Origin of the sequence: Bacillus altitudinis 41KF2b (assembly GCF_000691145.1) — a bacterium.
Classification (GTDB): Bacteria; Bacillota; Bacilli; order Bacillales; family Bacillaceae; genus Bacillus; species Bacillus altitudinis.
On the sequence record NZ_ASJC01000001.1, the window covers coordinates 460,109 to 517,779 of the forward strand.

The following is a 57,671-nucleotide window of genomic DNA, read 5'->3' on the forward strand; positions in this document are numbered from 1 at the left end:
TTTTGAACTGACTTATTTTCAGGTGAACTATGCGAAAAAGTTTATTTCGATAGAACACCCCAACCTTCTCGGTTCGCTCATTGGGACAGGCCTGAAGCGTCAAAAATTCGGTGATTTGTTGTTTTCAGAGGACAACGTGCAATTTATTTGTACAAGCGATGTTGCCGATTTTGTTCGGGCTCAGCTGACGCATGTGGGCAGAGCATCTGTTTCATTAGAGGAAATTAGCAAGGCAGATCTTCAGCCAGTCATCAGCAAAACCGATATCAAAGAAGATACGATTTCTTCACTGCGGCTTGACGCTGTATGTGCTGCTGTCAGCCGTCAGTCTCGGCAAAAAGCACAGCTTTTGGTCAAAAATGGTCTTGTCAAAGTCAACTGGAAAGTCACTGAAGACCCTTCCTTTACAATTGGTGAAGGTGATCAGCTCTCTGTCAGGGGATTTGGCCGCTTTAGCTTAAAAACAATTGATGGGAAGACAAAAAAAGATAAATTCAAAGTAACATTTGAGCTTCTGACATAACGAATTTGAATCTGGAGGTGGCAAGATTGCCATTAACACCTAATGATATTCATAATAAAACGTTCACAAAAAGTTTTCGCGGCTATGACGAAGATGAAGTAAATGAGTTTTTAAGCCAAGTACGTAAAGATTACGAGATCGTACTTCGCAAAAAGAACGAGCTTGAAGACAAAGTCAACGAGCTTGATGAAAGACTAGGCCATTTTGCAACAATTGAAGAAACATTAAACAAATCCATTCTTGTGGCGCAAGAAGCAGCAGAAGACGTGAAGCGTCATTCTGATAAAGAAGCGAAATTGATCATTCGTGAAGCTGAGAAAAATGCAGACCGTATTATCAACGAAGCGTTATCAAAATCAAGAAAGATTGCTATGGAAATCGAAGAGCTCAAGAAACAGTCGAAAGTCTTTAGAACTCGTTTCCAAATGCTCATCGAAGCTCAGCTTGATCTTCTGAAAAATGATGATTGGGATCATTTGCTGGAATATGAAGTTGACGCTGTCTTTGACGAAAAAGAATAAGCGCATCATCTTGACATGACGTGCTCATGTTGCATATAATACCATCATAAATTAACAAGAGATAAACGTTTGAAAGGGACACTCGCAGCGGTTACATGCGTAATAAAGCGAATCAGGGACGGTGGAAGCCTGACATTACGAAACGCTGCAACGAGATCACCCCTTTAGTTCCTTTTCTGAAATGAATGAGTAAGAAAAGGCGTCTGATCACGTTACGATTTTAGAGTGGATAAGCGGCAATTTCAAAGCGCTTGTCTAAAAGGGTGGTACCGCGAGACAAGCCTTCTCGTCCCTTATGGGATGAGAGGGCTTTTTTTATTGTTTTTTAATACGAATTTGCATGTGGAGGAATAGGTATGAACTACAAAGACACCTTATTAATGCCAAAAACAGAATTCCCGATGAGAGGGAACCTGCCGAACAAAGAGCCTGAAATCCAAGAGGAGTGGGCAGAAAAAGACATCTATCAAATGGTTTTAGAGCGGACAAAAGGACGCCCGACCTTTATTTTGCATGATGGACCTCCATATGCGAATGGTGACATTCATATGGGGCACGCACTCAATAAAATCCTCAAAGATTTTATTGTCCGTTTTAAATCAATGAATGGATTCCATGCACCGTACGTACCGGGCTGGGATACACATGGCTTACCGATTGAAACAGCCCTTACGAAAAATAAAAAAGTCAAACGCAAAGAAATGTCGACAGCAGAATTCCGTAAACTATGTGAGGAGTATGCTTGGAAACAAATCGAAGGTCAGCGCAATCAGTTTAAACGTTTGGGCGTAAGAGCAGACTGGGACAATCCATATGTGACATTGAAGCCTGAATACGAAGCGCAGCAAATTCTTGTCTTTGGTGAAATGGCGAAAAGAGGCTATATTTACAAAGGTCTTAAGCCTGTTAACTGGTCTCCATCAAGTGAATCAGCACTTGCTGAAGCAGAAATTGAATACAAGGACAAACGTTCACCATCGATTTACGTATCATTTAAAGTGAAAGATGGCAAAGGCGTACTTGAAAACGGCGAGCAGTTCATCATCTGGACAACAACACCTTGGACACTTCCTGCAAACCTTGGCATTTGTGTACATCCAAACCTAGAGTACAGTGTGCTTCAAGTGGGTGCTGAGCGATATGTCATCGCATCTGAACTAGTTGAACAAGTGGCAAAAACACTTGGCTTTGAAGAGTACGAAGTTGTGAAAACGTTAAAAGGTAAAGAATTAGATAAGGTCGTTGCAGCACATCCAATTTACGATAGAGATTCTCTTGTGATGCTTGGCGATCACGTCACAACAGATGCAGGAACAGGCTGTGTTCACACAGCGCCAGGTCACGGGGAAGATGACTTTATTGTAAGTATGAAGTACGGTCTTGATGTGTTATGTCCAGTAGATGAAAAAGGTGTGATGACAGAAGAAGCACCTGGTTTTGAAGGACTATTCTACGAGGATGCCAATAAAGCCATCACAGAACAGCTTGAAGCAAAAGGCGCATTGAAAAAGCTCGACTTTATCACGCACTCCTATCCGCATGACTGGAGAACGAAAAAACCAACAATTTATCGTGCAACTGCTCAGTGGTTTGCTTCCATTAAAGATTTCAGAGAAGCGCTATTAGATAATATTAAAGAAACGAAATGGGTTCCAGCTTGGGGCGAAACGCGCCTGTTCAATATGGTGCGTGACAGAGGTGATTGGTGCATTTCAAGACAGCGTGTATGGGGCGTTCCAATCCCAGTCTTCTATGCTGAAAATGGTGAGCCAATCATCACAGATGAAACGATTCAGCACGTCTCTCAATTATTTAGAGAACATGGCTCGAATATTTGGTTTGAAAAAGAAGCAAAAGAATTATTGCCTGAAGGCTTTACACATCCAGGCAGCCCGAATGGTGAATTTACAAAAGAGCAAGATATCATGGATGTATGGTTTGATTCTGGTTCTTCTCACCAAGCGGTATTAGAAGAACGAGATGACCTTGTTCGTCCAGCAGACCTTTATCTTGAAGGTTCTGATCAATATCGCGGCTGGTTTAACTCATCTTTATCTACAGCGGTTGCTGTCACAGGAAAAGCGCCATATAAAGGTGTTCTCAGCCATGGCTTTACGCTTGATAAAGAAGGGCGCAAGATGAGTAAATCATTAGGCAATACGATCGATCCGACGAAAGTGGCGAAGCAGCTTGGTGCGGAGATTCTTAGACTTTGGGTATCTTCTGTCAACTATCAAGCCGATCATCCAGTGTCTGACGACATTTTAAAACAAGTCGCAGAAGTTTATCGTAAAATCCGTAACACGTTCCGCTTCTTGCATGGTAACCTGTTTGACTTTGATCCAGCAGTCAATGCAGTACCAGTCGAAGAGCTTCGCGAAGTGGATCAATATATCTTAATCAAATTAAACAAATTGATTGATAAAGTGAAAAAAGCTTATGATGATTACGAATTTGCGGTTGTCTATCATGCCATCCACAACTTCTGTACGATTGAGCTTAGCTCTTTCTATCTCGATTTTGCAAAAGATGTGGTATACATTGAGCATGCGGATCATCCAGACCGCCGCAGCATGCAAACGGTCTTCTATGAAACATTAATGGCGTTAGTGAAGCTGACAGCACCAATTCTTCCGCATACAGCAGATGAACTATGGAGCCACTTAAGCTTTGTTGAAGAGCCAAGTGTTCAGTTAACAGATATGCCAGAAGGTGTGGCTGTTCCTCAAGCAGAAGCGACAGAAGTGAAGTTTGACCGCTTTATGGAAGTACGTGACGATGTGCTAAAAGCGCTGGAAATTGCGCGTAATGAGAAAGTCATCGGACGTTCACTTGAAGCAAGTGTGACCCTTTATGCAACAGAGGAAGTGAAAAACCTTCTTGCATCCATTAAAGAAGATGTGAAGCAGCTCTTTATCATTTCTGAATTAACAGTAGAAGATGAGAAGCATGCAGACGCATCAGCGCCTGAATACACATCAGGACGAATTGTCGTTCAAAAAGCAGAAGGAGAACTGTGCGAACGCTCCCGCATTATTTCAAAAGATGTTGGCGCAAATCCAAAATACCCAACATTGTCGCTTAAAAATGCTGAAATCGTGGAGAAATATTACCAGAATTAACAGCGTGATATCACCAACTAGCGCCCCGCATATAGCGGGGCGTTTTTGATATAGAGAAAATGACAGCGTTTAGAACGAAAGGAAAAATCTTATGGCTTTAAAGTGAACAGGCGGGGCAACAATATGATTATCACGACAGGGCAGGAGTTGAAACAGCGACATGAATGGCGATCTAGAGACGATTTACATGGAACTCCTTCAAATGAGAGAAGAACTGCAATCGAAACTGTTTGAATATGCATCATTGCGTTCACCCGCTGAACATGTCACTTTCGATCAAGCAAAAACGACCACGCTTCTTTATCACATCAAAGAAGAACTGCAAGATGTTTCGCTCGCGATTGCAAAAATTGAACAAGGAACTTATGGCATATGTGAGGCGACAGGGCTTACAATGCCCATTGAACAAATGAGTATTCTTCCGACAGCTCGTACGACTGACGACTTTTTATATCATAAGCAATACGAGAAAAAAGCATTCACCCCTTATCCTCACGAATCAAACGATTCTCATTTTGAAGCCTTCCGCATGTAGGGAGGTTTTTGTCTGTCAACTAAAGTTTCTTTACTCCATCCTGTTTTCTTGATAAAATGCTTAAAGACCAAAGTATGAAGATGGAGGAACGTGTGTGTTCTATTACATAATCGCATTCGTGATAATTTGTTTAGATCAATTAACAAAATGGCTCATTGTCAAACATATGATGCTCGGTGATTCTATTCCTGTGATTGATGGCTTCTTTTACATCACATCCCACCGAAATTCAGGAGCCGCATGGGGGATTCTCCAAGGACAAATGTGGTTTTTCTATGTGATCACACTCGTTGTTATTGCAGGAATTGTTTATTATTTGCAAAAACATGGACAAAAGGACAAGCTACTTGGCGTAGCACTTGCCTTAATGCTTGGCGGAGCGATTGGGAACTTTATTGACCGTATTTTCCGTCAAGAAGTGGTTGATTTTGCTCATTTCGTATTTGGGGATTATCATTATCCAATCTTTAATATCGCAGATTCCTCTCTATGTGTGGGGGTCATTCTGCTCTTTATTCAAATGCTGTTAGATGGAAAGAAAAATAAGGAGTCAACTACATGAATCAAGTAAACATTGCCGTTTCAGAAGAACAAACGAGTGAACGGCTTGATAAATTTTTAAGCACAACTGAACCAGAATGGTCAAGAACCCAAGTCCAGCAGTGGGTGAAAGATGGGCTCATCGAAGTAAATGGAAAACAAGTGAAGGCCAATTATAAAGTACAAGCTGGAGATCAAATCAAAGTAGAGATTCCAGATCCAGAAGCACTAGATGTAGAAGCGGAATCAATGGATCTTGATATTTATTATGAGGATGAAGATGTACTAGTGGTCAATAAACCAAGAGGAATGGTCGTTCATCCAGCACCAGGACATGTGACAGGTACTCTTGTCAATGGCCTCATGGCTCATTGCAATGATTTGTCAGGCATTAATGGTGTGATGAGACCAGGAATTGTCCACCGGATTGATAAAGATACGTCAGGACTTTTAATGGTCGCAAAAAATGATATGGCGCATGAATCACTCGTCAATCAGTTAGTGGCGAAAACGGTCACTAGAAAATATACAGCGGTTGTTCATGGTATCATTCAGCATGATACTGGAACGATTGATGCACCAATTGGTCGAGACAAAAAAGATCGCCAAAGCATGACGGTCACAAAAGAAAATGCAAAGCAGGCAGTCACTCATTTTGATGTGATGGAGCGCTTTAAAGACTTTACCGTTGTAGAATGCCGCCTTGAAACGGGAAGAACCCACCAAATTCGTGTTCATATGAAATACATTGGCTATCCGCTTGCAGGAGATCCAAAATATGGCCCGAGAAAAACCGTTGATTTCAATGGACAACTGCTGCATGCAGGCGTGTTAGGATTTGATCACCCTAGAACAGGAGAATATATGGAGTTTACAGCTCCAATTCCAGCTGATATGCGGGGCTTTATAGATTCATTAAGAAATAACGATTGACAGGCCGTTCTTTTTTTGAAATAATAAACGAAGAAATTGAGATTCTTTAAAACAGTCCAGAGAGGCTGAGAAGGATAACGGATCAATTTGTGCACGAGTATGCACAAATGAGCGCCCCTCTCTGCCCTTTGCAGAAGGGGCTTTTTATTTGTCAAAAAGAGGTGTAAAAGATGGAACAAAAAGCAGTCATTCTTGATGAACAAGCGATAAGACGAGCGCTTACCCGTATTGCACATGAAATGATTGAGCGCAACAAAGGGATGAAGGATGTCATCCTAGCCGGGATCAAGACAAGAGGCATTCATCTTGCAAAGCGCCTTGCAGAGCGCATCGAGCAAATTGAAGGAAACCCAGTGACTGTGGGTGAACTTGATATTACGCTATACCGTGATGACCTGACAAAAAAGACAGAGAACCAAGACCCGCTTGTCAAGGGTGCAGACATCCCAGCTGACATTAATGACAAAACACTGATTGTCGTAGATGATGTTTTGTTCACAGGTAGAACCGTCAGAGCGGCTATGGATGCGCTTGTGGATGTAGGAAGACCATCTTCCATTCAGCTAGCTGTTCTAGTCGACCGGGGACACCGGGAGCTGCCGATTCGAGCGGATTATATCGGGAAAAACATCCCGACATCAAAAGCAGAGACAGTCATGGTTCAGCTCAATGAAGTAGATCAAAACGACCTTGTCGCTATATATGAAAAATAACCTTTTTAAATGCATTCCAGAGAGTTTGCAAAGAGGGCATTAACAAGAGACACCGAGCACACGGCTAAAGTGACGTGTACGGTTTTTCTAGGCCTCTTTGCGCATACTCGCAAAGAGGCTTTTTAATGAAAAAGGACACATCTAGGAGGAAAATCATGAGTCAGCAAAAAGCCAATTTAGGCATTCGAGATATCCCAAAACCGTTCACATGGCTGTCACTCAGCCTGCAGCACTTGTTTGCGATGTTTGGTGCAACCATTCTTGTACCAAAGATCATTGATATGAGCCCAGCCGTCGCGCTCATCTCAAGCGGGGTTGGAACCATTGTGTATTTAATCATCACAAGAGGGCAGATTCCGGCGTATCTTGGATCGTCCTTTGCTTTTATCGCCCCCATAGTGAATGTAAAAGCCACTGGCGGCCCTGGAGCTGCAATGGTAGGTGCCTTTATGGCGGGTGTGGCTTATGCACTCATCGCATTATTTATCAAATGGCTCGGCACAGGCTGGCTAATGAAGCTTCTGCCTCCTGTCGTTGTAGGACCCGTCATTATGGTTATCGGACTCGGACTCGCTGGAACAGCTGTTAACATGGCGATGTACGTCGATCCAAATGCAAAGGAGCTTGTTTACAGCCTGAAGCATTTAATGGTTGCAGGCTTCACGCTCGCTGTCACCATTATTAGTATGATCTTCCTAAGAGGATTCCTTAGCTTGATTCCAGTCTTAATCGGCATTATTAGCGGCTACCTCTTTGCCTTAACACAAGGCATTGTGAACTTCCAGCCGGTCATTGCTGCAAAATGGTTTGCTGTTCCAGACTTTGTTGTACCATTTGTCGACTATACACCCGCTGTGACCTTAAGCATTCTCACAGTGATGGTGCCGGTTGCCTTTGTGACCATGTCTGAGCACATCGGCCATCAAGTTGTGTTAAGCAAGGTGGTCGGGCAGGATTTTATTAAAAAACCAGGTCTTCACCGCTCCATTTTAGGAGACAGTGCGGCGACGATCTTTGCGTCACTCATTGGTGGACCTCCAACAACGACTTATGGAGAAAACATTGGCGTCCTTGCCATCACAAAAGTGTTCAGTATTTTCGTCATCGGCGGAGCAGCGGTGTTTGCAATCTGCTTCGGCTTTGTTGGGAAAATTTCAGCATTAATCAGTACAGTACCGTCCGCGGTTATGGGAGGCGTTTCGTTCCTGCTCTTTGGAATCATTGCTTCAAGCGGACTGCGAATCCTGATTGATCATAAAGTGAATTTTGAAGAAAAGCGCAATCTCATTATCGCATCAGTCATCTTAGTCATTGGTATTGGCGGGGCATTCATTGAGGTGAAACAAATCAATCTGACGCTGTCAGGAATGGCACTCGCTGCTATTACTGGCGTCCTGCTAAACCTGATTCTGCCGCATCAAAAGGCAGAAGATGATGAGTCAAATGAATCGAATACCGAAAACCTTTTAAAAGAAGTCCAGTGAGGCTGACAAGGGTTCTAAACGGAGCAGAACGTGCGAAAGCACCCCTGCTTCTTTTGGAGAACCCTAAGCTGCCGAGGCTTAGGGTTTTTTTGAACCTGAAAGTGATGAAAAACTAGAGGGGGCAGAAAAAATGAATGATTTATCGACAATGAGCAGCTTGTCAAAGGAAGAAATTTTACAGCTGATTGAAGAAGCATGTGCATTGAAAAAAGGGAAACAGGAACATGGTTTAGCAGGTGAATTTGTAGCGAACCTCTTCTTTGAACCAAGTACAAGAACGCGTTTTAGCTTTGAGGTGGCAGAGAAGAAACTTGGAATGAATGTGCTGAACCTAGACGCAGCAAGTACCTCTGTTCAAAAGGGAGAGACCCTTTACGATACAGTGAAAACACTTGAATCCATCGGAGTGAAGGCATGTGTCATCAGAGACAGTACAGACGAATATTACAAAGAGCTGATTGGGAAGGTCGGGATTCCAATCATTAATGCGGGAGATGGCTGCGGTCAGCACCCTACCCAATCATTGCTGGATTTGATGACGATCTTCGAAGAGTTTGGCGGTTTTGAAGGCTTAACCATCTCGATTCATGGTGATATCAAACATAGCAGGGTGGCAAGGTCCAATGCTGAAGTCCTCGCAAGACTAGGAGCGACAGTGCTCTTTTCAGGACCAGCTTCCTTCCAAGATGAACAAAATCCTCATGGAACGTATGTCGAGGTGGACGAAGCCATGAAGCGGTCTGACGTGGTGATGCTGCTGAGAATTCAGCATGAAAGACACTCAGAAAAGATGGGCAACGAGGGTTACTTATCGACTTATGGATTAACAGTAGACAGGGCAAGCAAAATGAAAGAAAGAGCGATTATTATGCATCCAGCACCAGTAAATAGAGGTGTTGAAATAGATGATTCATTAGTAGAGTCAAAACAGTCAAGGATTTTCAAACAAATGGAAAATGGTGTGTATATCCGAATGGCTGTGTTAAAAAGGGCTTTTCAAAATAGCAGACTACATCAAAAAGGGAGAGATTCTGTCTATGTCATATCTCATTAAAAACGGTTTTATCTTAACAAGCACAGGGGAAAGAGTGCAGCAGGATATTAGGGTAGAAGGAAAAGTGATTCAAGCAATGGGTCATTTAGAAAGAGAAGACGGAGAAGAAGTCATTGATGCAGCAGGGCTATTTGTATCACCAGGTTTGATTGATCTGCATGTGCATTTAAGAGAGCCAGGCGGCGAGAAAAAAGAAACCATTGAAACAGGTTCTAAGGCAGCAGCAAGAGGCGGGTATACGACCATTGCAGCGATGCCAAATACACGGCCAGTTCCAGATACAAAAGAACAAATGGAATGGCTGATGAATCGAATCAACGAGACCTCCTCTGTAAGAGTACTGCCATACGCTTCCATCACGACGAGACAAATTGGCGAAGAGATGACAGACTTTGCAGCGTTAAAAGAAGCGGGCGCATTTGCCTTTACGGATGACGGTGTTGGTATTCAAACCGCAGGCATGATGTACGAAGCAATGAAAAAGGCAGCAAGCCTTGATCAAGCCATAGTGGCGCACTGTGAAGATAACTCACTCATTTATGGAGGATGCGTTCATGAAGGAGACTTTTCAAAAGCAAATGGGTTAAACGGGATACCGTCAATTTGTGAATCGGTGCATATTGCAAGAGATGTCCTCTTAGCAGAAGCAGCGAATTGTCATTATCATGTATGCCATATCAGCACAAAGGAATCCGTCCGAGTGGTACGCGATGCAAAAAAAGCAGGCATTCGTGTGACAGCTGAGGTCTCGCCACATCACCTGCTCTTATGTGATGCAGACATTCCAGGTCTTGACACAAACTATAAAATGAATCCGCCGCTCAGAGGAGCAGAAGATCGCGAGGCACTGATCGAGGGGCTTTTAGATGGCACGATTGATTTTATCGCCACAGACCATGCACCGCATACAGAAGAAGAAAAGAACGAAACGATGCAGAGGGCACCTTTTGGGATTGTTGGACTTGAAACAGCGTTCCCGCTTCTGTACACACGTTTTGTGAAAACAGGGGAATGGACATTAAAAGAACTTGTTGATTATATGACCATCAAACCAGCAGAAGCCTTTGCTCTTCCATACGGAAAGCTGGAAGAAGGTCAAATCGCTGATATCACACTGATTGATTTAAACAAAGAAATGGCAATTGACAAAAAAAGCTTCTTATCTAAAGGACAAAATACACCGTTTGACAAATTGACTGTATCAGGATGGCCGGTCATGACACTTGCATCTGGGGAAGTCGTTTATGAAGAGGGGAGACTAGTAAAATGAAGAGACGCTTAGTGCTAGAAAACGGAACAGTATTCGAAGGAACAGGCTTTGGCAGCTTAGAACCGTCAGTCGGAGAAGTCGTCTTTAACACAGGGATGACAGGCTATCAAGAGATTTTGTCTGACCCGTCGTACTGCGGACAAATTGTCACACTCACTTACCCGCTGATCGGCAACTATGGCATTAACCGTGATGATTTTGAATCGATCACACCGTTTGTGAAAGGGCTGATCGTGAAAGAGCTTTGTGAAAAGCCTTCAAACTGGCGCTCTTCATACTCACTTGATGAGTATTTAAAAATGAAAAATATCCCGGGTCTTAGCGGCATTGATACACGCAAGCTCACGCGCATGATTCGAAGTGCAGGTACATTAAGAGGAGCTTTTGCAGGACCGGATGAACAAGTAGAAGACGTTGTAAGCCGCCTTCAAACGATGCAGCTACCAACAGATCAAGTAAGCCAAGTATCTGTGAAAAATGCGTATCCAAGCCCAGGAAGAGGAAAAAGAATTGTGCTTGTCGATTTCGGCATGAAGCATGGCATTTTGCGCGAACTCAATAAGCGAGATTGTGATGTCATTGTGGTGCCATACAATATCACGGCAGATGAAGTATTACAGTTAAAACCAGACGGCATCATGCTTTCAAACGGACCTGGGGATCCAGTCGATGTGCCAGAAGCGGTTGAAATGATTCAGCAGCTGATTGGAAAGGTACCACTCTTTGGTATCTGCCTAGGACACCAGTTATTCGCGCTTGCGTGCGGCGCAAGTACAGAAAAAATGAAATTTGGGCATAGAGGATCCAATCATCCAGTCAAAGAACTAGCAACTGGCAAGGTAACCTTGACGTCTCAAAACCATGGCTACACGGTTAGCGCCATTAATGAAGACGTGCTTGAAGTCACACATATTGCGCTAAATGACAATACCATTGAAGGATTAAAACATAAAGAAGCACCAGCATTCACTGTCCAGTATCACCCAGAAGCATCACCGGGTCCAGAAGATGCGAACTACTTATTCGACGAGTTCATGGACATGATTCATACAACTGAGAAAGAAGGGGAAGAAGTATGCCAAAACGCGTAGATATCAAAAAGATTTTAGTGATCGGTTCAGGTCCAATCATCATCGGTCAGGCAGCGGAGTTTGACTATGCAGGCACACAGGCTTGTTTAGCGCTAAAAGAAGAGGGCTATGAAGTCGTTCTTGTGAACTCTAACCCTGCGACGATCATGACAGATACGGAAATGGCCGACAAGGTATACATCGAACCACTGACACCAGAATTTTTAACACGAATCATTCGAAAAGAACGTCCTGATGCGATTCTGCCAACACTTGGCGGACAAACTGGATTGAACCTTGCTGTTGAATTATCAGATCTTGGTGTACTCGCTGAATGCGGTGTTGAAGTACTAGGCACAAAGCTGTCAGCTATTCAAAAAGCAGAGGACAGAGATTTATTCCGTAATCTAATGAATGAATTAAATGAACCTGTACCAGAAAGTGAAATCATCCATAACCTTGAAGAAGCGATGGCATTCACAGATCAAATCGGTTTCCCGGTCATTGTTAGACCAGCCTATACACTAGGCGGAACAGGCGGCGGAATTTGTACAAATGAGCAAGAATTAAAAGAAATCGTCGAGAATGGACTGAAGTTAAGTCCGGTGACACAATGTTTGCTTGAAAAAAGTATCGCAGGTTTTAAAGAAATTGAATATGAGGTTATGCGTGACAGCGGAGATCATGCCATTGTGGTTTGTAACATGGAAAACTTTGATCCTGTCGGCATCCACACAGGTGACAGTATCGTTGTGGCACCAAGTCAAACGCTAAGTGATCGTGAATATCAGCTGCTTCGTAATGTGTCACTCAAGCTGATTCGTGCACTTGGCATTGAAGGCGGATGTAACGTACAGCTGGCGATTGATCCAGACAGCTTCCAATACTATATTATCGAAGTAAACCCGCGCGTGAGCCGTTCTTCTGCTCTTGCGTCTAAAGCAACTGGATATCCAATTGCAAAACTTGCAGCGAAAATCGCAGTTGGCCTAACACTTGATGAAATGATGAACCCAGTCACAGGTAAAACATATGCAGCGTTCGAGCCAGCACTCGACTATATTGTTTCAAAAATCCCGCGCTGGCCGTTTGATAAGTTTGAATCTGCCAACAGACGACTTGGAACACAAATGAAAGCAACGGGTGAAGTCATGGCAATTGGCCGCACATTAGAAGAGTCTCTTTTAAAGGCTGTTCGTTCACTTGAAGCGGATGTGCATCACATTGAATTAAAAGACGAAGCGGACATTACAAACGAAGTGCTTGAAAAGCGGATTATCAAAGCAGGAGATGAGCGTCTGTTTTATATCGCTGAGGCACTAAGAAGAGGCTATACCGTCGAACAGATTCATGAATTCTCGAAAATTGATTACTTCTTCCTTCATAAACTGGAAGGCATCATCGCTTTTGAAAAGACACTAAAAGAAAACAAAGGCAATGTAGACGTTTTAAAAGAAGCGAAAGAAAAAGGTTTCTCAGATATTTATATTAGCCGCGAATGGAATATGAATGAGGCAGATGTCTACAACCTAAGAACAGAAGCAGGCATCGTTCCTGTGTATAAGATGGTGGACACATGTGCGGCAGAATTTGAATCAGAAACACCGTACTTCTACAGCACATATGAAGATGAAAATGAATCCGAACGAACAGATAAGAAAAGTGTCATCGTGCTAGGCTCAGGTCCAATCAGAATCGGACAAGGGGTTGAATTCGATTATGCGACCGTTCATTCAGTGTGGGCAATCAAACAAGCAGGCTATGAAGCCATTATTATTAACAACAACCCTGAAACCGTCTCAACAGACTTTAGTATTTCAGATAAGCTCTACTTTGAACCACTCACTGTAGAAGATGTGATGCACATCATCGACCTTGAACAACCAGAAGGTGTCGTCGTTCAGTTTGGCGGACAAACAGCGATTAACTTAGCAGATGAATTATCAAATAGAGGGGTTCAGATACTTGGAACATCGCTTGAAGACCTTGACCGTGCGGAAAACCGTGACAAGTTTGAACAAACATTAGAAACTCTCGGCGTGCCGCAGCCAAAAGGTAAGACAGCAACGTCTGTGCCAGAGGCAGTAGCGATTGCGAATCAAATCGGTTACCCCGTGCTTGTCCGTCCTTCCTATGTATTAGGCGGCCGTGCAATGGAAATTGTGTATCAAGAAGCTGAGCTCCTTCACTACATGGAGAATGCGGTGAAAGTCAATCCGCAGCACCCAGTGCTCATTGACAAGTATTTGACAGGAAAAGAAATTGAAGTAGATGCTGTGTCTGACGGAGAAACGGTTGTCATACCAGGCATTATGGAACACATTGAAAGAGCCGGCGTTCACTCTGGAGACTCGATTGCGGTCTACCCGCCGCAAACTTTGTCTGAGGACATCAAAGCGAAAATCGCAGAATACACGATTAAACTCGCAAAAGGCCTTAACATCATTGGACTTTTGAACATTCAATTTGTGCTATCAAAAGGTGAAGTGTATGTACTTGAAGTGAATCCGCGTTCAAGCCGGACTGTCCCATTCTTAAGTAAAATTACAGGCATTCCAATGGCGAACTTAGCTACAAAGGTTATTTTAGGAGAAAAACTGAAAAACTATGGCTACCAAGAAGGGCTTCATGTTGAGCAAGAAGGCGTATATGTGAAAGTTCCAGTCTTCTCTTTTGCAAAACTAAGAAGAGTAGATATTACACTAGGGCCTGAAATGAAATCAACAGGTGAAGTCATGGGGAAAGATGTCACAATCGAAAAAGCCCTCTACAAAGGATTGATTGCATCAGGCATTCAAATTCCAAAAGACGGAACGGTTCTCCTGACAGTGGCTGATAAAGATAAAGAAGAAGGACTTGAGATTGCAAGAAGATTCCATTCCATCGGCTATCATATTTTAGCAACAGAAGGAACAGCGAATTACTTAAAACAAGCTTCCATTCCATCAAGTGTTGTCGGCAAAATAGGAGAAGAAGGAAAGAATCTGCTGGATGTCATTCGAAATGGTGAAGCCCAATTTGTCATCAACACCTTAACAAAAGGAAAACAGCCGGCAAGAGACGGCTTTAGAATTAGACGTGAATCTGTTGAAAATGGTGTCGCTTGCTTAACGTCACTAGATACAGCAGAAGCGATTTTAAGAGTGCTAGAGAGCATGACATTTAGAGCAGATGAAATGCCAGAAGTGAAAACGAATGCTGAGGTGACAGTAACGATATGAAAAAAGCATACTTGACGGTCGTCTCAAACCGAGAGATCGCTGATCATATTTACGAAATGACATTAAAGGGTGATCTTGTTGAATCCTTTCAAACAGCTGGACAGTTTCTTCATATAAAGGTCAGTGAATCCATGACACCGCTGCTGAGAAGACCGATCAGTATTGCCAACATTCATGCCGAAAAGCAAGAAGCAACCATCATTTACCGCGCAGAGGGAGAGGGCACAAAGCTCCTTTCCCAAAAGCGGGCGGGAGAGTCAGTCGATGTGTTAGGACCGCTTGGAAACGGCTATGATCCTTCAGTCGTTCAGGCCGGACAGACTGCATTATTAGTCGGTGGAGGAATCGGTGTGCCTCCGTTATATGAACTGTCTAAGCGGTTAACGAAAAAAGGCGTCATCGTAAAACATGTTCTCGGTTTTCAATCGAAAAAGGATGTATTTTATGAGGAGAAGTTTCAAGCACTCGGAGATACGTTTATCGCAACCGTTGATGGGACATATGGTTCGAAAGGTTTCGTGACAAATGTCATTGAAGAGAATGAGCTGGACTTTGATGTCTTGCTTTCCTGTGGACCGACACCTATGTTAAAAGCACTAAAAGACTCTTATCCCGATAAGCCTGTCTATATTTCAATGGAAGAACGAATGGGCTGCGGAATCGGTGCATGCTTTGCTTGTGTCTGTCATACCGATCAGCACGAGAAACCGTACGTTAAAGTTTGTCTGGATGGACCTGTTTTTAAAGCGGAGGAGGTGGCGCTATCATGCTAAACATCGAATTACCCGGCTTATCTTTAAAAAATCCAATCATTCCTGCATCAGGCTGTTTTGGATTTGGAAAAGAATTCGCATCATTATATGACCTTTCCTTGCTGGGCGGCATCATGATTAAAGCCACGACCCTTGAACCGAGATTTGGCAACCCGACACCGAGGGTAGCTGAGACAGGAGCCGGTATGCTGAATGCGATTGGTCTCCAAAATCCAGGTCTAAAAGGCGTGCTTGAACATGAATTACCTTGGCTTGAGCAGTTCGATACCCCTATTATTGCCAATGTTGCTGGATCACAAGTTGATGATTATGTTGAAGTAGCAAAGCAAATTAGTCAAGCAAGCAATGTTCATGCCCTTGAACTGAATATCTCGTGTCCGAATGTGAAAACAGGCGGAATTGCCTTTGGGACCGATCCAGAAATGGCGGCTACATTGACAAAAGCCGTTAAGGAAGTTTCCTCCGTTCCTGTTTATGTGAAACTGTCACCTAATGTAGCCAATATCGTTGAGATTGCTAAAGCGATTGAATCGGCTGGAGCGGATGGACTCACCATGATCAATACCTTGATTGGGATGCGTTTAGATTTAAAAACAGGCAAACCCATTCTTGCCAATAAAACAGGTGGATTATCAGGTCCTGCTGTAAAACCTGTTGCCATCCGAATGGTGCATGAGGTCAGTCAGGCCGTTTCTATTCCGATTATTGGGATGGGCGGCGTGCAAAGCGCTGAAGATGTACTTGAATTTTTACTAGCTGGCGCAAGTGCGGTAGCTGTTGGGACAGCCAATTTTGTGAACCCATTTATTTGCCCGGAAATCATTGATGAACTGCCGAATGTGTTAGCGGCTTATGGGTATTCATCTGTAGAGGAATGCATCGGAAGGAGCTGGAAACATGAAGCACTTGCCCATCATCGCGCTTGATTTTCCATCAGGACAGGAGGCGCACGCCTTTATAGATCGTTTTGAAGGCACTCCATTATTCGTAAAGGTCGGCATGGAGCTGTTTTACCAAGAAGGTCCTGCCATTATTGACGCACTGAAAGAAAAAAATTGCCGTATTTTCCTTGATCTGAAGCTTCATGACATTCCAACAACTGTGCAAAAAGCGATGAACAGGCTTGCTGCACTTGGTGTTGATTTGGTGAATGTGCATGCAGCCGGCGGGAAAAGGATGATGCAGGCGGCTTTAGAGGGGCTTGAAAGCGGAACCCCTGCCGGCCAAAATCGCCCGGGTATTATTGCAGTGACCCAGCTGACAAGCACGTCAGAAGATATGATGAAAAAAGAATTACTAATTAACCGCCCGTTGCAAGAGGCTGTGCTTCATTATGGACAATTGGCATATGAAAGTGGACTTGATGGTGTGGTGTGCTCTGTTCATGAATCAAAACAGCTTCATGAACAAATCTCTCCTTCCTTTCTCACTGTGACGCCAGGAATTCGCTTACCAAATGATCAAACGGATGACCAAAAGCGTGTGGCGACACCTGCCTTTGCCAAAGAGCAGGGTGTTTCACAGATTGTTGTGGGAAGATCGATCACAAAAGCCACAAACCCAGTGGAAGCTTATCAACAAATTTTGAAAGAGTGGGAGTGACTGCCGGATGAAAACGAAAATCGCGAAGCATTTATTACAAATCAAAGCTGTCTCTTTAAAACCAGACGAACCATTTACATGGGCGAGCGGTATCAAATCACCGATTTACTGTGACAATCGCCTCACCTTGTCTTATCCTGAGGTCAGAGGAGACATTGCGGAAGGTTTAAAAGACTTGATTCTCACTCATTTTGAAGGAGCGGAAGTTGTCGCAGGTACAGCTACAGCTGGCATTCCTCATGCGGCATTAGCAGCTGATCGTCTGAACGTACCGATGTGTTATGTAAGAAGTAAACCAAAAGCACACGGAAAAGGAAATCAAATTGAAGGAGCCGTATCACCTGGACAAAAGGTGGTTGTCGTAGAAGACCTCATCTCAACTGGAGGCAGCGTTCTTGAAGTTGTGGCTGCTCTAGAAGAAGAAGGCTGTGACGTACTCGGAGTTGTTGCGATCTTCACTTATGGACTGCCAAAAGCAACTGCGGCTTTTCAAGAGAAAAACATTCCCTATGTCACGCTGACAGACTATGACACACTGACAGAAGTGGCACTTGAGCTAAAAGCAATTGAGCCCTCTGCTATGAATAAACTAAAACGCTGGAGACAGGATCCTTCGTCTGAATCTTGGATGGAAGAAACGGTCTAAAAAGCTTGTCCTTTTTTAAAAAAGCTGTGCTGCGCTGCACAGTTTTTTATTTGGTTAAAAATAGTAAAATAGACTCAAATTTAAATAAAAACTAATCCTATCAATAAAGTCGGGTTGACTTTTGTTTGAATTGTGTTAATATTTAATACAAATTAAAACTCTTATCCAGAGAGGTGGAGGGACTGGCCCGATGAAGCCCGGCAACCTGCGATTTGCAAGGTGCTACTTCCTGCAAAATGATTCTATTTTGAAAGATAAGGAAATCGTGAGCTTCCTCATCTTTCTTTCGGACTGAAAGAAAGTTTTTTTATTTTAACGGTGAGGAGGAAGAGGAGATGGAACTGAAACAAAACCAGGATGAGGACTTAGTGAAGCATATGCAAGAGCTGATTGGGGATATGAAATTCGGTTCAATTACGTTGATCGTTCAGGACGGTCAAGTGATTCAAGTGGAAAAAAATGAAAAAATCAGATTAAAGTAGTGCGGAGAATAGCAATAGAAGCAGTACTCCGGAAGGGGAGAAACAATGTTAACTTATGAAAATTGGCAAGAGCCGTCCATTACATTTCAAGAGGACGATTTGTATAAAGGGGCCCTATCTGTGCTGAAATGGGCGTACGGCCACTATGGTGATCAGCTCGTTTATGCATGCAGTTTTGGCATTGAAGGCATTGTCCTGATCGATCTTATTGCAAAAGTAAAAAAAGATGCAAGAATTGTCTTTTTAGATACAGGTCTGCATTTCAAGGAAACATACGACACCATTGATGCAGTTAAGGAAAGATATCCTGGTTTAGACATCGTGCTGAAAACACCTGAGCTGACGGTGGGAGAGCAGAATGAGCAGCATGGTGATAAATTATGGGAAACGAATCCTCAAAGCTGCTGCCATATGAGAAAGGTCATTCCGTTGCAAGAGGCACTATCTGGCTATCCGGCATGGCTGTCTGGTTTAAGAAGAGAGCAGTCGCCTAAACGAGCAGGTACGAACTTCTTAAATAAGGATGAAAAATTCCAATCAGTCAAAGTATGTCCGCTCATTCACTGGACGTGGAAGGACATATGGAGATATGCGTCTAGAGAGGATCTTACTTATAATCCGCTGCACGACCAAGGATATCCAAGCATCGGGTGTGCACCTTGTACACAGCCGGCATTTACTGCTGATGATTTGCGTTCTGGAAGATGGTCAGGGACAGCAAAGACTGAGTGCGGATTACATGAGTAAGGGAGCATAATGTATGGAAATCGCCGCAATTTTATTTAGCTTATTCTTTGCTTTAAATATTGGCGCAAGCGGAGCAGCTGCTTCGATGGGCATCGCATATGGTTCAGGTGCGATCAAAAAGCCAATATACGCGCTCAGCGTTTGTGCGGTTGGAATATTAGCAGGTTCAGTGATTGGCGGCGGTGAGGTCGTCAAAACGATCAGCTCCGGGATTATGCCGGAATCTGTCATCACACTTGAAATTGTGTGTATCATCATTGGCTCGGCCGCATTATCACTTTTCATAGCGAATCTCTTGGCCATTCCTTTATCCACAAGTGAGGTCACAGTAGGAGCTGTGGTCGGTGTGGCAGCCGCATATAAAGTGCTGTATGTGAAATCGATCTTAGTCATTGTCTCTTTTTGGGTGATTATTCCGATTGTTGCCTTTGTTTTTACCTTTGCTGTTGTCAAAATCATCAGATTGTTCCCTAAACGGACGTTATCCAAAAAAGGTACATTGATCTTATCTGTTGTTTTGATTATCAGTGGGTTTTTAGAAGCATTTTCAGCCGGCATGAACAATGTCGCCAATGCGGTCGGCCCGCTTGTCGCGTCAGGTGTTTTATCAGTCGGGCAAGGGACCCTTTACGGCGGAATCTTTGTGGCCATTGGGGCGCTGCTTCTAGGAAGAAGGGTACTAGAAACAAACGGAAAGAAAATTACACGCTATCAAACGGGTGAAGGCATTCTATTATCGAGCACCGGTGCAGGACTTGTCATCGTCAGCTCTATATTCGGACTCCCTGTTCCCCTTACTCAAATTACCTCATCGTCCATTATTGGGCTAGGTATGGCAAAGGGTGGACCGAACATTTTTCATAAACATGTTGTGAAAAAAATGCTGAAGGTATGGGTTGTGTCACCTTTCTTATCACTTAGTCTATCTTATTTGCTGGTAAGCCTTTTCTTAAAAGGAGACTATTACTCTATCTTTATCATGATGAGTGTACTGCTAGCTTCATTAGGTGCACTGAGTCTTATGAAGGCAGTTAAAAATGAGAGCAGCTCGATTCATGAACAGGGCGGCGGGATTTAAATATAAATCCGACTATTAACATCTAATAAATATGAACATTGAGAGGAAGATGAACAAATGAGTTTAACACCACATGGTGGCGTATTAATTAATCGAGTAAATGAAGAATTTGATCTAAGCACAGCTGCGAAAGAAATTGAGCTGGATGCCATCTCTTTTGCAGACCTTGAACTCATCGCAATTGGCGGGTATAGTCCAATTGAAGGGTTTTTAACGAAAGCTGATTATGAAGCAGTTGTCAGCAGTATGCGACTAGCAAGTGGTGTCGTTTGGTCTCTTCCGATTACTTTGCCTGTCACAAAGGAAAAAGCAGCGGAGATCAATCAAGGTGACATTGTTCGTCTATCGTATAATGGAACAGTATACGGGGTCATTGAGGTGGAAGATCAATACACACCTGATAAGGAAAAAGAAGCAGTGAATGTGTATAAAACAGATGACCGCAATCACCCAGGCGTGAAAAAATTATTTGAACGCGGTGACACGTATATTGGTGGTAAAATTACACTGACAAAACGCAGTGAAAAACCTTTCCCGCAATTTACGTATGAGCCAGAAGAAACAAGAAAACATTTTAAAGAAAACGGCTGGAAAACAATTGTCGGTTTCCAAACGAGAAACCCAGTCCATCGTGCGCATGAATACATTCAAAAGACAGCACTGGAAACAGTGGATGGTCTATTTCTAAATCCACTTGTTGGTGAAACAAAATCTGATGATATTCCAGCAGATGTAAGAATGAAAAGCTATCAAGTGTTACTGAACGGTTATTACCCGAAAGACCGCGTCTTTTTAGGTGTTTTTCCTGCTGCCATGCGTTATGCTGGACCAAAGGAAGCGATTTTTCATGCGCTTGTGCGTAAAAATTATGGCTGTACACATTTTATTGTCGGCAGAGATCATGCAGGTGTTGGTGATTATTACGGCACATACGAAGCGCAGGAGCTATTTGAACAATTTACAAGCGAAGAAATTGGGATCACACCATTAAAATTTGAACACAGCTTTTACTGCAATACATGTGAAGCCATGGCTACACCAAAAACATGCCCACATGATAAAAGCGAACATGTCATTCTCTCAGGTACAAAGGTTAGAACGATGCTGAGAAATGGTGAATTACCACCGAGCACGTTCAGCCGAAAAGAAGTCATTGAAACATTAATCGAAGGATTAAAAACGACGGTATCTTAAAGGAGGATATGACATGAGCAACGAACATATCGTGTGGCATGATTCATCTATTACTAAAAAAGAATATCAACAGAAAAACAACCATACAAGCGGGATCATTTGGCTGACAGGTCTAAGCGGTTCAGGTAAATCGACGATCGCCAACGCAGCGGCTCGAGAGCTGTTTGAACAGGGGTACCAAGTGACAGTTCTTGATGGCGATAATGTACGCCATGGACTCAATAAAGACTTAGGCTTTTCAGATGACGACAGAAAAGAGAACATTCGGCGCATCGGTGAAGTGGCGAAATTATTTGTTGAGCAAGGAACGATTGTTATTACTGCTTTTATTTCACCATTTCAAGAAGACCGCCAAATCGTAAGACAGTTAGTCGAAGACGGAGAATTTCACGAAGTGTTTGTGAAATGTGATCTGAACGTGTGTGAAGAGCGTGATCCAAAGGGGTTATATAAAAAAGCAAGAAACGGCGAAATTCCATTTTTCACGGGAATCGATTCACCATACGAAGAGCCAGCTGCGCCTGAGCTCGTCCTAGATACAGGTGAATTATCACGCGAGGAGTCAAAACAGCGCCTTGTTGATTATGTAAAGGATAAAACGAAATAATCGCCTGATGGCAGGGGGAGAAAGCAAGATGGGGAAAGTATACATTGTTGGTGCCGGACCGGGTGACCCAGACTTAATTACGCTAAAGGCCCATAAGGCAATACAGCAGGCAGATGTCATTTTATATGATCGTCTTGTCAATCAAGAGATTCTTGCCCATGCCAAACCGGAGGCGGAGTTGATCTATTGCGGCAAACTGCCGAATCATCATACGATGAGACAGGAAGCGATTAACGAAGCGCTTGTTGCTCATGCGAAGGAAGGGAACATAGTCGTTCGTCTAAAAGGCGGTGATCCCTTTGTATTTGGCCGTGGCGGTGAAGAAATCGAATGCTTAGCTGAGCATGGTATTCCATATGAAGTTGTCCCGGGGATTACTTCTGGCATTGCAGCCGCTGCTTATGCAGGCATTCCAGTCACGCACCGAGAATTCAGCTCGAATGTTGCGTTTGTGACAGGGCATTATCAAAAGGATGAACATTTTGAAGAAAAGTGGGAAGCGCTGGCGACGGGGATTGATACCCTTGTCATTTACATGGGCGTCAAAAACGTGGAAAGAGTTCAGCGGCTGCTTTTGAAAAATGGGCGGAATCCTGAAACCCCAGCTGCGTTTATTCACTGGGGAACGACCACAAGGCAAAAGACGACTTGCTGCACGGTGGCGACACTATCTGAAACGGTTGAAAAAGAAGGGATCGAGCACCCAAGTTTAATCGTGGTAGGAGATGTCGTTCACTTTCATCAAAAGTTGAACTGGTTTGAACCAGCACTGATTGAGAAATGAAAACAAAGATGAAAAGACACGTGTGGACATCGTGTCTTTTCGTCTGAATAAAACTAAGGTTGCAAGGAGGAGTCAAATGAAACAAGCTGTCCTTTATGTTGGGCATGGAAGCAGGGTAAAAGAAGCACAGGATAAAGCCATTTCTTTTATGAAAAGCTGTATGCCGTTAGTGGAAGCAGATATCCAAGAAATTTGTTTTTTAGAGTTGACAGACCCTTCAATCGAAGAAGGGTTTGAGACTTGTGTACAAAAAGGAGCAACCCACATTGCGATCGTCCCGCTCCTCCTTTTAACTGCCATGCATGCCAAATCAGATATTCCAGATGAGATTGTGAAAGTACAAAAACGTTTCCCACAAGTGAAGGTGACATATGGAAGACCTATAGGCGTGAACCAAGAAGTCACGAAAGCGGTTATCGCAAGGATTGAAGAAGCTGGATACAAGGGAGAGCGTGCAAAAATTCTCTTAATTGGCCGTGGAAGCTCTGATCCAGATGTAAAGCGGGATGTGTTTGGCATTGCAGATGATGTCCGAAGCATGTTGCCTTGTGCAGAGGTTTTTCCGTGTTTTATTACAGCGTGTGAACCGAATTATCGTGACGTCTTAGCACAGTTAACAGTAGATGGCGATACGCCTGTCTATCTCGTGCCTTATCTTTTATTTACCGGCATTTTAATGAAAGAGATTGAGAGTGAAGCGAATCAGGCGAGAGAGCGGCTGCGAGATGTCCATGTCTGCCGGTATATTGGGTTTCATCCCCATGTAAAAGCAGCTTATATTGAACGTGTGCAGGAAACCATCTTAAACAAAGAGGATGCGTTTCGTTTTCAAGGAGAAAGCCATGCTTCCAGTTCATCTTGATCTAACCAATAAACACGTGCTAATTGCCGGCGGTGGAAGGATTGCGGCTAGAAGGACGAGTGCGCTATGTATGGAGCCATGCAGCATAACCATTGTGAGCCCTGACATTTGTGATGAAATGGCGAATCTCATTGAGACATATCAGCTGACTTGGAAGAAAAAGAAAGTGGATGCGGAAGATGTAAAGGATGCTTTTTTAATTGTTGCTGCTACAGATGATGCTTCAGTAAACGAGTGGATGACGCAATCAGCGCTTCCTCATCAGCTTGTCAACTGTGTGAGCCAGTCAGAGCTAGGCAATGTGATTGTGCCAAAGGTTGTAAGGGCAGGAAAAGTGACAATTTCCGTATCTACGAGTGGTGCAAGCCCAGCCCGCACTAAACAGCTGGCTGCGGCCATTGAGACCTTGCTTGAACAAGAGGATGTAGATGCACTGGATGAGCTCTATATAGAAAGAAAAAAAAGACAAAGAAAAAGCCGATAAAATCTCATCTAAAGATTTAATCGGCTCTTTTTTATTTTCTCAGCTTTAGGACAACATCCTCATCAGGCGTCACAAATAATGTTTGCTGCTGATCATATGTGACAAAGCCCGGTTTTGCTCCGTTTGGTTTTTTCACATGCCGGATTTTCGTATAATCGACAGGGACGGAGCTTGATTCTTTTGCCTTCGAGAAGTAGGCAGCAATTTGTGCCGCTTCAAGCAAGGTTTGTTCATCAGGCGCTTTGTGACGAATGACAACATGTGATCCAGGAATATCCTTTGTGTGCAGCCAAATGTCATCACGAGCTGCCGCCTTTGTGGTCAAATATTCGTTTTGCTTGTTGTTTTTTCCAACGAGAATCGGAACACCTTGAGAAGATTCATATGCTTCAAGCTGAATGGCCGATGGTTTTTTCTTTTTGGCGTTGCGTTTTTGTTTGGGACGCAAATATTTTCCTTCCACCAGTTCTTCTCTTATTTCCTCTAAATCTTTTGGTGAGGCAGAGGACAGCTGCTGGATCAGCTCGTCAAAATAAACAATTTCTTCATGTGTTCGCTCAATTTGTTCATTTACGGCCTCTACTGCATTTTTTGCCTTTTGGTATTTTGTAAAATACGCTTGTGCATTTTCAGAAGGGGTTTTGTTTGTTTTGAGCGGGATCGTGATCTCTCCGCCTTCTTCATCATAATAATTGATGACAGTCGCTTCTTTATCCCCTTTTTTAATTGCATATATATTGGCAGTAAGCAATTCACCATAAAGCTGGTACTTATGCGCATTTTGAGATTCTTCAAGTGTTCTTGTTAGTTTTTTTAGCTTGTTTTCATTTTTCTTTTTTTCATTCGCAACAAAACGTTCAAGATCAGCCGCCTGCTGTTTGACTCTGTCTCTTTCAGCTTTTCCGAAATAAAAGCGGTCAAGCAGCTCGCTAAGAGAATCAAACGTCTTCATGTCACCATCGACGTGCTGAAGTTCTAATAAATAAAAATACTCTTTCCCATCTTTTCTCGTGAGCTGAGGGGTAAAAGAATGCGCCTGAATGAGCTGAAACATCTCGAGCAATGTACTTGGAATCGTTTCCTGATTGGCAAGACCGGCCCTGTGGACAGCTTCCTTAGCAAACAGCGGAGAAACCCCAGAGAATGTATCGACAATTTGATTGGCGATTTTCCCTTCTTGAAAACGTAAATGCTTTAAAATATCTTCCTTCGTCACGTCAAAAGGATTCAGCTTTTGCTGTGCCGGCGGCAGAAGATATTGATGTCCTGGTAGCACCGTTCGATAGCTGTTCACAGATGGAGAAAGATGTTTCAGTCCGTCAATGATCTGCTCCGTTTCGTCCTCCACGAGAATCAAGTTGCTGTGCCGGCCCATAATTTCAATATATAGCTTACGGGTTTGTTCATCGCCAATTTCATTTCGGCTTCGCACGTGCAGCACGATCACCCGATCTAACCCAATTTGTTCAAAACGTTCAATGAACCCACCCTCAAGATGTTTTCTGAGAAGCATACAAAACATTGGCGGTTCGCTCGGATTATCATCATGGTGCTCAGTGAGCTGTACCCTTGCATAGCTCGGGTGAGCGGATAAAAGCAGCTTATGATTCTTCCCCTTTGACCGGATATGAAAAATCAACTCATGCTTGTATGGCTGATGTATTTTCGAAATTCTTCCGCCAGTTAATGTTTCTTGCAATTCATTAGTCATACCGTATGTAAAAATGCCGTCAAATGACATGTTGGATACACCCTCTTCTTTCACACAAATCTACTGAAAGAACCTTACGTTTTCTCGTTCTTTAGGCAGTCTTATTATTATAGCATGATTTAGGACGAGTCTGAATAAACTGGCTTATAGAACACTGCATAAGAGAGAGAACAAAAGAGGAGTGGACGAGGTCAAATGAATTGGCATGAACTGAACCAAACCGATTTATTAAAAACAATGAATACATCGATAGGTGACGGACTGTCAGAAAAAGATGTGCAAAAGCGGCTTGAAAAGCATGGGCCAAATGAATTGCAGGAAGGGAAAAAGGCGTCGGCGTTCGTTATTTTTTTAGCGCAATTTAAAGACTTTATGGTGTTAATCTTGCTTGCGGCAACGATTATTTCTGCCTTTTTAGGTGAATACATTGATGCTGTGGCGATTGTGGCGATTGTGCTGATAAATGGTGTGCTTGGCTTTTATCAGGAACGCCGTGCGGAAAAGTCCCTCCAAGCACTAAAGGAATTATCAACGCCGCATGTCTATGCAAGGAGAAACAATGAATGGGTCAAGATCCCGTCGAAGCACCTCGTGCCGGGAGATATTGTGAAGTTTTCAAGTGGGGATCGAATTGGGGCAGATATCAGATTACTAGAAACAAAGAGTTTGGAAATCGAAGAATCTGCCCTCACTGGAGAGTCCATCCCAGCGGTCAAACATGCGAGTCCGCTCTCTCGAGATCATGTCTCACTTGGAGATTTGACGAACATGGCCTTTATGGGGACGCTTGTCACAAGAGGAAGCGGTGTAGGGGTTGTCATTGGTACAGGGATGAATACGGCGATGGGACAAATTGCCGGTATGCTGGATTCAGCAGGTAATATGGAAACACCGCTGCAAAGACGCCTTGAGCAGCTGGGGAAAATTTTAATTGTTGCTGCATTATTTTTAACTGTGCTTGTGGTTGTTCTTGGTGTGGTGCAAGGTCATGATTTGTATCATATGTTCTTAGCGGGTGTATCTCTCGCTGTTGCTGCGATTCCAGAAGGACTGCCGGCGATCGTCACTGTCGCACTTTCCCTAGGTGTGCAGCGGATGATTAAACAAAAATCCATTGTCAGAAAGCTGCCGGCTGTGGAAACACTTGGCTGTGCCTCGATTATTTGCTCAGATAAAACAGGCACAATGACACAAAATAAAATGACAGTGACACATGTATGGGCAGAGGGGAAAACGTGGAATATTTCTGGCACTGGGTACGAGCCGTCAGGTGATTTTACCTTAAACGGAGAACTTGTCCATGTAGACAAACATCCAAGTCTGCAAAAGGTGCTATTATACGGAGCACTTTGTAATACATCGACCATCGTTGAAAAAGACGGAGAGATGAGACTTGATGGTGATCCGACAGAAGGAGCACTTCTAACCGCTGCGCGTAAAGCGGGTTTTACAGAGCAATTCATCGAAGCGGGATTTCGTGTGGTGGAGGAATTCCCTTTTGACTCTGAAAGAAAAATGATGTCAGTCGTCGTGGAAACGAATCAGAAGGAGCGGTATGTCATTGCCAAAGGGGCGCCAGATGTGCTGATGAACCGTTCAAGTCATATGATGCACGGCGGACGCACCGCATCATTTTCAAAGGCCCACCGGCAAGAAACAGAAGCTGCCATTCAAGGTTTAGCAAGACAAGCGCTTAGAACCATTGCGATTGCATATAAAAAAGTAAGCCTGACAGAAAAAATCACATCTGTTCAGCAGGCAGAAACTGGCCTCACATTTATCGGTCTAGAGGGCATAATTGATCCACCTCGTCCTGAAGTGAGACGAGCGATTAAAGAATGCCGGGATGCTGGCATTAAAACAGTGATGATTACAGGCGATCACGTAGAAACGGCTAAAGCGATCGCTAAAGATTTAAGTCTCTTACCGAAGCAAGGAAAGGTGCTTGATGGAAAAGCTCTGGATCAGCTAAGCGACAAAGAGCTGGAGCAAACAGCAGAAGATGTGTACGTCTTTGCCCGTGTATCACCTGAGCATAAACTGAGAATTGTGAAGGCCTATCAAAAAAACGGCCATATTGTCGCGATGACAGGTGATGGGGTGAATGATGCGCCAGCGATTAAACAGGCGGATATTGGTATATCCATGGGGATTACCGGAACAGACGTTGCCAAAGAAGCTTCTTCTCTTATTTTGCTTGATGACAACTTTGCAACCATTAAATCCGCTATTAAAGAGGGCCGGAATATTTATGAAAACATTCGCAAATTTGTCCGCTATTTGCTGGCATCGAATGTGGGAGAGATTTTGGTCATGCTGTTTGCGATGCTTCTTGCGCTTCCATTGCCTCTCGTTCCAATTCAAATTTTGTGGGTAAACCTTGTCACAGACGGCTTGCCGGCTATGGCACTTGGAATGGATAAACCAGAAGGCGATGTCATGAAGAGAAAGCCGCGGAACATGAAAGAGGGGATTTTTGCAAGAGGGCTTGGCTGGAAGGTCGTATCAAGAGGGTTTCTGATCGGGATTGCCACTTTGTTAGCCTTTATGTTTGTGTATCACCGTGATCCGAACAATCTTCAATATGCGCAGACGGTTGCATTCAGCACACTCGTTTTGGCGCAGCTCATTCATGTGTTTGACTGCCGCAGTGAACGGTCTATTTTTGAACGCAATCCACTTGGGAATATGTACTTGATCGGCGCCGTTGTGTCTTCCCTTCTGCTGATGCTTGTGGTCATTTATTATCCGCCGCTTCAGCCGATTTTCAAAACGGTGGCGGTCGCACCAGTTGATTGGCTTCTGATCATCGGTATGTCTGCATTGCCAACTTTTTTACTGGCGGGATCACTTTTGACAAGAAAAAAATAATTGGTTATGGTATAATTTTGAGGTAATAGTGTCTGCTATTACCTTTTTCATTTTATTAATATGAAAGAATTGGGTGTTTTCACATGATACGCAGTATGACGGGATTCGGCCAAGCGAGTAAAACGGATGGAGAACTGACAGTGTCAGTTGAGCTAAAATCGGTCAATCACCGTTTTAAAGAGGTTCATGCCCGTTTGCCGAGGCCGCTTTTATATTTCGAAGATACATTAAAAAAAATTATTCTTCGTCACGTGCAGCGCGGTCGAATTGAGCTGTTTGTTACGATTGAAGGCGGTAAACTTGCAAGCCGGTCTTTGCAGATTGACTGGCCGCTGCTTGATGAATATATGAAAGCCGCAAAAGACCTTGAGGACCGCTATCATATTTCAGGTATTCAGCATGCACATGACTTACTGAAGCTGGAACAGGCTGTTCAGGTGGAAGAGTCAGTCAGCCGTAATGAGCAGCTGGAGCATTTGCTGATAGACACTTGTGAAGAAGCTGTCAAGGAGCTTTGCTTTATGAGAGAGCAGGAGGGAACATCACTTCAAAAAGACTGTGAACTCAGGCTGTCTGAACTCGAGGCATTTACAGAAGAAATCAAAGTGTTTGCACCAGAGGTTGTGAGTCAGTACAAAGAACGATTGAATCAAAGATTGCAAGAATGGATCGGAGAGGCGCTTGAAGAGAGCAGACTGACCACAGAGGCGGCCATTTTTGCTGATCGCTGTGACATTACAGAAGAGATTACCAGGCTGAAAAGTCATTTTCAGCAGTTCCAGCAAATTTTGACGCAAGGTGGCGCTGCCGGACGAAAGCTTGACTTTCTTGTACAGGAGCTCAACCGTGAAGTGAACACGATTGGATCAAAAGCGAACCATCACCATTTAACAAAGCTCGTGGTTGAAATGAAAAGCGCTATTGAAAAAATAAAAGAACAAGTGCAAAATATAGAATAGTCATTGTGTATGCTGTTTACAGTGCGTCTCTTTCGGCGAGACTAGAGACGTTTATATTACAGGGGGACGAAAGAAGATGACCATAAAGTTGATCAATATCGGATTTGGAAACATCATTTCAGCGAATCGGATGATTTCAATCGTCAGTCCGGAATCAGCACCGATTAAACGAATGATACAAGACGCAAGAGATCGAGGCATGCTCATTGATGCGACATACGGAAGAAGAACCCGTGCTGTTGTCATTATGGACAGTGACCATGTCATCTTATCTGCCGTTCAGCCTGAGACTGTCGCGCAAAGACTTTCTGTAAAAGAAGAAATCATAGATGAAGGGCAGGGGTAATACGCCATTATGAAAGAAAGAGGACTTTTAATCGTTCTCTCTGGACCTTCGGGAGTTGGAAAAGGAACGGTCAGACAAGCCATTTTCTCCCAGGAAGATACGAAATTTGAATACTCTATTTCTGTGACAACCCGCAAACCGCGTGAAGGTGAGAGAAATGGTGTTGATTATTTCTTTAAAACCAGGGAAGAATTTGAACATATGATTGAAAACAAAAAGCTGTTAGAATGGGCAGAGTATGTTGGGAATTACTACGGCACGCCTGTTGACTATGTAGAACAAACATTGAGCGAAGGAAAAGATGTTTTCCTTGAAATCGAAGTGCAAGGTGCACTTCAAGTAAGAGAAGCATTCCCAGAAGGTCTCTTTATTTTCCTTGCACCGCCAAGTCTTTCAGAACTTCAAAACCGCATTATTACACGCGGGACAGAATCTGAGGATCTCATCCGTAACCGAATGGCTGCTGCAAAAGAAGAAATTGAAATGATGGATGCTTATGACTATGTCGTTGAAAACGACGATGTCGAGCTTGCATGTGAAAGAATTAAAGCGATCGTCCTTGCAGAGCACCTGCGAAGAGACAGAGTCGCACCAAGATATAAAAAAATGCTGGGGGTAGAATAAACCATGTTAGATCCTTCAATTGACTCATTGATGAACAAACTTGACTCAAAATATACACTTGTCACAGTGTCTGCACGCCGTGCACGTGAAATGCAAATCCATCAAGATCAACAAATTGAAAACACAAAATCCTATAAATTTGTAGGGAAAGCTCTTGAAGAAATCGATGCTGGTCTTTTGACATTTGAAAAAGAAGAGCAAGAATAACATCGCTTCTGCTATGCAGATACGATACGTTCAAAAAAGTCAAAACTATGATTGGTTTTGACTTTTTTGAATTGTAGTCGAATTTGTGAAAAAGGCCGTTAAGGGGGACAAACAAATGTTACAGTCGAAAAATATTTTACTCGGCGTCAGCGGAGGAATCGCCGTATATAAAGCAGCTGCACTCACTAGTAAACTCGTACAGGCAGGCGCAAACGTAAGAGTGATTATGACAGAATCTGCCCGTGAGTTTGTGTCTCCGCTCACCTTCCAAGCCCTATCTCGGCATGAGGTGTATGTGGATACATTTAAAGAAAACAATCCAAAAGTCATTGCGCATATTGATGTAGCTGACTGGGCCGATCTCATTCTTGTTGCCCCTGCAACAGCACATACCATTGGTAAAATGGCCGCAGGACTTGCTGATGATATGCTCACAACCACCTTGCTTGCTTCAACAGCTCCTGTATGGGTTGCACCGGCTATGAATGTGCACATGTATGACAATCCAGCTGTCAAACGGAACATCCGCACTTTATATGAAGACGGCTACCGGTTTATAGAGCCAAGTGAAGGCTATTTAGCATGTGGCTACATTGGAAAAGGACGCTTAGAGGAGCCTGAAAAAATTGTTGAACACATCCGTGCGTTTTTTGATGAGCCAGCCAGCTTGCCGCTTTCAGGTAAAAAAGTCGTGGTCACAGCTGGCCCTACACGAGAAGTGATCGACCCTGTTCGTTTTCTTTCAAATCGATCTTCTGGGAAAATGGGCTATGCCATTGCAGAAGCTGCCGAGCAAATGGGGGCTGATGTCACGCTCATTTCAGGACCTGTTTCGTTGACTGCGCCTGAGCATGTGGATGTGGTGCAAGTGGAATCGGCTGAGGAGATGTATCAAGCAGCGTTAGATGTATACGAGACAGCAGATATAGTGATTAAATCAGCAGCCGTTGCTGATTATACGCCTGTCACGACGTATTCTCATAAAATGAAAAAACAAGACGGTGCACTAGCGGTTGAATTTAAGCGGACGAAAGATATTTTAAAAGAGCTTGGGAAAAGAAAAGAACATCAGGTGCTAGTCGGCTTTGCAGCTGAGACGCAGGATGTAGAATATTATGCGAAAAAGAAAATCGAATCCAAGCATTTAGATATGATTGTCGCGAACAATGTTGCAGCAGAGGGCGCAGGCTTTGGCACAGATACGAATGTCGCAGCATTGATCAAAGCAGACGGAACAAAAAAAGAGCTGCCAATGATGAGTAAAAAAGACCTTGCCTTTGAAATCTTACAGGAGGCAAAACAGCTGCTGCCAAAAGAGCGTGATCGAGCATGATTGCTGAAGTGATCGTCGATGTCACAACGAAAGCCATTGACAGGCCATTTGACTATCGTGTGCCAGACCGCTTTAAAGGCCTTGTCAAGGCTGGTATGAGGGTAGTGGTTCCTTTTGGACCAAGGAAGATTCAAGGGTTTGTGACAAAAATCAAAGAAGAAACAGACGTACAGTCAGGAAACATCAAGGACATTGTCGATTTATTTGATTTATCTCCTGTTCTGACAGATGAGCTATTGGAGCTTTCCCACTGGCTGACGGAAAAAACATTGTCCTATCATATTACGGCGCTTCAATCGATGCTCCCAGCAGCGATGAAAGCCAAATATGAAAAAGAAATTCAGGTGTTATCAGCTGAGGAACTTCCGCAGTCATTGAAAGAGCTTTTCGGTCAGCAAGAGAGCATCCTTTACGCTGACATTCCGCCTGAACAGCTGAAGCCTATTCAAAAGCATGTCCAAAAAGGTCATCTAGAAGTCAGATATCACGTCTCGCAAAAATCCGGAAAGAAAAAGGTGCGGACACTTCAGACAGCTGTTTCAAAAGAAAAACTTGAAGAAAAGCAGGAACAGTTAAAGAAAAATGCGGTGAAACAGAAGGCGTTACTTGCTTTTTTACTTCAAGCGAATGAAACGACGTTTTTAGCAAAAGATTTGCAGCAGCAAACAGGTGCTAGTTCTCAAACGATAAAAGCCTTGATTCAAGAAGGTCTGTTAACAGAAAGCTATGAAGAGATTTATCGAGATCCTTATCGGGATAGGGAGTTTACACCATCTACTCCTCTTGATCTCACAACAGAGCAAGCAGAAGCGGCAAAACCCATTCATCAAGCAGTGAGCGATGACAAACATGAAACGTTTTTACTGCACGGAGTCACAGGAAGCGGTAAAACCGAAATTTATTTACAGACGATTGATCATGTCCTCCAAAAGGGAAAAGAAGCGATCGTCCTAGTTCCTGAAATTTCATTAACGCCTCAAATGGTCCAGCGTTTTAAAGAGCGCTTCGGGTCCAATGTGGCTGTCCTTCATAGCGGCTTATCAACGGGGGAAAAATACGATGAATGGCGGAAAATCCACCGCAAGGAAGTCAAGCTTGTCGTTGGCGCAAGATCGGCTGTTTTTGCCCCGTTTGAGAATCTAGGAATGATCATTATAGATGAAGAACACGAATCGTCATATAAACAAGAAGAAATGCCTCGGTATCATGCGAAAGATGTGGCCATTGAACGAGCAGGGCGGCACCAATGTCCTGTTGTATTAGGCAGTGCAACGCCTTCACTTGAGTCATATGCGCGTGCGAAAAAGGGTGTGTATACACTGCTGACGCTCAAACGGCGCGTCAATCAGCAGCAGCTGCCGCACGTTTCGTTAATTGATATGAGAGAAGAATTAAGAAACGGCAACCGCTCCATGTTCTCAGAAGAATTAATGCTCAGGTTAAAAGAAGTACTTGAAAGGAAAGAACAGGCTGTTTTATTTCTAAATAAAAGAGGCTATTCATCCTTTGTGATGTGCCGTGATTGCGGATATGTGGAACAATGTCCACATTGTGAGATTTCTCTCACTTATCACCGCTTTCAAAAACGGCTGAAGTGCCATTACTGCGGTCACGAAGCTCCTGTACCTGCAGAATGTCCAGAATGCCATAGTGAGCATATTCGCTATTTTGGTACAGGCACGCAGCGTGTGGAAGAAGAGCTGACGAAGGTATTGCCAGAAGCAAGGGTCATCCGAATGGATGTAGATACAACCTCTCGGAAAGGCGCGCACGAAAAGCTTCTCACGTCCTTTGGTAATAAAGAAGCGGACATTCTGCTTGGGACGCAAATGATTGCAAAAGGATTAGACTTCCCAGATGTTACACTTGTCGGTGTCCTTAGTGCGGATACGTCTCTTCACATCCCTGATTTTCGTTCAAGTGAAAAAACGTTTCAGCTTCTTACACAAGTAAGCGGACGGGCGGGACGTCATGAAAAAGCGGGGTCAGTCATTATTCAATCATATACACCTTCGCATTATAGTATTGAATTAACCAAACAGCATGATTATGAAGCCTTTTATGAGCAGGAGATGTTGCACCGTCGTCATCAGTCCTATCCGCCATTTTATTTTTTGGCGATGGTGACTGTATCACATGAAGAAGTGACAAAGGCAGCGCATGTCACAGACAAAATTGTTCAGTTCCTGAAAATGAATTGTGCACCGAATACAAGGATTCTCGGTCCTGCTGCTTCTCCGATCGCTAAGATCAAAGATAGATATCGATATCAATGCGTGATAAAATACAAAAGGGAAAATGAACTGGCAAGTTTATTACGGAAAATACAAGATCATTATCAAAAAGAAATGGAACAAAAACAGTTGATGATATCAATCGATATGAATCCATATATGATGATGTAAAACGGAGGTCTTTTCGTGGCAATCAAACCGATAGTCTTACATCCTGCAGACGTGCTTGAACAACAAACAGAGCTTGTTGATACATTCGATAAAAAACTGAAAAAACTGCTGGATGATATGTATGATACAATGCTTGAACTAGATGGAGTCGGCCTAGCCGCACCACAAATCGGCATCTCAAAAAGAATCGCCGTGGTCGATATCGGAGAAGATTCTGGGAGGATTGACTTAGTAAATCCTGAGATTCTTGATGTGGAAGGGAGCCAGACAGACATTGAAGGCTGCCTGAGCTTTCCATCTTTGTACGGAACGGTTGAAAGACCAAATTATGTGAAGGTGAAAGCCTTTGATAAGAAAGGCAAACCATTTACAATAGAAGCAGAAGGATTTTTAGCAAGAGCTTTATTGCATGAAATTGATCACTTAGACGGCGTATTATTCACGTCGAAAATCATTCAAACGTATACAGAAAAAGAACTTGCGGAAATGGAAGGGTGAAGAAAATGGCACGTATCGTATTTATGGGAACCCCTGATTTCTCAGTACCTGTGCTGCAAACACTTATAACAGAAGGATATGAAGTTGTCGGGGTCGTCACACAGCCTGATCGCCCGAAAGGCAGAAAACGAGTGCTCACGCCGCCTCCTGTAAAAGTAGAAGCCTTAAAACACGGCATTCCAGTTTTACAGCCTGAAAAGGTACGTCTTGATGAAGAAATTGATAAAGTGCTTGCGTTAAAGCCAGATTTGATCGTAACAGCAGCGTTCGGACAAATTTTGCCAAAAAGATTACTTGATGAACCTGAATTTGGCTGTATCAACGTTCATGCCTCACTGCTGCCAGAACTAAGAGGCGGTGCACCGATCCATTATGCGATCCTGCAAGGCAAAAAGAAAACAGGCGTGACGATCATGTATATGGTAGAAAAGCTTGATGCAGGTGACATGATTAGCAAAGTAGAAGTAGAAATTGATGAATTAGACAACGTCGGAACACTGCATGATAAATTAAGTGTGGCTGGTGCGGCCTTATTAAAAGACACAGTTCCAAATGTGTTAAGCAGGTCTATCTCGCCAATTCCGCAAAATGAAGAGGCAGCAACGTATGCACCAAATATTAAGCGGGAGCAGGAAAGATTAGACTGGACCAAGCCAGGAGAAGAGCTTTACAACCAAGTTCGCGGCTTAAATCCATGGCCAGTTGCCTATACTGAATGGAACGGTGCTAACTTAAAAGTATGGGAAGCGAAAAAAGTTCCGCTTCAAGCACCAGAAGAACCTGGGAAAGTGATTGAGCTTCAAAAAGAAGGACCAGTCGTTGGAACAGGAAATCAGCAAGGCCTTTTATTAACGAGTGTACAGCCCGCTGGAAAGAAAAAAATGAGCGGTGAAGACTTCTTAAGAGGCGCAAATATCGAAATTGGACAGAAATTAGGGTTAATCAATGAAGAAAAGTAATGTGAGAGAAGTAGCGCTGGACGCTTTAATCAAACTCGAACAAAATCAAGCCTACAGTAACTTGCTTTTGCAGTCAGTGATGAAAGAGAAAGAACTTTCCGATCAAGACAAACCGCTATTAACAGAACTTGTATACGGTACACTGCAAAACAAGCTGGCACTTGATTATATGCTCACACCCTTTGTGAAAAAACCGCAAAAAGTGGCTCCATGGGTGATGCAGCTTTTGCGGATGTCTCTTTATCAGATGGTTTACCTTGAAAAAATTCCAGATCGTGCAGCCATCCATGAAGCAGTGGAACTAACGAAAAAGCGCGGACATAAAGGCATTTCTTCACTAGTCAACGGCGTTTTGCGTTCCGTGCAAAGAGAAGGCGTGCCAGCATTTGATGCGATCAAAGATCCGGTAAAAAGGCTTTCAATAGAGACAAGCCATCCATTGTGGCTCGTACAAGAATGGGTGGAGGCGTACGGTTTTGAAGCAACAGAAAGCATGTGCCGTATTCATTTAGTCCCGCCAAAGCAGACATTGCGTGTCAATCGAATGAAAAAAGACCGCACTGCACTGCAGCAAGAACTCATGGATGCAGGAATTGAAACAGAGCTCGGCGACTTATCTGAGGATGCCCTCAAACTCATGAAAGGATCTATCGTATCTACTCCTTTCTTTCAAGAGGGCTTTGTCACGATTCAAGATGAAAGCTCCATGCTTGTCGCAAGAGCGCTGGATCCTCAGCCGGGAGAAATGGTGCTTGATGCCTGTGCCGCTCCTGGTGGTAAATCAACACATATCGCAGAGCGAATGAACGATGAGGGGAAGATTGTGTCTCTTGATTTACATGAGCACAAAGTAAAACTGATTAAACAGGCAGCAAAGCGTCTGAACTTAACGCATATTGAGGCAAAAGCGCTTGATGCAAGAAAAGCATCCGACCATTATGATGATGCTTCGTTTGACCGTATTCTTATTGATGCACCATGTTCAGGTTTTGGCGTCATCAGACGAAAACCAGATATGAAATATACAAAGTCCTCGGAAGACTCAGCAAGACTTGCGACAATTCAGCAATCGATCTTGCATGAAACAGCCCAGCTGCTAAAGCCAGGCGGAACCCTTGTATACAGTACATGTACAATGGATCCAACAGAAAATCAACAAGTGATTCATGCGTTTTTACAAGAACACCAAGACTTCGACCCCGATCTATCTCTTAATGAACGGCTGCCTGAGCAGGTTGCTCCGTTTGTTCAAAACGGAAGTGTACAAATTCTTCCTCATTATTTCGGAACAGATGGTTTCTTTATTTGCAGCATGAGAAAGAAGGGATAAAAAATGACAGAACAAAAACAAAAAGTAAGAAAAGAACTGAAAACAGACATGCCGTCGATCTACTCGTTCGAGCTAAATGAAATCAAAGACTGGTTAAAGGAACAAGGCGAGAAGCCTTTCCGTGCAACACAAATTTTCGAGTGGCTTTATGAAAAACGCGTCACATCCTTTGATGAAATGTCTAACCTTTCAAAGGAATTAAGAGAAAAATTAAAAGATCAATTCGCCATCACGACTTTAAAAACAGTGATCAAACAAACATCTCAAGATGGAACGATCAAGTTCTTATTTGAATTACACGATGGCTATACCATTGAAACCGTGCTAATGCGCCACGAATACGGCAACTCTGTCTGCGTCACAACACAGGTTGGCTGCCGGATTGGCTGTACATTCTGTGCATCTACACTTGGTGGTTTGAAACGTAACCTTGAGGCGGGAGAAATTGTGGCCCAAGTATTGAAAGTACAACAGGCGCTTGATGAAACAGATGAACGTGTCAGCTCAGTTGTCATCATGGGAATTGGCGAACCGTTTGATAACTTTGATGAAATGCTTGCATTCCTTAAAATCATTAACCATGATAACGGCTTAAATATTGGAGCACGTCATATTACGGTTTCGACGAGCGGGATCATTCCAAAGATTTATCAATTTGCGGATGAGCAAATGCAAATCAACTTTGCTGTCTCCCTGCACGCACCAAATACTGAAATTCGAAGCCGGCTCATGCCAATCAATAAGGCATACAAGCTGCCAAAATTAATGGAAGCTATTGAATACTACATTCAAAAAACAGGCAGACGAGTGAGCTTTGAATACGGTCTGTTTGGCGGAGTCAATGATCAAGTTCATCATGCAGAAGAACTTGCTGATTTATTAAAAGGAATCAAATGCCATGTAAACCTCATCCCGGTGAACTATGTACCAGAAAGAGATTACGTGAGAACACCAAGAGAACAAATCTTCCTATTTGAAAAAACGCTGAAAGAACGAGGCGTAAACGTAACGATTAGACGAGAGCAAGGCCATGATATTGATGCTGCTTGCGGTCAGCTAAGAGCGAAGGAGCGTCAGGAAGAGACGAGGTGACGAATGTTGATAAGGGCAGCCTTTCAAACCGATACAGGAAAAGTCCGTCAGCATAATGAAGATGATGCAGGTATTTTTGAAGCAAAAGAAGACACACTTCTAGCTGTTGTAGCAGATGGAATGGGAGGTCATCTTGCTGGTGATGTAGCCAGCAAGATGGCAGTTTCTTCTTTAAAAGAATACTGGCAAGAAACATCTTCAATTCCAAATAAACCAGCCGATCAAGAAAATTGGTTAATCTCAAAAATTAGCGACATTAATGACCAAGTATACGAACATGCGAAAAACAATGAGGAATGCCAAGGAATGGGGACGACCATCGTTTGTGCGCTCGTTCATTTGCAAACGGTCACAATTGCCCATATTGGTGACAGCCGCTGCTACTTGCTAAGAGAAGGCGCGCTGACCCAATTAACAGATGATCACTCACTAGTGAATGAGTTAGTGAAAACAGGAGAAATTTCAAAAGCGGATGCAGAATATCATCCAAGAAAAAATGTGCTGACCAAAGCGTTAGGAACGGATAAACACGTTCAAATTGATGCACGAACTTTTGAAGTGGATCCAGGAGATCAAATTTTGCTTTGCTCAGACGGATTATCGAATAAAGTAGAAGAAGAACATTTGATTCAGATTTTATCGCAAACAACCGCACCAGATGAAAAAGTAACAGAGTTAGTTCAAACAGCGAATGACAACGGCGGTGAAGATAACATTACAGCAGTACTGTTAGAAATCTCCTCCCAAACAGAGGAGGGTGACAGCAAGTGTTGATCGGAAAAAGGATCAGCGGCCGTTATCAAATTCTTCGCGCCATAGGCGGAGGCGGAATGGCCAACGTTTATTTGGCGGAGGATATGATTTTAGATCGCGAAGTGGCGATTAAAATTTTACGGTTTGACTTTGCAAGCGATGATGATTTTATTAGACGGTTCCGGAGAGAAGCGCAATCAGCAGCCAGCTTAGATCATCCGAATATTGTCAGTATCTACGATGTAGGAGAAGAAGATGACATTTATTATATTGTCATGGAATATGTCGAAGGGATGACGCTGAAAGAATACATACACGCCAATGGACCGCTTCATCCAAAAGAAGCCGTTCGCATTATGGAGCAAGTCGTTGCGGCGATGGAAGAAGCCCATGCGAAACAGCTCGTCCATCGAGACATTAAGCCTCACAATATATTAATAGACAACTTGGGGAATATCAAAGTCACTGATTTTGGCATTGCCATGGCACTTAGCTCAGCGACGATTACCCATACGAATTCTGTTCTTGGCTCCGTGCATTATTTGTCCCCAGAGCAAGCGCGCGGCGGTCTTGCAACGAAAAAGTCAGATATTTATTCACTTGGTATTGTTCTTTATGAGCTGATTTCAGGACGCATGCCATTTGAAGGAGAATCCGCTGTCAGTGTCGCACTGAAGCATTTGCAATCAGAGCCGCCATCTGTGAGAAGGTGGAATCCTTCTGTACCACAAAGCGTGGAGAACATCATCTTAAAGGCGATGGCCAAAGATCCATTCTATCGATACGAAGATGCATCTGAAATGCAAAAAGACTTAAAAACGGCTTTTGACCCTGCAAGACTAAAAGAAAAGCGCTTTGTCATTGAAGAAGATCATGAAGCAACAAAAGCCATTCCCATTATAAAAGATCATCAAGTCGATCAAGACAATGAAAAAACAGCCGTCCACCCGGTTCAAAAACCAAAGAAAAAAGAGAAACAAAAGCCGAAGAAAAAACGGAAAAAATGGCCGTGGATTGTAGCGTCGATCTTATTTGTTTTGACGGCTGCGACCATTTTAGCGATCACGGTATTCCCAGGATTACTCTTTCCAAAGGATGTAGAGGTGACCGATGTTTCTGGCATGACGGTTGAAAAAGCGGAAGACACCTTGAAGAAAGCCGGATTTACCGTCGCTTCTGAACCCATTGATATTGCCGACGAGAAGATTGAAAAAGGGCTGGTTGTCAAAACAGACCCGAAAATCGGAACTAAGGTAAAAGAAGGGACAGAAATTCAGCTTTATCAAAGTACAGGTAAAGAAAAAACCGAATTACCTGATGTAACAGGTGAAAAGGTCGAGAAAGCAAAAGAACGATTAGAGAAAAAAGGGTTTAAACAGGTTGTTGTAGAGGAAGTGAATGATAATGACACAGAATCAGGCATTGTCATGGAACAGAAACCTTCAGCGAATACAGAACTTGTCGCAGCAGATGAAGAAGTCACATTGACCGTCAGTATAGGCCCTGCCGATATTACCTTACGGGATTTAACGACCTATAGTAAACAGGCCGCATCAAATTATCTAGAGGATAATGGACTAAAGCTAGATGAAAAAGAAGCATATTCTGACGATGTGCCGAAAGGTGAGGTCATGAAGCAGGAACCGGGAGCGGGGACAGCTGTTAAACCTGGTGATACGGTCAAAATTACGTTCTCTCTTGGCCCAAAAGAGAAACCGGCTAAAACGGTGACTGAAAAAATTGCGATCCCGTATGAACCAGAAACAGAAGGACAAGAAATGAATGTTCAAATATCCATTGATGATGCAGAACATAGCATTTCTGATTTATATGAAACCTTTAAAATCACTGCTCCCACTGAGCGCACGATTAAATTTAAGATAGAACCTGGTCAAAAAGGATACTATCAGGTGACTGTGGATGATAAAGTAGTAAGCTCCAAAACGATTGAATACCCTGATGATGAATAAAGGAGGGACTTTATGCCTGAGGGCAAAATTATTAAAGCATTAAGCGGATTTTATTATGTGCTGGATGAGTCTCTAGAAAGTGGCAAAGTAATTCAGTGTAGAGCAAGAGGGATTTTTCGTAAAAACAAAATAACCCCTCTTGTTGGAGATTATGTCGTCTATCAAGCAGATAACGATAAGGAAGGCTATTTGCTGGAAGTAAAAGAGCGGACCAATGAGCTGGTTCGGCCGCCTATTAGCAACGTTGATCAAGCGGTGCTCGTTTTCTCAGCAGCAGAGCCGACCTTTAGTACATCGCTGTTAGACAGATTCCTAGTGCTTGTTGAAGAGAGCCAGATTGAACCGATTATCTGCATCACAAAAATGGACTTGCTGAAAACAGAGCAAGAGCGAGAAACGATTCAAGCCTATGCAGAAGACTATCGCCAAATTGGATACGACGTTCATTTAACATCGACGATCGAAGGGGATGGAATTGAAAAACTGACCCCGCATTTCCATCACAAGATTACTGTATTTGCAGGTCAATCAGGTGTAGGGAAGTCTTCTCTCTTAAATGCGATGAGTCCTGATTTAGCACTGAAAACAAATGATATTTCCTCCCATCTTGGCAGGGGGAAACATACAACAAGACATGTGGAACTCATTCGAACGGCTGAAGGGCTCATTGCCGATACACCAGGATTTAGCTCGCTTGAATTTACAGGTATCGAAGCGGAAGATTTAGGGCTCTATTTCTTAGAAATCAGAGAGAAGAGTGCAGAATGTAAATTCAGGGGCTGTTTGCACGTAAAAGAGCCTGGATGTGCAGTAAAAGAGGCAGTAGAACACGATCGCATCAGAGAGTATCGCTATCAGCATTATTTAGAGTTTTTAACTGAAATTAAAGACAGAAAGCCGAGGTACTAAATCATGGTTTATATTGCCCCATCCATTTTATCAGCCGATTTTGCCAATCTGGAGAAAGATATCCGTGATGTGGAACAAGGTGGAGCGGATTATATTCATATTGATGTGATGGACGGTCATTTTGTACCGAATATGACATTTGGACCAAATGTAGTGGAGGCGATCAGGCCGCATACAAAGCTGCCGCTCGATGTTCACTTAATGATTGAGCAGCCAGACCAGTATATCCCTGCATTTGCAAAAGCGGGCGCTGATATTATTTCTGTTCATGTCGAGGCGTGTCCACACTTACATCGCACGATTCAGCATATAAAAGAACAAGGTGTCAAAGCAGGGGTCGTTTTGAACCCGCACACACCCGTTTCTCAAATCGCGCATGTATTAGAGGATGTTGACCTAGTCTTATTCATGACGGTGAACCCTGGTTTTGGCGGACAGGCGTTTATTCCTTCTGTTCTCTCAAAGGTAAAAGAAGTAAAGACACTTAGTGAACAAAAGGGCTTAACCGATTTACTCATTGAAATAGATGGCGGTGTCAATGTAGAGACAGCAAAGAGCTGCAAAGAAGCAGGCGCTAATCTACTGGTTGCCGGCTCAGCGGTATATGGGAAAGATGACCGCGCGGCGGCCATTCAGGCCATTCGAGAAGCATAAGAAAAAGAACCAAAGTCATTGTGATCTTTGGTTCTTTTTCAATGGAGAGGAGCGTAATCATGCACATACATATCGTAGCTGGCGGTCCTTTTGCGTACATCCCGCCGCTTGATCATGAAGCATCTGAGGAGGACATTCTCTGGGTCGGCGTAGATCGGGGAACCCTTTTCTTACTAGAGCACGGCATTGTACCTGACAGAGCATTTGGTGATTTTGATAGTGTGACAGAAGAAGAGCTTCATGAACTGAAAAAGAAATTGCCTGCACTCAATCTATTTCAGGCAGAGAAAGATGAAACGGATTTAGAACTTGCGCTGAACTGGTCTTTGCGTCAGAATCCAGCACATATTCAAATTTACGGTATCACAGGCGGAAGAGCAGATCATTTTCTTGGGAATATCCATCTCCTTTATAAAGGCATTCAGCACAAACAGAGCATGACCCTTGTAGACAAACAAAATATCATTCAAATGTTTGGACCTGGTACATACGAAATCAAACAAGACCCGGATAAAAAATATGTGTCGTTTTTGCCCTTCGGTACATCGGTTGAAAAGCTGACATTAAAAGGTTTCAAATATCCTCTGAAAAATTGTCATATTGAGCCTGGTTCCACACTATGTATTAGTAACGAACTCATCCACTCAAATGGTACTTTTTCTTTTCATGAAGGCATATTAATAATGGTAAGAAGCAAAGATTGACCAACCTATCAATGTGGATGGCTGATTAAGCTCAATTGTGCTGCAAGCGGTACTTTTAGGAGGGGGACAAAATGAAATTTTATACAATCAAACTGCCTAGATTTCTTGGCGGCATTGTCCGTGCGATGCTTGGTTCATTTAAGAAAGATTAATGAGTAATCTCCTTTATTTCCACATAAAAACGCCTGCTACAGTTAAATGTAGCAGGCGTTTACTCTTGCTTATACACGCTCAACTTTACCAGATTTCAAAGCTCGAGCTGATACATATACTCTTTTAGGCTTACCGTCCACTAGAATACGAACTTTTTGAAGGTTCGCGCCCCATGTACGTTTTGTAGAGTTCATTGCGTGAGAACGGTTGTTCCCAGCTTTTGTTTTTCTGCCTGTAATAACGCATTTACGTGCCATTTGTTTCCCTCCTAACTGCGAAAACATCATCATATTCTTCATATACGTACTTAGAGATGCCTCAAGATACTTTAATAATTTACCACAGCTTCAAGGGGTTTGCAAGGATTGTTTACTCCTCTTTCAAGAAAAATACCTTGACATCTTGATAAAAAATCAAGGCTATAGTATAAGTAGGATTGGGTCGGATTGAATGATTTCTTTTAAAAAGAAGGGTCTTATAGTAAAATAGTGATAACTCAGGGCAATTTCTCAAAAAGGGGGAACCAATGTGTCCATTGAACTTAGAACGAAATACGGACAAATTGATATATCAAATGAAGTCATTGCAATGGTGGCAGGAGGCGCTGCGATCGATTGCTATGGTATTGTTGGCATGGCGTCCAAAAATCAAATAAAGGACGGCTTGACGGATATTCTCCGCAAAGAGAACTTCAGCCGGGGTGTTCTTGTGCGTCAAAAAGAAGATCGCATTCATATTGATATGTACATCATCGTCAGCTACGGTACAAAAATATCAGAAGTCGCACATAATGTTCAAACGAAAGTCAAATATACGATTCATCACACGATTGGACTTTCAGTTGACTCAGTCAACATTTATGTACAAGGAGTAAAAGTTACGAACCCGTAGTAAGGAGGAAATATATTGTCTATTAGAAATCTGGGTGGCCGCTCATTTGCAAAAATGATTCTTGCAGGTGCTCACCATCTTTCTCAAAACGCACAAATTGTTGATGCGTTAAATGTTTTTCCAGTGCCAGACGGAGACACGGGGACAAATATGAATTTGTCAATGACTTCAGGGGCAAAAGCAGTTGAAGAAACAAATACCGATCACATCGGTAAGGTCGGGGTGGCTCTGTCAAAAGGGCTGTTAATGGGGGCAAGAGGAAACTCAGGTGTGATCCTGTCTCAGCTCTTCAGAGGTTTCAGCAAAAATATAGAACAAAAAGAAACAATTGATGCAAAAGAATTTGCGCTTGCCTTGCAGGCCGGTGTTGATACAGCATATAAAGCCGTCATGAAACCGATTGAAGGAACCATCTTAACGGTTGCAAAGGACGCAGCAAAGAAAGCGGTTGCTGTTTCAGCAACAGAAGACCAAATCGATCGTGTGCTAGAATTAACGATTGAGGAAGCAAGAGCATCACTTGACCGAACGCCAGATCTCCTTCCTGTTTTAAAAGAAGTCGGCGTTGTAGATAGCGGCGGTAAAGGGCTTCTTTGTGTATATGAAGGTTTTCTTGCTTCCTTAAGAGGAGAAGAGCTTCCTCCTAAAACGGCCTCTTTGCCAACATTAAAAGAATTAGTGAGTGCAGAGCATCATAAAAGTGCACAAAGTCATATGAACACAGAAGATATTGAATTTGGCTACTGTACAGAATTTATGGTGAAATTTGAAGAAGACAAACAGTCCTTTGACGAAAATGCCTTCAGAGAAGAATTAAGCGAATTCGGAGATTCACTTCTTGTGGTATCTGATGATACGCTTGCAAAAGTTCATATTCATGCAGAGCAGCCGGGAGATGTCTTATCATATGCACAGCGCTACGGCAGCTTGATTAATATGAAAATTGAAAACATGAGAGAGCAGCATAGCTCGATCGTCAATGAAGAAAAAGATCACTCGCCTGCTGCACCAAAAGCAACAGCTGCTGAAAAACAGCGTTTTGGAGTAGTGAGTGTCGCAATGGGAGAAGGGATTGCTGACTTGTTTAAAAGTATCGGAGCATCCGTCGTCATTGAAGGCGGACAGACAATGAATCCGAGCACAGAAGACATTGTCAAAGCAATTGATAGCATTCATGCCGAAACCGTCTTTATCTTACCTAATAATTCTAATATTGTCATGGCAGCTAAACAGGCGGCAACTGTCTCAAGTCGTGAGGTCGTTGTTATTCCGACAAAGACCGTTCCTCAAGGAATGTCGGCACTTCTTTCTCTCAATGAAGCAGCTTCAAATGAAGACAATGAAGCAGCGATGTTAGAAGCGATTGATCATGTGAAAAGCGGCCAAATTACCTTTGCAGTGAGAGATACCCAAATTGATGGGATCGACATTGCCAAAGGCGACTATATGGGCCTATACAATGGAAAAATCACCTTAACAGCTAAAAATCAATTAGATGCAGCAAAAGAGCTTTTGACCCAAATGGTGACAGAAGATGATGAGATTGTCACAATCATCAAAGGGGAAGATGCATCATCTGATGAGATGGAAGCTTTAGAAGCATATATTGAAGACACATTTGAAGATGTAGAAGTTGAAGTCCACGATGGAAAACAGCCGCTTTATTCATATATTTTGGCTGTTGAATAAAGAAAGAAGGGCACATGAAGCCCTTCTTCTTCTTTTGCATTTTTTTACTATGTGTTCATTCGTGAAATGAGTTGCGGGAATCGAATGAATCCATTAGTCTAAAGGGAGTAACAAACCAATCTGTGATTGGTGATGAGAGGGGAAGACCTATGAAATTTAGAAGTGTGTTTGATATTATTGGACCCGTCATGATTGGTCCATCAAGTTCGCACACGGCGGGTGCGGCTCGTATTGGAAGAGTGGCTCGCAGCTTGTTCGGAAGGGAACCGAAACGAATTACTGTGTCGTTTTATGGCTCTTTTAAAGATACGTATAAAGGACACGGGACAGATGTAGCCATTATCGGCGGTGTTCTTGACTTTGATACATTTGATGAACGAATTAAAACAGCGATTGATATTGCAAAAAGCAAAGAAATCGACATTGAGTTTAAAGAAGAAGATGCGGTACCTGCGCATCCAAATACAGCAAAAGTAGAAATTTCAGATGCGAATGGAAGCCTTGAATTAATCGGGATTTCCATTGGCGGAGGTAAAATTGAAATCACAGAATTAAATGGCTTTGAACTGAGACTCTCAGGGAATCACCCGGCCATTCTTGTGGTTCATAACGACCGTTACGGGACGATTGCAGCAGTTGCCAATGTGTTAGCGAAATTCGCCATCAACATTGGTCATATGGAAGTGGCACGTAAAGAGGTCGGGCAAGAAGCACTCATGACGATTGAAGTGGATCAGAATATTGATCCAGCGGTTTTAACAGAGCTTGAGACGCTGCCAAACATTATTCAAGTCACACAAATTGCAGAGTAACAACAAGGAGGTTATGTATGATGTTTAAAAACGTCAAAGAACTCGTGCAGCTAACAGAAGATCGGAATACCTCCATTTCAGAAATTATGATTACTCAAGAAATGGAAGTGACAGGGAAGTCACGTGAAGACATTTTCTCGCAGATGTACCGCAACCTAGAAGTGATGGAACAGGCCGTTGAAAACGGATTGAAAGGTGTGAAATCATTATCTGGTTTAACAGGCGGGGATGCGGTGAAACTTCAAGCATATATCGCATCAGGCAAAACATTGTCTGGTCATACCATTTTAGATGCCGTGAGTAAGGCAGTGGCAACAAATGAAGTGAATGCAGCAATGGGAACGATCTGTGCAACGCCTACAGCTGGCTCAGCAGGTGTTGTGCCAGGAACGCTCTTTGCGGTGAAAGAAACATTAAAGCCAACAAAGGAACAAATGGTCAGATTCCTATTTACATCTGGTGCATTTGGTTTTGTTGTCGCCAATAACGCAAGTATCTCTGGTGCAGCAGGCGGCTGTCAGGCAGAAGTAGGATCTGCATCAGGTATGGCAGCAGCAGCCATTGTAGAAATGGCAGGCGGTACGCCGCAGCAATCCGCTGAAGCCATGGCCATCACCCTAAAAAATATGCTGGGTCTTGTTTGCGATCCAGTCGCAGGACTTGTGGAAGTGCCATGTGTGAAACGAAACGCAATGGGCGCTTCTAATGCGATGATTGCAGCAGATATGGCACTTGCCGGCATTACAAGCCGCATCCCTTGTGATGAAGTCATTGATGCGATGTACAAAATTGGTCAAACGATGCCAACAGCTCTTCGTGAGACTGCACAAGGCGGACTTGCTGCAACACCGACAGCAAGGGAGCTTGAAAAGAAGATTTTCGGAGGTGTGACCTCATCTCGTGATACAGAAATTGCAAGATAAGATCTCTGCCCTCAAAGGGATTGGAGAAGAAACAGAAAAAACACTAAATGAACTTGGAATCTACACAGTAGCCGATTTACTCGGCTACTTTCCTTATCGATATGACGACTATGAGCTTCGCAACTTAGAGGAAGTCAGGCATGACGAACGTGTCACAGTTGAAGGAAAAGTGCACAGTGAGCCCGTTCTCACCTATTATGGAAAAAAACGAAGCAGGCTGACATTCAGGCTGCTTGTCGGTCGTTTTTTGATTACAGCTATATGCTTCAATCGCCCTTATTTAAAACGAAGTCTTGTTTTAGGCGATACGGTATCCGTCACAGGGAAGTGGGATAAAAACCGGCAATCCATTATGGTGCAGGAATTTAAAAAAGGAACACACGAACAAGATGGCAGTATAGAACCTGTTTATTCAGTCAAAGAAAATGTAACCGTGAAGATGATGAGACGATTTGTAAAACAAGCGTTGTCACTCTATGTAGACCATGCTGAAGATCCACTGCCAAAGCAGCTTGTAGCTGCTTATAAACTCATGTCTTATCAAGAAGCACTAAAAACCATTCATCTCCCTGAAACGAGAGACTCGCTCAAGCATGCAAGACGACGCTTCGTGTACGAGGAATTTCTCATCTTTCAGCTGAAGATGCAGGCGATCAGAAAAAAAGAACGAGAAAAAACATCAGGCATCCAGCATCCGTTCGCAAAAGAGGCGGTCTTTGAGTTTGTTCATAGCCTGCCGTTCCCGCTGACAAAAGCACAATCAAGAGTGCTGGATGAAATTATGGCAGATATGGCATCCCCGTACCGAATGAACCGGCTTCTTCAAGGAGATGTTGGATCGGGGAAAACAGCTGTAGCGGCAATTGCCCTTTATGCCGCTCATTTATCCGGCTTTCAAGGTGCGCTGATGGTGCCAACTGAAATTTTGGCTGAACAGCATGCCGATTCACTGTATCAGCTATTTGAAAAATGGGGGCTAAATATTGCTCTTTTGACGAGTTCAGTGAAAGGAAAGCGCCGCAGAGAACTGCTTGAACGTCTGAAAGAGGGAGATATTGATATTTTAGTCGGCACGCATGCCCTTATCCAGGACGAAGTGGAATTTCAGCAGCTTGGTCTTGTTATTACAGATGAACAGCACAGGTTCGGCGTGGAACAGCGGAAAAAACTGCGAAGCAAAGGGCAGGACCCAGATGTTTTGTTTATGACCGCAACGCCGATTCCAAGAACGCTTGCCATCACAGTATTTGGAGAAATGGACGTCTCTGTCATTGATGAGCTGCCAGCCGGCCGAAAGCAGATTGAAACGTATTGGGTGAAGCATGACATGCTTGAACGGATTCTTGCTTTTGTTGATAAAGAGCTGAGAAAAGGCAGACAAGCGTATATTATTTGTCCACTTATAGAAGAATCAGACAAACTGGATGTCCAAAATGCGATTGATGTTCACAGCATGCTGACAGAGGCGTATCGCGGAAAATGGTCGATCGGCTTAATGCACGGGAAACTCGCCAGTGATGAAAAAGATCAAGTGATGAGAGATTTCACTTCCAATGAAGTGCAAATCCTTGTGTCAACGACAGTTGTTGAAGTTGGTGTCAACGTGCCGAATGCGACCATCATGGTCATTTATGATGCGGACCGCTTTGGACTGTCACAGCTTCATCAGTTAAGAGGCAGGGTCGGACGCGGAGAGCATCAATCTTTTTGTATTTTAATGGCGGACCCTAAATCAGAGACCGGTAAAGAACGCATGCGGATCATGTCTGAAACAACGGATGGCTTTGAACTGTCTGAAAAGGACTTAGAACTAAGAGGCCCTGGCGACTTCTTTGGCAAGAAACAAAGCGGAATGCCTGAATTTAAAGTGGCAGATATGGTTCATGACTATAGAGCGCTTGAAACCGCTAGAAAAGATGCGGCAGAGCTCGTGCAGTCTGAAGCCTTTTGGACAGACCCTGAATACAAAGAACTTAGGCAAACACTCGTAGACAGCGGTGTGCTTGGCGGAGATAAATTGAGCTGATCAAGTGCTGGCGGAATTTTCTTGTCTTTTTGAAACAAGGATTGATTTATCATCTATGAGATTATATACTACTATTAGTACCTAGTCATAAATGTACGGATGGTGTCTGCATATGAAACTAAATAAAAAAGAACGACAAAAGCTTCTCCAGCAAACGATCAGCTCGACTCCGTTCATTACTGATGAAGAATTGGCAAGTAAATTCGGTGTAAGCATTCAAACGGTTCGTCTTGACCGTTTGGAGCTATCAATCCCTGAATTACGCGAACGAATTAAGCACGTGGCCGAAAAGACATTAGAGGATGAAGTGAAGTCTCTTCCGCTGGATGAAGTCATTGGAGAAATGATTGATGTAGAGCTTGATGATCAAGCGATTTCCATTTTTGAAGTGAGAAAAGAGCATGTATTCAGCCGTAACCAAATTGCCAGGGGACATCATCTTTTTGCCCAGGCAAATTCGCTGGCAGTAGCCGTCATCGACGATGAACTGGCTTTGACAGCAAAAGCAAATATTAAGTTTACAAGGCAGGTCAAACAAGGCGAAAGAGTCGTCTCAAAAGCCAAAGTTGCCTCACATGATAAAGAAAAAGGCAGAACCGTAGTTGAAGTAAACAGCTATGTAGGTGAGGAAGTTGTCTTCTCAGGCGATTTCGTCATGTATCGCTCAAAACAAAAGTAAAAGGTGGCACATAACATGAGAATTGCAGTCGATGCAATGGGGGGAGATCATGCCCCTAAAGCCATTATTGACGGTGTGCAAAAAAGCTTAGAAGCATTTTCAGATATCGAGATTACACTAGTCGGCGATGAAAGCAAGATCAAATCATACATAACAAATCATGAACGCATCACGATCTTAGATGCAAAAGAAGTCATTGAACCAACGGATGAGCCAGTGCGTGCAGTGAGACGTAAAAAGGATTCTTCTATGGTGAAAATGGCGCAGGAAGTTTCAGAAGGAAGAGCAGATGCCTGTATTTCAGCTGGAAATACTGGGGCACTCATGACAGCAGGCCTGTTTATCGTAGGCAGAATTGATGGCATTGACAGACCAGCACTTGCTCCGACGTTGCCAACACTTGATGGCAGCGGGTTCTTATTATTGGATGTCGGCGCAAACGTTGATGCAAAGCCAGAGCATCTTGTGCAATATGCCATGATGGGATCTATTTACGCAGAGCATGTCTTCCCGAAGAGCAATCCACGCGTTGGACTTTTAAATGTCGGGACAGAAGATAAAAAAGGCAACGATTTAACGAAAAAAACCTTTGAATTATTAAAAGCATCAGATTTGAATTTCGTAGGAAATGTAGAATCGCGTGACTTATTAGAGGGTGTAGCTGATGTCGTTGTCACAGATGGTTTCACGGGGAATATCGCCCTTAAAACGATCGAAGGCACAGCTCTTTCTGTTTTTAAAATGCTGAAAGAAACCTTAACATCCAGCTTCACAGCTAAAATAGCAGCAGGTATGATGAAGCCAAAATTAATGCAGATGAAATCTAAAATGGATTACTCCGAATATGGTGGTGCCGCATTATTTGGTTTAAAAGCGCCCGTTATTAAAGCGCATGGATCCTCTGATGAAAATGCGATTTTTCATGCCATTCGTCAGGCGCGCGACATCGTTAAAAAAGACGTTTCAGCTATCATTCATCAAGAAGTTCAAAAAGAAGACACGAATGAGTCGTAATGGAGGTAGAGTAGCATGAGTAAAATTGCTTTTTTATTCCCAGGCCAAGGCTCTCAAAAAATTGGCATGGGAAAAGATTTATTTGACCAAGAAGCAGCATCTAAAGCTGTGTTTGAAGAAGCAGATCAGACCCTTGGTTTTGATTTATCTTCAATGATTTTTGAAGGAGATGCAGAAGAACTGACGCTGACATATAATGCACAGCCAGCTCTTTTAACGACAAGCATCGCGATCTTAAAGAAATTTGAAGAGAGCGGAATCAAAGCAGATTATGCAGCAGGGCACAGTCTGGGTGAATATACAGCCCTTGTTGCAGCGGGAGCTCTTTCGTTTAAAGATGCCGTTTTCGCAGTGAGAAAGCGCGGCGAATTAATGAATGAAGCCGTTCCAGCAGGAGAAGGCGCAATGGCGGCGATTCTTGGCTTAGACCAAGCAGCGCTTGTAGAAGTGACAAAAGAAGTGACAGAAAGCGGTCATCTTGTAGAACTTGCGAACTTAAACTGTCCGGGCCAAATCGTCATCTCTGGTACAGCAAAAGGTGTGGAACTTGCATCAGAGAAAGCGAAAGAAAAGGGCGCAAAACGTGCAATTCCACTTGAAGTGAGTGGACCTTTCCATTCTGCATTAATGAAACCAGCAGCTGAAAAATTCACAGATGTATTATCTAAATTAGACATTTCTGATGCCGCGACGCCAGTGATTTCAAACGTAACAGCAGACATCGTGACATCACGTAATGAAATTGAAACGAAGCTGATTGAACAATTGTATTCTCCTGTTCGATTTGAAGAAAGTGTAGAACGCTTGATTGACTTAGGCGTGACAACATTTATTGAAATTGGTCCTGGTAAAGTGCTCTCAGGTCTTGTGAAAAAAGTCAATCGCCGCCTGACGACCATTTCCGTATCAGATCAAGCAACAATTGAAGCAGCTATTCAAACACTCAAGGGGGATTCTTGATGCTTACAAATAAAACAGCCGTTGTCACAGGTGCATCTCGCGGTATTGGCCGTTCGATTGCGATCGATTTGGCGAAAAAAGGTGCCAATGTTGTGGTGAACTATTCAGGCAACGAAGCAAAAGCAAATGAAGTCGTCGATGAGATCAAAGCACTTGGCCAGCAGGCTTTTGCTGTCAAAGCGGATGTGTCAAATGCAGAAGAAGTACAGGCATTAATGAAACAAGCCGTTGATACATTTGGTTCAATCGACATTCTTGTGAATAATGCTGGAATTACAAAGGACAACCTGCTCATGAGAATGAAAGAAAATGAATGGGATGATGTCATTAACATAAACTTAAAAGGTGTCTTCAACTGTACAAAAGCTGTGACACGTCAAATGATGAAACAGCGCAGCGGAAGAATCATCAATGTAGCATCTGTTGTCGGCGTTTGCGGAAACCCTGGACAAGCAAACTACGTTGCAGCAAAAGCTGGTGTGATCGGATTAACGAAAACAACAGCGAAAGAGCTGGCAAGCCGTCATATTACAGTCAATGCCGTAGCACCAGGCTTTATTTCTACTGATATGACTGACAAGCTTGATGAGAATGTTCAAACAGAAATGCTTAAGCAAATCCCGCTCGCACGCTTTGGTGCGCCTGAAGATATAAGCAACGTTGTTGTCTTTTTAGCTTCAGAAGGAGCAGGTTATATTACAGGCCAAACCATCCAAGTGGATGGCGGAATGGTTATGTCCTAAGAAATATCAAAATTTCGTTACGTTTTCTCTAGTTTTTTAAAAACGAATCAACTATAATACTTTGAGGGGAGGTGAAAGGCAATGGCAGACGTATTAGAGCGTGTATCAAAAATTATTGTAGACCGCCTTGGCGTTGATGAGGCTGACGTGAAAATGGAGGCTTCATTTAAAGAAGATTTAGGCGCTGATTCCCTTGATGTAGTTGAGCTAGTTATGGAACTTGAAGATGAGTTCGATATGGAAATTTCTGACGAAGATGCTGAAAAAATTGCAACAGTCGGTGACGCTGTGAACTACATAAATAGCCAGCAATAAGCGTAACAAAGTCCCGTCTATTTTCATGGCGGGACTTTGAAAATTTATGTTAGTTTCAACATATTCAGCTGATCAATTGTCAGCCTTTTTCAGATGCTAAGGAGCACGGTTTCCTTGCATGTAGAAAGAGAGACTCCATATAATCAGTATCCTTAAAGGCGATGACGCCTACCTGGAGGTTGCTATGCCAAAACAATATAAAGACAAACAGAAACAGAGCAAAAAACTAGAGCAATTCAGAGAATTTCAGCAGCGCATTTCTGTACACTTTAAAAATGAGAAACTACTCTATCAAGCCTTTACACATTCCTCTTATGTGAATGAGCATCGGAAAAAACCTTATGAGGATAATGAAAGACTCGAATTTTTAGGGGACGCTGTTTTAGAGTTGACGATCTCACAGTTCTTATTTGCAAAGTACCCAGCCATGAGCGAGGGAGATTTAACAAAACTGAGAGCGGCGATCGTATGTGAGCCATCACTTGTGTCATTAGCGCATGAGCTGTCCTTCGGAGACCTTGTTCTTTTAGGAAAAGGGGAAGAAATGACAGGCGGCAGAAAACGCCCAGCACTCTTAGCAGACGTATTTGAGGCGTTTATCGGAGCGCTTTATTTAGATCAAGGACTTGAGCCTGTTGAACGATTCCTAGAAGCCTATGTATACCCGAAAATTAATGACGGGGCATTCTCACATGTCATGGACTTTAAAAGCCAGCTTCAAGAATTTGTTCAGCGAGATGGAAAAGGTGTACTTGAATACCGAATCCTGCATGAAAAAGGTCCAGCGCATAACCGGGAATTTGAAGCCAATGTATCCCTTAGAGGAGAAGTGCTCGGAATTGGAAATGGTCGTTCAAAAAAAGAAGCGGAACAGCATGCTGCACAGGAAGCACTTGCTAAATTACAGAAACATCATATGAACCAATAAAATCCCCCTCGTGATTCAGGGGGATTTCACTCTGTTTTCCATCATCTTTTTTCAGTTCATATGGTAAGATAATAGTACTTTAAATACATAAGGAGGATCACTCTCATGTTCCTCAAACGTTTAGACGTGATAGGATTCAAATCTTTCGCACAGCGGGTGACTGTAGACTTTGTCAAAGGGGTTACAGCTGTTGTTGGACCAAACGGAAGCGGCAAAAGTAATATTACTGATGCGATCCGCTGGGTACTTGGAGAGCAATCAGCAAAAAGCCTCCGCGGAGGAAAAATGGAAGACATCATTTTTGCAGGAAGTGACTCAAGAAAACGAGTCAACTTAGCAGAAGTGACATTAACGCTCGATAACGAAGATCACTTTTTGCCGATCGATTTTCACGAAGTCAGTGTGACAAGAAGAGTCTATCGTTCTGGAGAAAGTGAATTTCTCATTAACAATCAATCTGTCCGCTTAAAGGATATTATTGATCTTTTCATGGATTCAGGTCTTGGAAAAGAAGCTTTTTCGATCATCAGCCAAGGTAAGGTAGAAGAGATTCTATCGAGTAAAGCTGAAGAAAGACGTAGCATCTTTGAAGAAGCAGCGGGTGTCCTGAAATATAAAACAAGAAAGAAAAAAGCCGAGAATAAACTGTTTGAAACGCAGGACAACTTAAACCGGGTAGAAGATATTCTGCATGAACTAGAAGATCAAGTAGAACCACTAAGAATGCAGGCGTCTATTGCAAAAGACTATCTGCAAAAGAAAGAAGAACTTGAAAATGTAGAAATTGCTCTCACCGTCCATGATATTGAAGCACTACACAAAAAATGGACAACACTTGGTGAAGCTGTCGAGCGGTTCAAACAAGATGAAATGAAGCAGTCTACAGACATTCAAGCGAAGGAAGCCAAAATCGAAGAATCGAGAGACCGTATTCAGGCACTTGACGATTCGATTCATGACCTCCAAGAAGTCCTCCTTTTCACAAGTGAAGAACTAGAAAAGCTTGAAGGGAAAAAAGAAGTTCTAAAAGAACGGAAAAAAAATGCGGCCGCTAACCAAGGGCAGCTAGAAGACACGCTCGTGCGTTTAACCGAAAAACAGGCGTTGTTAACGGAAAAGATTGAACAGCAGAAAGTCACACGTGACAGCCTGCAAACAGAAGTGCAACAGCTAAAAGATGAAGTGAAAACAAAACAACATCAGCTGTCTCTTCATAGTGAAGATGTGGAAGGGCAAATTGAACAGCTGAAAAGCGATTATTTTGACCTATTAAACGAGCAAGCTTCTATCCGAAACGAACGTACATTACTAGAAGAACAGCAGCGCCAAGCAGCCTTGCAGCTAGAGCGGTTAACGCAAAATAATCAGAAACATATCGAAGAACGGGTGTCTGTGAAGGAAAAGAAAACAGAAGCCGAGAAGCAACTTTCAGAACGAGAAGAAGACATTTTGGCTCAGGTGAAACGCTTTAGAGAAGCGGAACAAAAGCTAGAGCAGATGAAACGTCAATACGAGAAAAAAGAAACGGCTCTTTACCAAGCCTATCAATATGTACAGCAGGCAAAATCTAAAAAAGAAATGCTTGAATCCATGCAGGAAGACTTCTCAGGATTTTTCCAAGGAGTGAAAGAGGTTTTAAAGGCAAAGGATCGGTTAGGCGGTATTCACGGGGCGATTGCAGAGCTGATTCAAACAGAGCAGCAACATGAAACAGCGATTGAAATTGCACTTGGCGCAGCCACGCAGCATGTCGTTACTGAAAATGAAGCGGCTGCCAGACAGGCCATTGGATACTTAAAGCAGCATTCCTTTGGGCGTGCGACCTTCCTGCCGATGAACGTCATCAAAGAACGAACCATTCAGTTCAGAGATATTCAAACAGCTGAGCAGCATGACGCATTTATCGGCGTAGCGAGTCAGCTCGTTTCCTTTGATGAAAAGTATGAAAAAGTCATTCGGAATTTGCTTGGAACAGTCCTAATCGTGAAAGACTTAAAAGGTGCCAATGAGCTAGCGAAAATGCTTGGACATCGTTATCGTATCGTAACCCTTGATGGGGACGTGGTGAACCCAGGCGGTTCAATGACTGGGGGCGGCGTAAAGAAAAAGAACAATTCCCTCCTCTCCAGAAACCGAGAGATTGAAACATTAACAAAGCAGCTCGTTGAAATGGAAGAAAAAACAACGATCCTTGAAAAAGAAACAAAAGAAACGAAGCAATCGATTGCCGAAAGCGAAGTCCAATTAACTGAACTGCGTCAGCGCGGCGAAATGCTTCGAGAAAAGCAGCAAGAGTTAAAAGGGACATTATATGAACTGCAAGTAGCTGAAAAAAATATTAACGCTCATCTAGAGCTCTATGATCAAGAAAAAGAAGAGTTGCAGCAGCGCTCTAGCGAACTTGCGAGCAAGGACAAAGAGCAGGCAGCCCTTGAAACATCTATAGGTGAGAAACTAACCTCTCTTGACGAAGAGATCAACACGTTAACAAAACGGAAGCAGACCCAAAGCTCAACGAAAGAAACCATTTCTTCCGAATTAACAGAGCTGAAAATCTCGCTTGCCAAAAAAGAGCAGTCTTTAGCAAATGAACAAGAAAAACTGTCGAGCTTAACGGCTGAATTAGAAGAGGCTGAAAAGACGCTGACGGAAACAAAAGAAGATTTGTCTCTCTTAACAAGTGAAATGTCATCCAGCTCAAGCGGCGCCGAACAACTGGAAGAAGCGGCAAAAGAGAAACTGGAACATAAAAACAAAACGACAGCGCTTATCTCAGAGCGACGCAAACAGCGCCTGGCTCTTTCTGAAACATTAGAATTCGCAGAACGTGAACTAAAAGAGCAAAAACGCCTGTATAAACAGCTCACGACAAGCTTAAAAGATGAAGAAATCAAGCTTGGCCGCATGGAAGTTGAACTTGATAACCTCATCGCTTATTTAAACGAAGAGTATGCCCTTTCGTTTGAAG

At 43.1% G+C, this 57,671-nt stretch carries 55 protein-coding genes, 1 riboswitch and 1 other annotated feature (2 of these 57 running past the window's edge); of the genes, 53 read left to right on the forward strand and 2 right to left on the reverse strand.

Translation table 11 applies throughout. The features are described from left to right. From BA79_RS02385 to BA79_RS02495, 24 genes are all read left to right on the forward strand, one after another. Positions 1-523, forward strand: partial view of a YlmH family RNA-binding protein gene (locus tag BA79_RS02385; protein WP_017367204.1) — the 3' portion only. Its footprint begins 254 nt before the window's first position; only the last 523 of its 777 coding nucleotides appear in the window; its start codon lies off the left edge, out of view; its stop codon occupies positions 521-523. Positions 524-549: 26 nt separating this feature from the next. Next, positions 550-1,044, forward strand: coding sequence for a DivIVA domain-containing protein (locus BA79_RS02390; protein ID WP_008344947.1), 495 nt, complete (start codon positions 550-552; stop codon positions 1,042-1,044). A 59-nt stretch (positions 1,045-1,103) separates the two neighbouring features. Continuing rightward, positions 1,104-1,341: a binding site (T-box leader), on the forward strand. Between the two features lie 59 nt (positions 1,342-1,400). Beyond that, a complete protein-coding gene (gene ileS / locus BA79_RS02395; protein ID WP_008344945.1) occupies positions 1,401-4,166 on the forward strand; it encodes an isoleucine--tRNA ligase in 2,766 nt (921 codons plus the stop codon). 160 nt (positions 4,167-4,326) lie between these two features. Continuing rightward, positions 4,327-4,701, forward strand: a complete 375-nt coding sequence (locus BA79_RS02400) for a TraR/DksA C4-type zinc finger protein (protein WP_035700685.1) — start codon at positions 4,327-4,329, stop codon at positions 4,699-4,701. Between the two features lie 94 nt (positions 4,702-4,795). Continuing rightward, a complete protein-coding gene (gene lspA / locus BA79_RS02405; protein ID WP_008344942.1) occupies positions 4,796-5,263 on the forward strand; it encodes a signal peptidase II in 468 nt (155 codons plus the stop codon). Next, positions 5,260-6,174 carry an RluA family pseudouridine synthase gene (locus BA79_RS02410; RefSeq protein ID WP_007499719.1) on the forward strand — a complete coding sequence of 305 codons (915 nt, stop codon included), beginning with the start codon at positions 5,260-5,262 and terminating at the stop codon, positions 6,172-6,174. Before lspA ends, BA79_RS02410 begins: the two co-directional genes overlap by 4 nt. Positions 6,175-6,344: 170 nt before the next feature. Beyond that, complete coding sequence (pyrR, locus tag BA79_RS02415) at positions 6,345-6,887, forward strand: bifunctional pyr operon transcriptional regulator/uracil phosphoribosyltransferase PyrR (protein WP_007499718.1); 543 nt, start codon at positions 6,345-6,347, stop codon at positions 6,885-6,887. Positions 6,888-7,042: 155 nt separating this feature from the next. Further along, positions 7,043-8,371 carry a uracil-xanthine permease family protein gene (locus BA79_RS02420; protein WP_035700689.1) on the forward strand — a complete coding sequence of 443 codons (1,329 nt, stop codon included), beginning with the start codon at positions 7,043-7,045 and terminating at the stop codon, positions 8,369-8,371. Between the two features lie 130 nt (positions 8,372-8,501). Beyond that, positions 8,502-9,425: an aspartate carbamoyltransferase catalytic subunit gene (locus BA79_RS02425; RefSeq protein ID WP_017367206.1), complete on the forward strand. Its 924-nt coding sequence runs from the start codon at positions 8,502-8,504 to the stop codon at positions 9,423-9,425. Beyond that, positions 9,409-10,695: a dihydroorotase gene (locus tag BA79_RS02430; protein WP_035700692.1), complete on the forward strand. Its 1,287-nt coding sequence runs from the start codon at positions 9,409-9,411 to the stop codon at positions 10,693-10,695. Before BA79_RS02425 ends, BA79_RS02430 begins: the two co-directional genes overlap by 17 nt. Continuing rightward, the gene (locus BA79_RS02435) at positions 10,692-11,786 is read left to right on the forward strand and encodes a carbamoyl phosphate synthase small subunit (RefSeq protein WP_019743288.1); all 1,095 of its coding nucleotides are present in this window, start codon (positions 10,692-10,694) and stop codon (positions 11,784-11,786) included. The genes BA79_RS02430 and BA79_RS02435 overlap by 4 nt, the downstream gene beginning before the upstream one ends. After that, positions 11,771-14,986: a carbamoyl-phosphate synthase (glutamine-hydrolyzing) large subunit gene (gene carB, locus BA79_RS02440; protein ID WP_035700695.1), complete on the forward strand. Its 3,216-nt coding sequence runs from the start codon at positions 11,771-11,773 to the stop codon at positions 14,984-14,986. Before BA79_RS02435 ends, carB begins: the two co-directional genes overlap by 16 nt. Then, a complete protein-coding gene (locus BA79_RS02445) occupies positions 14,983-15,759 on the forward strand; it encodes a dihydroorotate dehydrogenase electron transfer subunit (protein ID WP_007499709.1) in 777 nt (258 codons plus the stop codon). The genes carB and BA79_RS02445 overlap by 4 nt, the downstream gene beginning before the upstream one ends. Beyond that, positions 15,753-16,685, forward strand: a complete 933-nt coding sequence (locus tag BA79_RS02450; protein ID WP_017359348.1) for a dihydroorotate dehydrogenase — start codon at positions 15,753-15,755, stop codon at positions 16,683-16,685. Before BA79_RS02445 ends, BA79_RS02450 begins: the two co-directional genes overlap by 7 nt. Further along, positions 16,657-17,361 carry an orotidine-5'-phosphate decarboxylase gene (pyrF, locus tag BA79_RS02455; RefSeq protein WP_007499705.1) on the forward strand — a complete coding sequence of 235 codons (705 nt, stop codon included), beginning with the start codon at positions 16,657-16,659 and terminating at the stop codon, positions 17,359-17,361. The genes BA79_RS02450 and pyrF overlap by 29 nt, the downstream gene beginning before the upstream one ends. 7 nt (positions 17,362-17,368) lie before the next feature. Next, on the forward strand, positions 17,369-18,007 hold the full coding sequence (gene pyrE / locus BA79_RS02460; protein ID WP_035700698.1) for an orotate phosphoribosyltransferase: 639 nt from the start codon (positions 17,369-17,371) through the stop codon (positions 18,005-18,007). A gap of 158 nt (positions 18,008-18,165) precedes the next feature. Next, a riboswitch (SAM riboswitch) is annotated at positions 18,166-18,268 on the forward strand. Positions 18,269-18,342: 74 nt separating this feature from the next. Then, positions 18,343-18,489: a YezD family protein gene (locus BA79_RS18825; RefSeq protein WP_008344920.1), complete on the forward strand. Its 147-nt coding sequence runs from the start codon at positions 18,343-18,345 to the stop codon at positions 18,487-18,489. Between the two features lie 45 nt (positions 18,490-18,534). Next, a complete protein-coding gene (locus tag BA79_RS02465) occupies positions 18,535-19,236 on the forward strand; it encodes a phosphoadenylyl-sulfate reductase (protein WP_035700701.1) in 702 nt (233 codons plus the stop codon). A 13-nt stretch (positions 19,237-19,249) separates the two neighbouring features. After that, entirely contained in the window at positions 19,250-20,314 is a 1,065-nt protein-coding gene (gene cysP / locus BA79_RS02470) for a sulfate permease (RefSeq protein WP_008344915.1), read from the forward strand. Between the two features lie 57 nt (positions 20,315-20,371). Then, a complete protein-coding gene (sat, locus tag BA79_RS02475; RefSeq protein WP_008344912.1) occupies positions 20,372-21,508 on the forward strand; it encodes a sulfate adenylyltransferase in 1,137 nt (378 codons plus the stop codon). Between the two features lie 13 nt (positions 21,509-21,521). Then, on the forward strand, positions 21,522-22,115 hold the full coding sequence (cysC, locus tag BA79_RS02480) for an adenylyl-sulfate kinase (RefSeq protein WP_008344911.1): 594 nt from the start codon (positions 21,522-21,524) through the stop codon (positions 22,113-22,115). Positions 22,116-22,143: 28 nt separating this feature from the next. After that, a complete protein-coding gene (gene cobA / locus BA79_RS02485) occupies positions 22,144-22,899 on the forward strand; it encodes a uroporphyrinogen-III C-methyltransferase (protein ID WP_035700704.1) in 756 nt (251 codons plus the stop codon). A gap of 43 nt (positions 22,900-22,942) precedes the next feature. Next, positions 22,943-23,761, forward strand: a complete 819-nt coding sequence (locus BA79_RS02490) for a sirohydrochlorin chelatase (RefSeq protein ID WP_326116882.1) — start codon at positions 22,943-22,945, stop codon at positions 23,759-23,761. Next, complete coding sequence (locus BA79_RS02495) at positions 23,742-24,245, forward strand: precorrin-2 dehydrogenase/sirohydrochlorin ferrochelatase family protein (protein WP_035700710.1); 504 nt, start codon at positions 23,742-23,744, stop codon at positions 24,243-24,245. Before BA79_RS02490 ends, BA79_RS02495 begins: the two co-directional genes overlap by 20 nt. A gap of 31 nt (positions 24,246-24,276) precedes the next feature. Here BA79_RS02495 and BA79_RS02500 read toward each other — a convergent pair whose 3' ends face one another. Continuing rightward, positions 24,277-25,986, reverse strand: a complete 1,710-nt coding sequence (locus tag BA79_RS02500; protein WP_035700713.1) for an Rqc2 family fibronectin-binding protein — start codon at positions 25,984-25,986, stop codon at positions 24,277-24,279. A gap of 165 nt (positions 25,987-26,151) precedes the next feature. Between BA79_RS02500 and BA79_RS02505 the strand changes: the two genes are divergently transcribed. From BA79_RS02505 to spoVM, 17 genes are all read left to right on the forward strand, one after another. Further along, positions 26,152-28,827: a calcium-translocating P-type ATPase, SERCA-type gene (locus tag BA79_RS02505; protein ID WP_035700716.1), complete on the forward strand. Its 2,676-nt coding sequence runs from the start codon at positions 26,152-26,154 to the stop codon at positions 28,825-28,827. Between the two features lie 83 nt (positions 28,828-28,910). After that, positions 28,911-29,786: a YicC/YloC family endoribonuclease gene (locus BA79_RS02510; protein WP_007499682.1), complete on the forward strand. Its 876-nt coding sequence runs from the start codon at positions 28,911-28,913 to the stop codon at positions 29,784-29,786. Positions 29,787-29,862: 76 nt separating this feature from the next. Further along, entirely contained in the window at positions 29,863-30,132 is a 270-nt protein-coding gene (gene remA / locus BA79_RS02515; RefSeq protein ID WP_008344898.1) for an extracellular matrix/biofilm regulator RemA, read from the forward strand. A gap of 9 nt (positions 30,133-30,141) precedes the next feature. Further along, positions 30,142-30,756 carry a guanylate kinase gene (gene gmk / locus BA79_RS02520; protein ID WP_007499680.1) on the forward strand — a complete coding sequence of 205 codons (615 nt, stop codon included), beginning with the start codon at positions 30,142-30,144 and terminating at the stop codon, positions 30,754-30,756. A 3-nt stretch (positions 30,757-30,759) separates the two neighbouring features. Further along, positions 30,760-30,963: a DNA-directed RNA polymerase subunit omega gene (gene rpoZ / locus BA79_RS02525; protein ID WP_008344896.1), complete on the forward strand. Its 204-nt coding sequence runs from the start codon at positions 30,760-30,762 to the stop codon at positions 30,961-30,963. Between the two features lie 115 nt (positions 30,964-31,078). After that, positions 31,079-32,296 carry a bifunctional phosphopantothenoylcysteine decarboxylase/phosphopantothenate--cysteine ligase CoaBC gene (gene coaBC, locus BA79_RS02530; protein ID WP_035700719.1) on the forward strand — a complete coding sequence of 406 codons (1,218 nt, stop codon included), beginning with the start codon at positions 31,079-31,081 and terminating at the stop codon, positions 32,294-32,296. After that, positions 32,293-34,701 carry a primosomal protein N' gene (gene priA, locus BA79_RS02535; RefSeq protein ID WP_017367219.1) on the forward strand — a complete coding sequence of 803 codons (2,409 nt, stop codon included), beginning with the start codon at positions 32,293-32,295 and terminating at the stop codon, positions 34,699-34,701. Before coaBC ends, priA begins: the two co-directional genes overlap by 4 nt. Positions 34,702-34,716: 15 nt before the next feature. Further along, positions 34,717-35,199, forward strand: coding sequence for a peptide deformylase (def, locus tag BA79_RS02540; protein WP_008344891.1), 483 nt, complete (start codon positions 34,717-34,719; stop codon positions 35,197-35,199). Positions 35,200-35,204: 5 nt separating this feature from the next. Next, positions 35,205-36,158 carry a methionyl-tRNA formyltransferase gene (gene fmt, locus BA79_RS02545; RefSeq protein WP_017359336.1) on the forward strand — a complete coding sequence of 318 codons (954 nt, stop codon included), beginning with the start codon at positions 35,205-35,207 and terminating at the stop codon, positions 36,156-36,158. Further along, positions 36,145-37,488 (forward strand): 16S rRNA (cytosine(967)-C(5))-methyltransferase RsmB, encoded by a 1,344-nt coding sequence (gene rsmB / locus BA79_RS02550; protein WP_035700722.1) that lies wholly within the window; start codon positions 36,145-36,147, stop codon positions 37,486-37,488. The genes fmt and rsmB overlap by 14 nt, the downstream gene beginning before the upstream one ends. Positions 37,489-37,491: 3 nt before the next feature. Next, complete coding sequence (gene rlmN, locus BA79_RS02555; RefSeq protein ID WP_024720337.1) at positions 37,492-38,580, forward strand: dual-specificity RNA methyltransferase RlmN; 1,089 nt, start codon at positions 37,492-37,494, stop codon at positions 38,578-38,580. Positions 38,581-38,583: 3 nt separating this feature from the next. Continuing rightward, positions 38,584-39,354, forward strand: a complete 771-nt coding sequence (locus BA79_RS02560; RefSeq protein ID WP_034647887.1) for a Stp1/IreP family PP2C-type Ser/Thr phosphatase — start codon at positions 38,584-38,586, stop codon at positions 39,352-39,354. Beyond that, on the forward strand, positions 39,348-41,303 hold the full coding sequence (pknB, locus tag BA79_RS02565; protein ID WP_017359108.1) for a Stk1 family PASTA domain-containing Ser/Thr kinase: 1,956 nt from the start codon (positions 39,348-39,350) through the stop codon (positions 41,301-41,303). The genes BA79_RS02560 and pknB overlap by 7 nt, the downstream gene beginning before the upstream one ends. A 12-nt stretch (positions 41,304-41,315) precedes the next feature. Further along, positions 41,316-42,212: a ribosome small subunit-dependent GTPase A gene (gene rsgA, locus BA79_RS02570; RefSeq protein WP_035700725.1), complete on the forward strand. Its 897-nt coding sequence runs from the start codon at positions 41,316-41,318 to the stop codon at positions 42,210-42,212. Between the two features lie 3 nt (positions 42,213-42,215). Next, on the forward strand, positions 42,216-42,866 hold the full coding sequence (rpe, locus tag BA79_RS02575; protein WP_017367226.1) for a ribulose-phosphate 3-epimerase: 651 nt from the start codon (positions 42,216-42,218) through the stop codon (positions 42,864-42,866). 59 nt (positions 42,867-42,925) lie between these two features. After that, the gene (locus BA79_RS02580) at positions 42,926-43,570 is read left to right on the forward strand and encodes a thiamine diphosphokinase (protein WP_017367227.1); all 645 of its coding nucleotides are present in this window, start codon (positions 42,926-42,928) and stop codon (positions 43,568-43,570) included. A 71-nt stretch (positions 43,571-43,641) separates the two neighbouring features. After that, the gene (spoVM, locus tag BA79_RS02585) at positions 43,642-43,722 is read left to right on the forward strand and encodes a stage V sporulation protein SpoVM (protein ID WP_008354550.1); all 81 of its coding nucleotides are present in this window, start codon (positions 43,642-43,644) and stop codon (positions 43,720-43,722) included. A gap of 69 nt (positions 43,723-43,791) precedes the next feature. On the opposite strand, the gene rpmB is transcribed toward spoVM, so the two are convergent. Next, positions 43,792-43,980, reverse strand: coding sequence for a 50S ribosomal protein L28 (rpmB, locus tag BA79_RS02590; RefSeq protein ID WP_003212514.1), 189 nt, complete (start codon positions 43,978-43,980; stop codon positions 43,792-43,794). A 271-nt stretch (positions 43,981-44,251) separates the two neighbouring features. On the opposite strand from rpmB, the gene BA79_RS02595 reads away from it, so the two are divergent. The 12 genes from BA79_RS02595 to smc all read left to right on the forward strand — a co-directional run. Then, positions 44,252-44,614 (forward strand): Asp23/Gls24 family envelope stress response protein, encoded by a 363-nt coding sequence (locus tag BA79_RS02595; RefSeq protein ID WP_008344871.1) that lies wholly within the window; start codon positions 44,252-44,254, stop codon positions 44,612-44,614. Positions 44,615-44,629: 15 nt separating this feature from the next. After that, on the forward strand, positions 44,630-46,303 hold the full coding sequence (locus BA79_RS02600; RefSeq protein ID WP_025207321.1) for a DAK2 domain-containing protein: 1,674 nt from the start codon (positions 44,630-44,632) through the stop codon (positions 46,301-46,303). Positions 46,304-46,452: 149 nt separating this feature from the next. After that, a complete protein-coding gene (sdaAB, locus tag BA79_RS02605) occupies positions 46,453-47,115 on the forward strand; it encodes an L-serine ammonia-lyase, iron-sulfur-dependent subunit beta (RefSeq protein WP_017367229.1) in 663 nt (220 codons plus the stop codon). A 20-nt stretch (positions 47,116-47,135) separates the two neighbouring features. Next, a complete protein-coding gene (gene sdaAA / locus BA79_RS02610; RefSeq protein WP_035701072.1) occupies positions 47,136-48,038 on the forward strand; it encodes an L-serine ammonia-lyase, iron-sulfur-dependent, subunit alpha in 903 nt (300 codons plus the stop codon). Next, positions 48,016-50,064, forward strand: coding sequence for an ATP-dependent DNA helicase RecG (gene recG, locus BA79_RS02615; protein ID WP_035700728.1), 2,049 nt, complete (start codon positions 48,016-48,018; stop codon positions 50,062-50,064). Before sdaAA ends, recG begins: the two co-directional genes overlap by 23 nt. Before the next feature lie 112 nt (positions 50,065-50,176). Next, entirely contained in the window at positions 50,177-50,743 is a 567-nt protein-coding gene (gene fapR, locus BA79_RS02620) for a transcription factor FapR (protein ID WP_017359102.1), read from the forward strand. 15 nt (positions 50,744-50,758) lie between these two features. Further along, positions 50,759-51,757: a phosphate acyltransferase PlsX gene (gene plsX, locus BA79_RS02625; protein WP_017359101.1), complete on the forward strand. Its 999-nt coding sequence runs from the start codon at positions 50,759-50,761 to the stop codon at positions 51,755-51,757. Between the two features lie 15 nt (positions 51,758-51,772). Then, on the forward strand, positions 51,773-52,717 hold the full coding sequence (gene fabD, locus BA79_RS02630; RefSeq protein WP_017367232.1) for an ACP S-malonyltransferase: 945 nt from the start codon (positions 51,773-51,775) through the stop codon (positions 52,715-52,717). After that, positions 52,717-53,460, forward strand: coding sequence for a 3-oxoacyl-[acyl-carrier-protein] reductase (gene fabG / locus BA79_RS02635; RefSeq protein WP_008344855.1), 744 nt, complete (start codon positions 52,717-52,719; stop codon positions 53,458-53,460). The genes fabD and fabG overlap by 1 nt, the downstream gene beginning before the upstream one ends. An 81-nt stretch (positions 53,461-53,541) precedes the next feature. Further along, positions 53,542-53,775 (forward strand): acyl carrier protein, encoded by a 234-nt coding sequence (gene acpP / locus BA79_RS02640; RefSeq protein ID WP_003212028.1) that lies wholly within the window; start codon positions 53,542-53,544, stop codon positions 53,773-53,775. A 184-nt stretch (positions 53,776-53,959) separates the two neighbouring features. Continuing rightward, on the forward strand, positions 53,960-54,703 hold the full coding sequence (gene rnc, locus BA79_RS02645; RefSeq protein ID WP_008344850.1) for a ribonuclease III: 744 nt from the start codon (positions 53,960-53,962) through the stop codon (positions 54,701-54,703). Positions 54,704-54,808: 105 nt separating this feature from the next. Next, positions 54,809-57,671: the 5' portion of a chromosome segregation protein SMC gene (gene smc / locus BA79_RS02650; protein ID WP_035700731.1), read on the forward strand. The gene runs 698 nt beyond the window's last position; only the first 2,863 of its 3,561 coding nucleotides appear in the window; the start codon lies at positions 54,809-54,811; its stop codon lies beyond the right edge, outside the window.

Excerpts from the sequence above, each read along its gene's own strand:
- carB (WP_035700695.1), top strand. The coding sequence starts at position 11,771 with ATGCCAAAACGCGTAGATATCAAAAAGATTTTAGTGATCGGTTCAGGT.
- BA79_RS02410 (WP_007499719.1), top strand. The coding sequence starts at position 5,260 with ATGAATCAAGTAAACATTGCCGTTTCAGAAGAACAAACGAGTGAACGG.
- cobA (WP_035700704.1), top strand. The coding sequence starts at position 22,144 with ATGGGGAAAGTATACATTGTTGGTGCCGGACCGGGTGACCCAGACTTA.
- BA79_RS02420 (WP_035700689.1), top strand. The coding sequence starts at position 7,043 with ATGAGTCAGCAAAAAGCCAATTTAGGCATTCGAGATATCCCAAAACCG.
- BA79_RS02560 (WP_034647887.1), top strand. The coding sequence starts at position 38,584 with ATGTTGATAAGGGCAGCCTTTCAAACCGATACAGGAAAAGTCCGTCAG.
- rpmB (WP_003212514.1), bottom strand. The coding sequence starts at position 43,980 with ATGGCACGTAAATGCGTTATTACAGGCAGAAAAACAAAAGCTGGGAAC.
- priA (WP_017367219.1), top strand. The coding sequence starts at position 32,293 with ATGATTGCTGAAGTGATCGTCGATGTCACAACGAAAGCCATTGACAGG.
- fmt (WP_017359336.1), top strand. The coding sequence starts at position 35,205 with ATGGCACGTATCGTATTTATGGGAACCCCTGATTTCTCAGTACCTGTG.
- BA79_RS02450 (WP_017359348.1), top strand. The coding sequence starts at position 15,753 with ATGCTAAACATCGAATTACCCGGCTTATCTTTAAAAAATCCAATCATT.
- rnc (WP_008344850.1), top strand. The coding sequence starts at position 53,960 with ATGCCAAAACAATATAAAGACAAACAGAAACAGAGCAAAAAACTAGAG.
- BA79_RS02425 (WP_017367206.1), top strand. The coding sequence starts at position 8,502 with ATGAATGATTTATCGACAATGAGCAGCTTGTCAAAGGAAGAAATTTTA.
- remA (WP_008344898.1), top strand. The coding sequence starts at position 29,863 with ATGACCATAAAGTTGATCAATATCGGATTTGGAAACATCATTTCAGCG.
- BA79_RS02510 (WP_007499682.1), top strand. The coding sequence starts at position 28,911 with ATGATACGCAGTATGACGGGATTCGGCCAAGCGAGTAAAACGGATGGA.
- sdaAB (WP_017367229.1), top strand. The coding sequence starts at position 46,453 with ATGAAATTTAGAAGTGTGTTTGATATTATTGGACCCGTCATGATTGGT.
- BA79_RS02495 (WP_035700710.1), top strand. The coding sequence starts at position 23,742 with ATGCTTCCAGTTCATCTTGATCTAACCAATAAACACGTGCTAATTGCC.
- coaBC (WP_035700719.1), top strand. The coding sequence starts at position 31,079 with ATGTTACAGTCGAAAAATATTTTACTCGGCGTCAGCGGAGGAATCGCC.
- BA79_RS02465 (WP_035700701.1), top strand. The coding sequence starts at position 18,535 with ATGTTAACTTATGAAAATTGGCAAGAGCCGTCCATTACATTTCAAGAG.
- BA79_RS02445 (WP_007499709.1), top strand. The coding sequence starts at position 14,983 with ATGAAAAAAGCATACTTGACGGTCGTCTCAAACCGAGAGATCGCTGAT.
- rsgA (WP_035700725.1), top strand. The coding sequence starts at position 41,316 with ATGCCTGAGGGCAAAATTATTAAAGCATTAAGCGGATTTTATTATGTG.
- sat (WP_008344912.1), top strand. The coding sequence starts at position 20,372 with ATGAGTTTAACACCACATGGTGGCGTATTAATTAATCGAGTAAATGAA.
- BA79_RS02400 (WP_035700685.1), top strand. The coding sequence starts at position 4,327 with ATGAATGGCGATCTAGAGACGATTTACATGGAACTCCTTCAAATGAGA.
- cysP (WP_008344915.1), top strand. The coding sequence starts at position 19,250 with ATGGAAATCGCCGCAATTTTATTTAGCTTATTCTTTGCTTTAAATATT.
- spoVM (WP_008354550.1), top strand. The coding sequence starts at position 43,642 with ATGAAATTTTATACAATCAAACTGCCTAGATTTCTTGGCGGCATTGTC.
- rlmN (WP_024720337.1), top strand. The coding sequence starts at position 37,492 with ATGACAGAACAAAAACAAAAAGTAAGAAAAGAACTGAAAACAGACATG.
- acpP (WP_003212028.1), top strand. The coding sequence starts at position 53,542 with ATGGCAGACGTATTAGAGCGTGTATCAAAAATTATTGTAGACCGCCTT.
- BA79_RS02505 (WP_035700716.1), top strand. The coding sequence starts at position 26,152 with ATGAATTGGCATGAACTGAACCAAACCGATTTATTAAAAACAATGAAT.
- rpe (WP_017367226.1), top strand. The coding sequence starts at position 42,216 with ATGGTTTATATTGCCCCATCCATTTTATCAGCCGATTTTGCCAATCTG.
- BA79_RS02430 (WP_035700692.1), top strand. The coding sequence starts at position 9,409 with ATGTCATATCTCATTAAAAACGGTTTTATCTTAACAAGCACAGGGGAA.
- pyrR (WP_007499718.1), top strand. The coding sequence starts at position 6,345 with ATGGAACAAAAAGCAGTCATTCTTGATGAACAAGCGATAAGACGAGCG.
- BA79_RS02435 (WP_019743288.1), top strand. The coding sequence starts at position 10,692 with ATGAAGAGACGCTTAGTGCTAGAAAACGGAACAGTATTCGAAGGAACA.
- rpoZ (WP_008344896.1), top strand. The coding sequence starts at position 30,760 with ATGTTAGATCCTTCAATTGACTCATTGATGAACAAACTTGACTCAAAA.
- rsmB (WP_035700722.1), top strand. The coding sequence starts at position 36,145 with ATGAAGAAAAGTAATGTGAGAGAAGTAGCGCTGGACGCTTTAATCAAA.
- pyrF (WP_007499705.1), top strand. The coding sequence starts at position 16,657 with ATGAAGCACTTGCCCATCATCGCGCTTGATTTTCCATCAGGACAGGAG.
- gmk (WP_007499680.1), top strand. The coding sequence starts at position 30,142 with ATGAAAGAAAGAGGACTTTTAATCGTTCTCTCTGGACCTTCGGGAGTT.
- fabD (WP_017367232.1), top strand. The coding sequence starts at position 51,773 with ATGAGTAAAATTGCTTTTTTATTCCCAGGCCAAGGCTCTCAAAAAATT.
- sdaAA (WP_035701072.1), top strand. The coding sequence starts at position 47,136 with ATGTTTAAAAACGTCAAAGAACTCGTGCAGCTAACAGAAGATCGGAAT.
- fabG (WP_008344855.1), top strand. The coding sequence starts at position 52,717 with ATGCTTACAAATAAAACAGCCGTTGTCACAGGTGCATCTCGCGGTATT.
- pyrE (WP_035700698.1), top strand. The coding sequence starts at position 17,369 with ATGAAAACGAAAATCGCGAAGCATTTATTACAAATCAAAGCTGTCTCT.
- fapR (WP_017359102.1), top strand. The coding sequence starts at position 50,177 with ATGAAACTAAATAAAAAAGAACGACAAAAGCTTCTCCAGCAAACGATC.
- ileS (WP_008344945.1), top strand. The coding sequence starts at position 1,401 with ATGAACTACAAAGACACCTTATTAATGCCAAAAACAGAATTCCCGATG.
- plsX (WP_017359101.1), top strand. The coding sequence starts at position 50,759 with ATGAGAATTGCAGTCGATGCAATGGGGGGAGATCATGCCCCTAAAGCC.
- BA79_RS18825 (WP_008344920.1), top strand. The coding sequence starts at position 18,343 with ATGGAACTGAAACAAAACCAGGATGAGGACTTAGTGAAGCATATGCAA.
- BA79_RS02500 (WP_035700713.1), bottom strand. The coding sequence starts at position 25,986 with ATGTCATTTGACGGCATTTTTACATACGGTATGACTAATGAATTGCAA.
- cysC (WP_008344911.1), top strand. The coding sequence starts at position 21,522 with ATGAGCAACGAACATATCGTGTGGCATGATTCATCTATTACTAAAAAA.
- BA79_RS02580 (WP_017367227.1), top strand. The coding sequence starts at position 42,926 with ATGCACATACATATCGTAGCTGGCGGTCCTTTTGCGTACATCCCGCCG.